The sequence below is a fragment of the Chimaeribacter arupi genome (assembly GCF_002858805.1).
Taxonomy (GTDB): Bacteria; Pseudomonadota; Gammaproteobacteria; order Enterobacterales; family Enterobacteriaceae; genus Chimaeribacter; species Chimaeribacter arupi.
Window position 1 is genome coordinate 1 of sequence record NZ_PJZI01000024.1, and the last position, 57,405, is coordinate 57,405.

The window sequence follows — 57,405 nt, forward strand, 5'->3', positions numbered from 1 at the left end:
TGGACTCGAACCAGTGACATACGGATTAACAGTCCGCCGTTCTACCGACTGAACTACAGAGGAATCGTGTGAACGGGGCGCATCATATCCATACGCCCTGACCCTGTCAACGGCAAAGTGACATCACACTGCTGACTGCTCAGCAACTAAACAATCCGGCGTTTATCCGGGCTGGCGTTGCAGGCGCGCCAGCGGGTCTTGCCGGTAGAAACTGACAAAATAGGGGTAGAGCGCCGGGAAACGGTCGGCCAGCAGCTCAGGCGCACTGAAAAAGTATTCGGACAGCACCGCGAAGCACTCCGCCGGGTCAGTCGCGGCATAGGCGTCCAGGCTGGCGGCGGCATCGCCCACCAGATCGCTCTCTTCCTGAATCGCTTCCATCGCGGCATGCAACGCTTTCTCCCAGCCCGCCACGCTCCGCAAGGGGATCGGCGGCACGCCGTTCACCACGCCGCCGTTACGCAGGTCCAGCTTGTGCGCCACTTCATGCACCACCAGGTTAAACCCGGAAAGATCAAACGAGTCCTGCACATCCTGCCAGTTCAGCACCACCGGCCCCTGATCCCAGCTCTGCCCGGCGTGCACCACCGGCCCGCTGTGCACCAGCCCGGCGTCATCCTCCCAGACATCCTCCACCAGGAACGGGTCAGGGTAGATCAGCACTTCATGGAAGCCGTCCAGCCACGGCAGGCCAAGCGACATTACCGGCAGCACAAACAGCAGCCCCAGCCGCGCTTCCATCAGCGGGGTCAGCACCAGCCCCTGTAACGGCACCAGGCGTTTTTGCCGCAGAAACTGGGCGGCCAGTTGGGTAATCTGTTGTTTTTCCTCGTCGGTAAACGCGGCGAACAACGGAATCGCCAGGGCTTCCGGCCACTGTTCAAACGGGGGAGGAGGGGGAGGGGTTGCTTTCCACGGCCACTTAATCATCATCTTGCTCGCAAAGTGATCACTCGAACGTCCGGGCACCGGTTAGTGCTGTAAAAATGCCGTAAAACAGGGCATGATGGCAACCGCAATTACGGAGAGATGCCGGAGCGGCTGAACGGACCGGTCTCGAAAACCGGAGTAGGGGTAACTCTACCGGGGGTTCAAATCCCCCTCTCTCCGCCACTATTCAAGCACTTACGCTGCTTCCTGTCTGTGATAAACCTCCCGCAGTGATCATTCCTCCTGCTTTTCCTGTCAATGTGTTCCCCTGAATGTTTTTCTTTACGCTTTCTGCCTGACTGATCCCGGTTTTCTGTTACTTACGTTTCCCTGTGGCGGCGATATTCAGCGGCTGCAAGCCCAGCGCAAATTGTGCGGTGATGGCCGCGGCGTGGTTCAGCGCATTGGCCTGCGCCAGATAGCCTTTCTGGCGGGCACGCAACGCCTGTTGCCGCAGGTGCGCTGCCACCTTTTCTGCCGCCTGGGCTTCGATATCCGCAATCACGGCATTGGTGACCGGCAGATCCTGCAAGGCACCCCCCAATGCCTGAATAGCAAACACCACCCGGCCGCACCCGGCCAGTTTGCGGGCGGCAAGCAGCCGGGTTTTCAGGGCCGCGTTTTCTGCCGCCAGCGCCAGGCAGGCCGCTGAGGTTTTCGGACGCGTTTTTTTATCTGCAGTCTGGGCGCACATTGTGGCCTCCCGCTGAAAGGGCGGCTGCCGGAAATGCCCGGCAGCCGATGATGCACAGTGAGTGATGAAGCGTATCAATGAGGGAATATCGTGATAAAAAGTTAAGCCTATGGTGTATAATTTGTCAACTTTAGGCTTATAAGCGGGCGGATGAGACAAGGCCTTACAGGCCGGTTCAGGTGTCGCGTTTCCGGCGCAGCAGGTAGCTTTCGGTCAGGGCATCCAGTTCTTTCAGCCGTTGCTCGAAGACCGCCAGCATATTTTCCTGCTCCAGATCCGGCAGCTGATCGAACAAATCCAGCATCCGTTGCTGACGTGAGGTCAACCCCGACTCGGGCTCCACCTCTTCGCCCAGCAGCCAGGGCAAGGGCACACTCAGCGTCGCGCAGAGGCGCAGGGCAGAGGTTTTACTGATCTGCCCGCGGCGGTACCAGCCATTCACCGACTGCGGGCTGACACCGGCGATACGGGCCATCTCTGCCTTTGAGATACCCTTCATCCTGAGCAATTCATCCAGCCTGACGGCCAGGGCGTGGTCACTACGGTTTAATGATTTCATCGATCGAGTATACCCATAAGGTTTACGCTTATAAATAAGCTTAAAGTTGATTCATTGTAAGCCTTAGGCTTAGGTGCTATGCTGGTATTACACCCGTTATTATCAGGTGCCGTATCCCTCACTGAGAAAAAATGAGCCGCCGGACCCGTGCTGTATTCACGCGATACGGCCTGCTCAGCCTGGCCTGTTATTGCACCTCCATCTTTATAGGTTAGCGCGGCTAATTTGATGGATAGTTCATTCAGGTCTTAGATATAAATTCGCGCGAAAGGATTAAATGGACAGGCCCCCGCAGGGGATGAACAATTAATCGGAACGATGGCTATGACATTCGACAATTTACGTGAATTTATTGCGCCTGGGGGACGGTATGAACTTTATACCGACGGAGAGGAGGTGATCTGGGTGTTACCCCTTGCAGACGACCAAATTATTATTACTCCGGAGTCGTATGAGGCGTTGCTGAACCAATACGGCTATAAAATCGTCCCGATGTAACCGGGCCGGAGGGTGCGCTGCCCGCTTGTGGCCCGGCGCACCCGTGCCGCCGGTACATATTTCTGGTCTGGAGGCGTTATGCCACTGTCTGAACCGGATTGGTTTTCCCACCTGTTACAAGTCGGCATCTGGCTGACCAACCACCCGCTGGGTTTCTTCACCGGCTTATCTGCCTTTATTGTCTCTTGCTGGTCTGGGCTGGCCGAGGGGCGCCGCGGCCTGTCGCTGCTGATTGGTGGCCTGGTCTGTGTGCTGACCACGCTGGCGGTGGTGGCCGCGATGCGGACCAGCGGGCTGCACGCGTCCTGGATGCCGATCATAGGCATTTTTGTTGGCTTCATCGGGGCTGACCGCATCCGTGAGGCCATTTTATCGGCCTGGGAGAGCCGCAAAATCCCGCCGTTTATTGATTCCGAAAAAAAGTAGAGGGCGGCCGGCTGAAAAAGAATTCCAGTAACCTATTGAATTATTAAGAAACTGCCCCCATATCAGTGTTCCTTCTTCCCCAATAATAAGGAAAACACATGGGAATCAGTGAAAAAGAGCGCCTGCGCCGGCAGGTGCACGAAAAACACCGCATCAGCCACAGCGCGATGTGGCTGGCGGTGATCGCCGGCCTCTATTTTATCCTCATGGCGGCCACCGGCCACCCGGCAGGGCCGATGCTGCTTTCCGGCGGCATCTGCCTGACGGCCGGCTGGCAGGCGCTCAACAAACGGCGTAAGGCCAGAGGCTATAAACAGAAACTGCGCCATATCGAAGGCAAAGAAAAGGTGCCTGCGGGCTGACCGCAGACACCTGACAGAGGCGGATTACAGGAACGAGTCGTCGTCGCTGTTAAAGCTGTCATCCCCGAAACTGTCATCACTGCCGAACGTGTCATTCTGATTATCGAGGAAGCCATTGCTGGCGTAACGATCGTCCGTGCCGTTAAAGGTATCCAGATTGTTGGACTGATCAAATTCCTGGAACATGTTCTGATCTTCTGCGGTATTCACCGGCATCGGCTCATCATTGATGATGTTCACAATCTCTTCCGGCTGGGAATGGTGGAACATGCCGGTCAGCATATCCGCCAGCATCACCCCGCCCGCCACACCGGCTGCCGTCTGCAAGGCACCGCCGATAAAACTCCCGGCTCGTGAAGGTGCAGCCTGAACCGGGGCGGCAGGCTGTGAATAGGGTTGTTGCGGGGCATTGTTCCAGGCGGCCTGGTTCTGCTGGGCAGCCTGATAATTTTGCGCCTGCTGCGGGGCAGGGCGATGGCCGCCGCCGAATAAGTTGGACAGGAAACCGCCGCTGCTTTGCTGGGACTGGGCCGCCTGCTGTTGCAGCGTATTCACCTGCGCTTCCAGCGCCTTCACGCGTTGATCCATACGTTTCAACGCCGCTTCCTGGATGATGATGGATTGCGCCATATAGTAAGGCGCAGCCGGTTGTTCGCGGATGCGCGCCTGGATACGCTGCTCGGCGGCCTGGTCGCGCGCGCCGGTTTGTGATTCAGCCTGTTTGAGACGATCAAACAAACCATCAATAAGTTGCTGTTCTTCAGATTGCATAGAAACCTCCAGTGGTGGTGCAGCGCCGTATTACGTTGATACGGCAGGCGTATGGCCGCCGGTTAACTGCGTATGTCCGTTAATAATAGATGACGTTAGCCTGTTAATTGGGGCAAATACAGAATTCAAAAGTAAAGCCGGGCAGAAATGTGTTACCACATCGTTCATATGGCGCTTTTTTGGGCTTTTTCAGGTTTCGTCCGACGCCTATAGACAGCGCAAAATAACTCTGAATGTGATTTCACTTCGCATAAGCGGCGATCACGCGGCCGGCAGGGGGTTGACAGCCGCGGCAAAAAACGATGCATAGGCTTCTGCCTGGAATATTGCTGGGATTTATTAGCCTGACAGATGGTTTGTGCGCTTAACCTTGGCATTTTTAGTGGTTTGAACAGCCGGATTAACCAAAAAAAATGGCAAAGCCCCAGAAAACACGCATTTTTGCGCTTCCGGCACCTCGGCTCAGGAAAATCATCGTTAAAAATGGGCTTTTTGCTATCTGCTTGATCAAAATCAAGAAAAAGAGGTGAAATAATTTTATTTCACTTACGTGCCCCGCTGTACGATGCGCAAAAAGTGAAAAGTCATAAAATAACCGGAGGTTTTATATTTCACCGATTGCACCCAGGGAGCGGGTGTGTGATGTTTTGAGTGTCTAAGATATTTCGCACATAAGAAATAATTAGGAATACTGATTTAAATAGTCTCTTGTTACGGAGGTTTTCATGCTTATTGTCTGGTTCGCCCTGGCCGTTATATTACTCTCGTTCTCTGTCTACGCGTTCAAAATGTATCGCGGCGAAAAAGAGAAGAAAAAACTTATCGTGCGTCCGCGGATGATGTCACTGCGCCGCCGCCACAGCCATGGTCACGGCTGAGCGTAATACGCGCCTGACCCTGCTGCGGCCATTCAGTCATTGAGCACTGATTTAAAAAATAAATTGGCCTGACTTACGCCACGCACTTTTATTTTTTGACTTAGGATGCGTCTTTTTTATGACGCGCAAACGTACCCGGCACCCGCGGCCGGGTACGTGTTCCTGTTTCTGCTTTTCACCTCCCTCTCCTGCGGTGGTAGCCGCTATACTCCTTATCTGCGTACGATTTTTTGTCCAGTGAGGGCCACCCTGCGATGTACCACCGAATTGACGGCAGCCGCTACCGGCAAATTTTTGTTGTAGGCGACGTGCATGGCTGTTACCAGGCGCTGCAACAGCAGCTCCAGGCGCGTGACTTTGATCCGCAGCAGGATCTGGTGATCGCCGTCGGGGATGTCATCGACCGCGGGCCGCAAAGCCTGAGCTGCTTAGGGCTGCTGGACGCGCCCTGGTTTAGCATGGTGATGGGTAACCATGAACAGATGGCGCTGATGGCATTACTGAGCGGGGTGGATTTCCACTGGCAGCGCAACGGCGGTGACTGGTTCTACCGCCTGAAAGGGGAGGCGCGGCAGCGGGCGGAAACGCTGATCCACCGCTGTGACGCCCTGCCGCTGGTGATTGAAGTCACCCATCTCCCGCAGCATATCGTGGTGGCTCACGCCGATTATCCGGCCGAACGCTATGAATATGACCAGCCGGTCAACGCGGAAGATGTCGTCTGGAGCCGCAAACGCATTACCGGGGCGCTGGAAGGGCGCGGCAACCGGATTGCCGGGGCCGATCTGTTTATCTTCGGCCATACCCCCCTGAAACGTCCGCTTAAATTTCTTAACCAACTCTATCTGGATACCGGTGCCGTATTTGGCGGACGCCTGAGTCTGTTACGGATTAAATCCGCCTGACCCGCTTTTTTTCTGCCTTTATTCCGTTTTTTCCGGCGGAAATAACCGGTTTACTATCGATCAATACTCTTAATGTATTTTTGACGGTGAAATAAAAACAGTTAAGTATCATGAACGCTGTTAATGTCGCCGTAAAACAGGCGTAATGGATAATTAATGCACGATAACAGAATATTAACGCCCATCAGCGCTATTATCCGGCCGCTGATGGGGTAATAAAAGATTACGCAGGCTGGCTGTTTTTCACTTTTTTGGAGGAATTTCACCAGGTGAAATCGGCAACAGCGCTTATTAAACGCCGTAAACCGGCCGGGCAGGGCAGCGCCCGGCCCTGGTACGGGCAACAGGGAAAATGGGCGCTGCGAGACATTTGCCTGAAATGGTATGATGCGCCGGGCGCGTTCCGTGCGCGGTGTAGGGCATAAGGACTTTTGCAATGCAGATCATGTCGTTGAATCAAATTCGTTGGTTAAGCCTGGTGGTGATGCTGGGCGGCTTACTGTTGTTGCTGCCGTTGCATCTGCTGGGCTGTTTTATTGCCGGCTTTGTGGTGTACGAGCTGGTGAATGCCCTGACGCCGCATTTCCAGAAGATCATCAGCGGTGACCGTGCGCGCTGGCTGGTGGTGGCGTTAATCAGTACGGCGGTGGTCAGCGGCCTGATTGCGGCCGTGACCGGCATCATCAGTTTCCTGATGCAGGATGTACAAAACTCGGCGGTATTCAACGCCAGGGTGGCGTCATTGCTGGAAGATGCGCAGTCCCGGCTGTCGCCGGTGATGTCCCATTACCTGCCGACCAACATCGAAGAGTTACAGCGCCAGTTCCTGAAATGGCTGCGTGACCACATCGTGATGCTGCAAAATATCGGCAAAAATGCGGCCCACACCTTTATCACGATGCTGATCGGCATGGTGTTGGGGGCGATTGTCTCCCTGCAACGTGATGACAGCGCGCAACCCTATCCGCCCCTGAAAGCGGAACTGTTGCAGCGTATGCAGTTGCTGGCCTCGGCGTTCCGCAATATCGTGTTTGCCCAGTTCAAAATTTCGCTGATTAACACGGTGCTGTCGGCGGCGTTTCTGTTCGGCGTGCTGCCGCTGTTCGGCATCCACCTGCCGCTGGCAAAAACGCTGGTGGTGGTCACCTTTGTCTGCGGCCTGATCCCGGTCATCGGTAATTTGCTGTCGAATACGCTGATCTTTATCGTCGGGTTGTCATTGTCGCTGTGGGTGGCGCTGCTGGTGCTGAGTTACCTCATCATCATCCATAAAGTGGAGTATTTCCTGAATGCCCGGATTGTCGGCACCCGCATCAATGCGCGCTCCTGGGAGATCCTGCTGGCGATGCTGATTTTTGAGTCCGCCTTTGGCCTGCCGGGGGTGATTGCGGCCCCGATTTACTATGCATACCTGAAAAATGAATTGCGCCACGCTGCGCTGATCTGACCCCGGCCCCAGGCGGCCGGGAAAATAAATGTGCGTGCCGCAACCGGCAGTGGCTTCTCCCGCTGTGGCGCGGATGATATTCTTCCCGGTTTTCGGGGGGCGAAGGAAAAAAAGTGGCAAAAGAGTTAGATCAGTTACTCAAAGATATCGATCTTATTATTGAACATGTAGAAAACCTGAAAGCGCTTGCGCCCCGCCCGGCATCCCGCCCTCCCACGGTAAATGGTCAGACTTACGATTCGTTCTGTGAAACGTTCGCCATTAAAGCGGTGTTGCGGGCGTTGATTGCCTCAGTGGACAAAATTGTTCAGGTCCAGATCGCACATAAAGTGGAGCAGGACATCGCCCAGCTCGATGAAAAAGTGCGGCAGATTGGCGGCGACCATGCCAAGCCGGACGATTTGGCGCAGATAACCGCCTATGTCCGGCATACGGTATCCGAAATTTTACCCTGAAAACCGGCAGGGGAGAGCAGGGGCGCAACACCCGCCGGGGCCGCGCCCCTGCTGCCTTTACGGGGGGCAGGCCCCCGTTTTGGGGCGCTGAAAATCACGGCAATCATCATCGGGCGTCATAAAAAGAGTTGCTATTACTTCTGCGCTATGAGTAAATGCATCTCGGCCTGTGGTACAGACCTATTTATGCACGACATCCTGAGTAAAGAAGTTTCAATCCAAGCGTTATCGTTGATAGCCCTTCTGTGACGAATTTCCTTTTGAGTGCCTCATAAGTAATGGCTGAAAGCCGGCTATATATCGCCTTCGGCGTCACATTTTTAATATTAAGGAATTTATCATGACTATGATGAAAGGTCAGGTTAAGTGGTTCAACGAGTCTAAAGGCTTTGGCTTCATTACTCCGGCTGACGGCAGCAAAGACGTGTTCGTACACTTCTCTGCCATCCAGGACACCGGCTTCAAGACCCTGGCTGAAGGCCAGAACGTACAGTTCTCCATCGAGAACGGTGCTAAAGGTCCGTCAGCGGCTAACGTTACCGCTATCTAATCTCCCTTGCTGCGCAGCACGCTTATCATGAGCTGACGCGCCGTTAACGAGATTTAAAAAAACCCGCCTCGGCGGGTTTTTTGTTTTGTTGGTCTATAAAAATAGCTACCCGCTCCGGCGGGTTTTTTGTTTTTACAGGCAGCCTGTCTGGCCTGACTGTCACCCGCTCCGGCGGGTTTTTTTATGGGCGTTGATCCGCGCGTGCGCCGGAAAACAGGCAAAAAAAAGCCCGCGGTGAGCGGGCAAAGTTCCTTGTTACATCGTTTTTTGAAGCGACTACTTTGGGGGGTAGTACAGGCGTAGTCTAGGTGAAAGCCCTGACAGATTTCTCGCGGTGAAGTGTTAAGATTTTGAAAATATGCGGCGAAAGACACCCCCGGCCACTCTGTGGTAGCCTGTAGGCCTGCATTTCATTTTGTGCGTCAATACGCGAGGCAACGCCATGCAAGTCAATGATCTGGTGACGGTAAAAACAGACGGTGGGCCACGCCGGGAAGGCGTCATCCTGGCGGTGGAACAATTTAACGAAGGGGTCATGTATCTGGTGCAGCTGGAGGACTATCCCACCGGCATCTGGTTCTTCAATGAAGTCGACAGCCTGGACGGCACCTTTGTTGAGCCACGCACGCCGCCATCCTCTTCCTGAGAAGAAAAGGGCAGCCGCGGCTGCCCTTGTTGACGTCAGAACGTTTCCCAGTCGCTGTCATTGACCCGGCCGGTGCGCGCACCGGCGGTATCAGGCACGATGGCAGGCAAAGGCGTACGCGCGCTTTTCACGGTGCTTGCCGGGCGAGCCGGGGCGGTGCTCTGGCGGCCGTTCAGCCGGAACACGGCTACGGACTGCGTCAGGCGGGCGGCCTGCGCCTCCAGTGACGCTGCCGCCGCAGAAGCCTCTTGCACCAATGAGGCATTCTGCTGCGTCACGCTGTCCATTTCCGACACCGCCTGGCTCACCTGAGAAATGCCGCGGCTCTGCTCATCCGATGCGGAAGCGATCTCGCCCATGATGTCTGTCACGTTAGTGACTGCCGACACAATCTCACGCATGGTATCACCGGCGTTGGCCACCAGCCCGGCACCTTCCCCTACCAGCGTCACCGACTCCTCAATCAGCGTTTCAATCTCTTTCGCCGCATCGGCGCTGCGCTGTGCCAGATTACGCACTTCACTGGCCACCACCGCAAACCCACGCCCCTGCTCACCGGCACGGGCCGCTTCTACCGCCGCATTCAGCGCCAGGATATTGGTCTGGAAGGCGATGCTGTTGATCACCGTGGTGATCTCGGCAATCTTGCCGGAGCTTTTGGAGATGCTCTCCATGGTGCTGACCACGTCATTCACCAGCGTGCCGCCCTGGCGCGCTTTATTGGAGGCGTTGGCCGCCAGTTGGCTGGCATGGTGGGCGTTGTCAGAGTTCTGTTTCACGGTGGCCGTGAGCTGCTCCATGCTGGCAGCGGTCTGCTCCAGTGACGCGGCCTGCTGCTCCGTCCTGGCAGAGAGATCGGTGTTGCCGGAGGCGATCTCGGTCGATCCCTGGTGGATCGACTCGGCGCCTTCACGCACGGCGGACACGGTTTCCGCCAGGGCCTGCTGCATCAGGTCAAGGTTGGTCGCCAGCACGCCAATCTCATTGCGGCCGGGGCGCATGGCCGGCAGGGTCAGGTCACCGGCGGCAATCTGGCGGATGCGGTTAACCAGCATCAGCAGCGGGGCGACAACGGCCCGGCGCAGCACCACGTAAGTCAGCAGAGACAGCCCCAGCGCCGCGGCGAAAGCCAGCGCCATCATCAGGTAACCCCGGCCGGCATTGGCGCGGGCGTGCTCATTGATCTCATTCGCCTGCGCCGTACGGAACGCCGAAGAGGCTGATACCGGCTTACGGTAGTCCTGCTCCAGCTTGCTGAGCGTCGCGGACTCCAGCGCCAGCACATCCTCAAACTGGCCCGCTTCGGTGGCGGCCAGCATCGGCGTGATGCCCATATCACGGTACAGGTTATACGCCTGGGTCAGTTCGGCATTGAACTGGGTGCCGGACTCACTGCGTTTGCTGTTGGCAATAAAGTGGTCAAACGAGGCCTGGGATTGGGCAATCATCACTTTCGCGGCCTTAATATCCTCCTGGAACAGCGTGGTGTCGTTTACGCGGGAGGCAAAGGCAGCCTGAATCATGATCAGGCGGGCAGTACTCAGTTGGTTGGCGCTGTCCGTCAGCGCTTTCCGGGTGGCGATCTCCTGGTTATTGTTGACCAGCGCATCGTTACTCTCCTTCAGGAAATAGCTGGACGCCCCAATAGAAACCGCAAACAGCAGCAGGATGCTGCTCAGCACCACGATAAACAACGTGACCAGACGGGTGTTTCCGATCACCCCGGTCGGTAAGGAACCTTCAGCGTGTGAAGAGGCATTCATAATAGTGACTCGTTGCAAGGTGTAAAAATAACCCTGTGCAGGCAAATCGCACAGAAGAGTATGCCGGGCTGTTATCGGCCGTAAAAATCAAAGCTTTAATCGCGGTCAGGGAAGGGCGCACGCGCGTGTATGTGGGGCGCAAAGGAGGGAAAAGCCAGGCGTGTATAGCTGCATGAATCCATAATGATCGTCGGCATAAGAGAACCCCTCAATTAAATCCGTTTTTAACCGTTAAATTACAGTAAGAAAAATCCTGAAGACGAGAAAATAGATCAGATACATCACGTTGGTGTATGTTCTACCAACAAACCTATCATCAGTTCAATGATAATTTCAGACTAAACCGCTGATCTCACACTAACTATAAATTTGCCTTAAGTCAGTGGCGCCTGGTAAACCGGGTTCTGACAGGAAAAAAAGAGCCGGATACCTCCTTTCGGGTAGGAGTATTACCGGGATTGACGGTGCTGGCGGGCTTGTACCCTGGAGGAGAGAAGGTTAGTCAAAGAATCCAGTCTTGCATGATAGTTAAAAATAATTCATCTATTACACCCTACTGATTGACTAAATATCAGAATTTGTCTTAAGTCTATTTTTTGTACAAGTCTCTGTTGGGCTTTACTTTTTATAAACAATGACTTATGGAAATGCGCCTTTGCTGGAAATGATAAGCACTTAAAAAAAGATCAGTAAATGCACAAGAAAGTAACACTATTGAAACTTAAATCACGTATAGAAGTCCTTTTTGTAACGCATTTTACAGAGATGCCGTACGGTTTTTGTCCTGAATTGTGAAGTAAAAGCATTTTAGACTGATGAATTATCTGTTTTGCTGAACAATTCATGAAATCATCCTGGACTATTTCATTTTATCAGGCCTGTGCTATCGTTAACCGGTTGCTCAAATTTTGTTATGTAACCTCAGAATTTACATAACAAAAATCAAACATCCTCTTTTTCACCTATACCGCCCGCGCTGCCGTTTCTTTCATAAGCGGGAGTGGGCCAATGACCATAACAAGGATGATACCTATGCCTGTGATTAATCATTTCGGCCAGCCGGTGGGGGAAGACCTGCCGTCATGGTCGGCCCGGCCGCGCCCGGCGCGTATTACTCTGCCCGGTGACTATTGCCGCCTGGAGCCGCTGATGGCAGAGCGCCATACCCAGTCGCTGTTTGATGCCTATTACAGTATCCCGCATAACGAAGGGTGGACCTATTTGCCGGTTGAACGCCCGGCGGATTTAGCCGCGTTCCGCCAGTTGCTGGCATCGCTGGCCGGGGCGGAAGACCTGCACATGGCCGTCATTGATAAAACCAGCGGCGAGGCGCTCGGCACCGCGGCGTTTTTGCGCGTTGACCCTGCGCATGGCGTGGCAGAAATAGGCTGGATTAACTGGTCACCCCGGATGCAACGGCAGCGCGCCGGCACCGAGGCGATTTTCCTGATGCTGCGCTACCTGTTTGATGAACTGGGCTACCGGCGCTGTGAATGGAAGTGCGACAGTCTGAATGCCCCTTCACGCGCAGCGGCGCTGCGCTACGGTTTCCGGTACGAGGGGCGTTTCCACCAGGCGATGGTGAGCAAAGGGCGTAACCGCGACACCGACTGGTTCGCGCTGCTGGACAGCGACTGGCCGGCCATCCGGCAGGCGTTCTCCCAGTGGCTGGCGGCGGACAACTTTGATGGGGCGGGCCATCAGCACCGCCGCTTGCAGGCATTTATGCCGCAGCACCCGGCATAAGATGCAGCCGGGGGAATGCCCCGGCTGCGGTTACCAGTAAGGTTGCCACACCTGGGTCAGCCGGGTCAGCGCCTCCATATAGAAGTAATCCCCCCAGCTGCAACACTCATCCACCCCTTTATTATCCGCCAGGTGGTAGACCGAATGTTTCAGCAGCCCGGTCCCCGGCTCCTGCGGCGCAGCCAGATAGGTCTGCGTCAACGAATCCATTATATGCAGTGCGGCTGCCTCGTAGCGCCCGCGGTCGGCCCCGGCGGCGGGCAGGGCGGCAGAAAGCTCCAGCAGGCCGCACACCGCAATGGCCGCCGCTGAGCTGTCCCGCAGGGCGTCGGTGCCGAGCAGCGCCAGGTCCCAATGGCAGACGCCATCCTCCGGCAGGCGTTGCAGGAAGTAGTCCGCCAGCCGTTGCGCCAGCCGCACCATCTCCGCGTCACCGGTATAGCGCCAGCTCAGCATAAAGCCGAGAATGCCCCACGCCTGCCCACGCGCCCAGCAGGAGTCATCGGCATAGCCCTGGTGGGTATTGCCGAAGCGCGGCTCGCCGGTCACGGTGTCCATATAAAAGGTGTGATACGTCGAGCTGTCCGGCCGCACCAGATAACGCGCCGCCTGGCCGGCATGGGTGCGGGCGGCATCGGCGAAGCGAGGGTCGCCGGACTGCGCGCTTGCCCAGTAGAGCAGCGGCAGGTTCAGGTTACAGTCGATGATCATCCGCCCGCGCTGCGCCGGATCGTTAAGATCCCCCCACGCCTGAATGATCCCGGCCTGGGGGTTAAACCGCTCCAGCAGGGCCTCGGCCGCCAGCAGGGCGATGCCGCGCGCGGCCCGGTCGCCGGTCAGTTGCCAGGCACACACGCAGGAGAGGCTATAAAGGAAGCCGAGATCGTGGGTCGCGGTGTCGATCCGCTGCACAATCCGCCGGCCAAAACTGACCACATGCCTTTCGGCCAGCGCCCGGTAAGCGGGGTTGCCGCTGTGTTCCCACGCCAGCCAGAGCTGGCCGCTCCAGAAAGCGGGCGTCCACTCCACGTTATCACGGGCTTGATAGTGGCCGTGGAGGCAGGTTTCCGACGGGAAACGGTCGCCGAAGGCGGCCATCCCGGCGTCAATACGGGTCAGCACCGTGGCCCAGGCCTGTTCCAGCCGGGCGCTGAGGGCGGCGCGGTCCGGCTGTGGCCGGGCAATAAAGGGGGGGTGGCTCATGGCATACTCCTTGTCAGTGAAAATCAGTCAGGGTTTCAAACGGGTGAGATCCGCAGCGGGCGCAGGCGGCGTTGCGGTGCGGGCCGCCCGGCAGGGAGAAAGCGTAAAGGCGGAGATCAGGGTAAACAGCAGTGCGGCCGCGCCCATCAGCAGGTAGGTGCGGTCAAAACCGATGCGGTCATAGAGGTAACCGGCCGGGGGCGCGACCACCACTGACCCGACATAAATCATCGCCTGATAGCCGAGCAGGTACATGGTGGCGTTAACCCGTTTCGGGAAATGCTCGGCGATATATTTAAACACCGAGATCAGCAGCAGCGAGATCTCCAGCCCGTAAAACGGCTTGATCAGCGAAATCATCAGCGGGTCATGCACCAGCCCGGAGGCGATCAGCCGCAGCCCGACCACCAGGCCGGTGAGCAGCATCCCTTTTTTGGCGCCGAAATGGTTCACCAGCCACGGCAGTGCCATCATCATCAGGAACTCCAGCCCCGATTGCAGGGTGCTTAAATAGCCATACATCGCGTTCCCCTGCTGCTGCGTCTCAAAGAAAGAGACGAAATAGCGCGGGAATTGCTGCTCCGCGATAAACATCATCCAGGCCACGCCGGCCACATAGAGGCTGAACATCCAGAATTTGCGGTTTTTCAGCAGCAGCACAACATCAGCAAACACAATCTTCTCGTCGGAGATCACCTGGTTGTTCTTCAGCTCCTGCTCGCCGATTTTCAAACTGAGCAGCACCGCCAGCATCACCAGCGAAGTGGCGCTGCTCAGGCAGAAATTCAGCAGCGGGGAGATATTGAACAGCACGCCGGAAAAGGCCGCGGCCAGCGCCCAGCCCAGCGACCCCCACATGCGGATCTGGCCGAACTCCAGCCCGTAGAGGCGGCTGAAGCGGTCAGCGTAAGACTCAGAGGCCGCCACCCCGGCGTACCAGCCGAGGCTGAGGTAGACAGCCCCCAGAATGATGCCTGCCAGCGGGTATGACATCAGCAGCGGCTGGTAGACCCCGGCGAAGAACGGTGCCATCAGGGCGGAGAGCAGGATCACCACGTACAGCAGGCGCTTGCTCATGCCGATTTTATCCATGATGTAGCCGTAGACCGGCTTCATCACCACCGCGAACACGCCGTTAACGGCAAACACCGTGCCGATGGTGACGCTGTCCAGCCCCACTTTCTGGCTGAGCCACAGCGCATAGAGGCCGAAACTGGCGGACCAGGTAAAGAAGTAGAGGAAAATGAAACTGCTCATCTTGTAGTAAGCCGTTTTTGCCACGGCCGGGGCAGAGCCGGTTGACGGTGCATCCATGAGGGTTCTCCTGCGTAGGGTCAGGGAGCCGGGCGGCAACAGGGCTGCCGCCCGGCGGAAACGGTGAGCAACACGATCAGAGGCGGACCAGGCGGCGATGGCCGCCGGACACCAGCGTCAGGCCGTCGGCTGACAGCGCCAGTTGCGGCACCTCAGCGTCTGCGATCGCGGCCTGCGGCGAGGCAGCCACCCAACAGCCGAGCCAGTGTTCGCCGGGCGGCAGCAGTGCTTTCAGCACCGGGATTGCCGCCGTGTCGGCAAACATCAGATTGCTGTTGGGCGGCGTGCGCACCCAGTCAGCCTGCCGGGGCACAGTGGCGTGCAGGCACTGAATCACACTGGTGCCGTTGCGCGCGGCGGCGTCACAGCGGCGGCCCTGCGCGCCGGTGCGGATAAGCGTATGCCGGTCAGACACCACCGCAAAACCGCCCTCGGCACTGCTCAGCGTGCGGGCAGTGACGAGGCGGTGCAGCCGCACATGGCCTTCACCGGCCGGGATCAGCCAGGTCGATACCTCAACGTCATGCCACGGCAGCCAGCGGCTGAAGATCAGGTCATCGCGCGTTTCCACCTCCCGGCAGTCGCGCCGCCCGCGCCAGTACTCATCCTGTTCCGCCAGCAGCAGCATTGAATCCCCGGCGGCATGCGGCAGGCCGTAGCGGCCGCGCTCCACGCAAAAGCCAAAACGGTTGGAGTAGGCGAATTTGGTGTATTTCGGGCCGGTGTTGACGAAGTTATTCAGCTCCAGTTGCCCGGCGGTCAGCAGGAACAGGTGGTCATCCTGCGCGTCACGCACAATCAGTTGCCCGGCGTGCGGCAGCGTGCGTTGCCGGCCGAGGCGCGGCAGCGGCAATTCCTCCGCCTGCCAGAATGCGCTCTCTTCCGGCAGCGCCAGCACCAGAAACAGCTTCAGCGCCCAGTAGGGGGAGCCGGGCGCGTTGTAATCCTCGGCCATGATCAGGTTCGGGTAGTGGTAACCCACGCTCAGCACGCCGTCGCGCTCAAAAATCGGCTGTTGCAGCCAGTGGCGCAGGTGGCGCAGCACCAGCCCTTTCACCACGCCGGGCGAAAACACCGGCAGGCCGGAAAACGCCACCGCGCTCCAGAACGCGGCCTCGGCAAAGCGGTAGGTCAGGCTGCGGCCAAACGGGATGGCGGAGCCGTCGGCGGCAAACTGGTAAATAAAATCCTGGGCAAACGCCGTGGCACGCTCACGCAACAAGCGGGCGCGCGCCGGGTCTTCCTCTTCCATCAGGGTGGCGTAGAGCAGGCCATAAAAGTGGAAGCCCATCGAGATGTAGTAATCGCGCGGGCGGCCCGGCCCGTCGGAATACCAGCCATCGCCGAGGTAGTAATGCTCCATGCAGGCGAAATGGCGCTCAACCGCTGCCCGGTTGAACGGCAGCCCGGCGCGGTGGAACCCCACCTGCACCAGAATCGGGAAGTAGTGCCAGTTGTTGTCCGGGATATCGGCGGCGGCGCTCTGGTTCAGCCAGGCATAGATCGCCTGTTGCTGCGCCTCGCTGAACCACTGCCGCCAGCGTTGCGGCAGCAGCGCCAGCCCGACGCCGAATACCGCCATCTCCACACAGCGCTGGTCATACGCCTGCACCTCACCCCAATAGCCGGGGTCCGCCGGGTCGGTGCCGTGGGCGATGGCCTCGATAAAAAAGGGCAACTGTTCATTGTGCCCATCGCCTGCCAGCAGCGGGAACAGCCCCCACAGCATCCGCGCCAGCGCCTCCATCCCGGCGATGTCCGGGCCGTAATGGGCGGTGAAATGGCCGAGCGGAATGCGGCTCGCGCCCGCCCGGCAATAAGGGGCAACCGCCCCAAGCAGGGTATTCAGCGCCGCCTGCATCTGCGGCCGGGTAGTCAGCTCGCCGGCAAAGGGCGAAGCAGGGAAAGGGGCATCTTCAGGGTGCATCTGGGCCTCCTGATCCGGCGGATCGGGTTAACAGGAATAATTGGAATAGTCGGGAATGAAAGGTCAGAAAATAGGCTAACCTTGTAATCACTTTATTGTTTTTTGCCGCTGAACAGCTGGGCGGATAATACAGGCAGGGAAAAGCTGCTAATTGTTAGACAGCTCACAAAATGCGCGCTTTTTTTAAATGTCAGTTGATTATCTGGCCGTAACCCGGCTTAAATTATAAAAAAATGCTAAAAAACTTAATTTTGTTGTCTTCGCCATAAAGGGAAAAAATGTTCTCAACAATAATAAAACCCGAGTCAGGAGCCTGTTTATGGCGGATAACGATTTTCTGGAACGTATTGCACTGAATGAGCGATTTATCTCTTTTACCCGGATGAGCACCACCAGCGCCAATTATTACCATTGGCACCAGTGTCTGGAAATCCTGTTTGTGATGCGTGGGTACGGCATTGTGATTGTCGATAACCAACAATACACCCTGCGCCCCGGCCGGATGTTTATCTTCCCGCCGTTCAAGTTACACAAAGTCTATGTGGAGCAGGGGCCGGCCAACCCCTATGAGCGCACCACGCTGCATATTGAAAACGTGGTTATCGACACCGCCCTGCAACCCTTCCCAAAACGCCGGGCAATCTTCCGCCAGCTGTGCGACACCCAGAGCCTGGCGCGCATCTACGATTTAAGCGAACACAGCGATCACCTGGATTACCTGCTGGAGAATTTTCACACCCTGTGCCGCCATGGCACGCACCAGCTGGAAGACATCGTGGTGCTGGTGCTGCAACTGATGGCCTTTATGCCGGAGCAGGGGGTGCACCACCACGCTTTCCCGCACACCACCGCCACCAAAGTCATGAACTGGATCGAAGAGAATTACGACTGCAAATTCTCGCTGGAGCGGCTGGCGCAGGCGGTGGGGCTGTCACGCAGCTACACCTCGCGGGTTTTCAGCCAGGAGACCGGCGGGTCAATTCAGGAATACCTGGTGACGCGGCGGGTGAAGTGCGCCTGTGAACTGCTGCGCGGCACCGATCTCACCATTGAGCAGATTGGGCAGAAAAGCGGCTTTGCGGATACCCCTTACTTTATTACCAGCTTCAAAAAACTGATCGGCCAGACGCCGCTGCAATACCGCAAAACCAGTTGCCACCCCGACCCACGGCTGACGTAGCCATTCAGCGCGCAGACCATACCGGCAGGTCGCGCCCAAGCGGCCGGGCGGGCGTGTGCCAGAGCATCGCGGTGCCGTCGAGTGTCACTGGCGCATACAGCCGGGACGCCACGCCCCAGGCCGTCAGCTCCAGCGTGTCGCGGCAATCGCGGCGCGTGGCGGGCGGCACCGGCTCGCCGGCCAGGAACGCCGGGTAACGGTGGGCGGCCAGCTCGCGTGCGGTACGCGCCAGTGACATCCGCACGCTGCACCCGCGCCCGTGCCGCAGCCGTTCCGCCAGCCCGTGCAGCACCGCCGCCGCCATCAGGCAGCCGGTGGCATGGTCCAGCGCCTGCACCGGCAATGGCCGCGGCGCGGGTGCCTGAAGGCTCTCCATACCACCGGCGGCGATGCCGCAACTCATCTGCACCAGGCTGTCAAAGCCGCGCCGTTCGCGCCACGGGCCGTGCCAGCCGTAAGCATTCAGGCTGACATCCACCAGCCCTGGGCTGAGCGCCTGCCGCTGCGCCTCGCCGTAGCCCAGCTTTTCAAGCGCCCCGGCGCGGTAGCCATGCACCAGCACATCCGCCCCGGCCAGCAACTGCTCAAAGGTGGCGCGATCCTGCGGGTGATGCAGGTCGAGGCGTGCACAGCGTTTCCCGGCAGTGACATCCGGTTCCATGGACGGCTCCTCCCAGCCGGGCGGATCGATGCGCAGCACCTCTGCGCCAAACCCGGCCAGCGCGCGGGTGGCGGCCGGGCCGGCGATGATCCGCGTTAAATCCAGCACCCGGATGCCCATCAGCGGCCGGGCCCGCGGCAACGCCCAGTGCGGCCGGTCGGCCCCGGCGGCGTGGGGCTGCCACAAAAACAGCGGATCCTGCGCCACCGCCTGCCCCTGCGGGTGCTGCTGCCACTGCGCTTCCGTCATCATCCGGGCGGCACAGCCCCCGGCGGCAACAATCTCCGCTTCCAGCTCAGCGTTACGGCAGGCAGCCACCCTGGGGGCGAGGGTGGCGCGGTCAGCCGCTGCGCCGAGCAGCGCCTCCACCACCCGGCGGTGGTGCGGGGCATTGGTGTGCAGCCGGATCCAGCCGTCCGCGGTGGGGTAGTCACCGGCCAGTGCGTCCCAGGCGGCGGGCAGCGCCCAGCCGTGCGGCAGCAGCGTGGTGCCGAACCAGAGCGAGGCGAGCCGCCGGTCAACCTGTACCGGGGCCAGGGTGCCGTGGCGCTCCGCCAGCAACGCCGACAGCGCCCGGCCCAGCACGCCGAAGGATGCCTGCGCCAGCTCACTCACCGGAAACAGCGAGGGGTAGCGCCCGTCACCGGTGAAATGCAACGGGGCGGCGGCCCCCTGTGGGGCGAGTTGTTGCCACAATGTCTCCAGCAAGGCAGAGGTCAGGGTCTCAGGCATCGGGCGTACTCCCTCAGGCTATTTCCTCACACTATTCCCTCAAGTATATACACCCTGCGCCATTACAGGGGCTTAGCCTGCACCGTCTCGCCGCTCAGCACAAACTGGCCGCCGCCGAGGTGGTGAATCGAGTGCAGCGCCCGGTTTTCCGGGGTGAAGTGCCAGCGCCCGCTATGGAACACCCGCGCATCGGCCGCCGCCGCCAGCACCTCGCCAAAGCAGGTGTCATACTTCTCCTGCGACCCGGCCTCAGGCAGCAGGCGGCACTCCAGCCAGGCGGCACAGCCGGTTTCAATCAGCGGTACGCCGGTCTGTTCCCCGGCCTGCGCCGCAACCTGATAACGTGAAAACTTCTCTTCCTCACGGCCCGACACGCTGCCGAGTGCGTAGGCGGTGTCGATAAACGCGGCAGTCGGGACGCAGATGCCGAATACGCCGCTCTCTTCGATCAGCGTGCGGCTCAGGGTACTTTTATCCACCACGATCGCGATGCGCGCCGGGGTGAACTCCACCGGCGTTGACCAGGCGGCGGTCATCACGTTGCGTTGCTGGCCGTCGCGGCTGCGGCTGGTAATAAGGATGGTCGGGCCGTGGTTCAGCAGGCGGCTGGCGTGTTCCGGCAGTACCGGTTGGAAAAAGGACATAGTGATTCCCGGTCAGTAAAAAGAAGCCAGAGTGTAAAACATCTGTCACCGGCTGCGGCAAGGTAAGTGTGCGCACCGTTCACCCCTACATGTAGTTACAACATACTTATTGCCGCAACGGCACCCTCAGGCAGCAGCGGTGCAGGGGGCACAATAAAAGGCTAAAAAGCGGGTAAAGCAGGAATGAGGGCGGCACACCAGCACGTGACCACACGCGCAGAAATTCCGCTGCATTTTCAACCACACGCTCAGAGCAATGGATACAGAATGTTCTTAAACCTCGTCCTGCGCAGAACTTTTCCGCAACTGCCGGGCAACATATTGCGGCGCGCCCGCAGCCCGCATACACTGCGGCGTGGCGTGTGCTGCCTGTTGCTGAAAGCAGGGCGTAACGGGCTGTGATTGTTGGGTATTGCCGTATTCACGCCATGAATTTTCCGTCACCCTTGATGTCGTAAATTTTCGAGCCCCGGCGTGGCCCTTTTTGCCGCATCCCTTATTGCGGCCAGGACGCCCGGACTGACACTTTGCCCAGCACAGGAACTTCCTCAGGCATGGAAAGAAGAGCATTCCTTAAAGCATCACTGGCGTTTGCCGCCTACTGCGGTACGCCGTTGATGTCGTCACTATTCAGCCGTTCTGCGGCGGCCGCCGACGTGGCAGACGGCGATGTTACCCCGTTCGACTTCTCCACCCTGCAAAACATGGCCCGCGATCTGGCCGCCACCCCGTTCGGTGGCCCCCCGGCCGCCTTGCCGCCGACGCTGGCCGGGCTGACCCCGCAGGCGTATAACAAAATCCAGTATGACCATGACCACTCGTTGTGGAACGGCAACGGCGCAGGCCGCCAGCTGGATGTGGAGCTGTTCCATGTCGGCATGGGCTTTAAACGCCGGATACGCGTCTATTCCGTGGATGCGGCCAAACAGCAGGCGCGCGAAATCCACTTCCGCCCTGAGCTGTTTAACTACCACGATGCAGGCGTTGACACCAAACAGCTGGAAGGGCGGGACAACCTCGGCTTTGCCGGCTTCAAAGTCAACAAAGCCCCGGAGCTGACGCGCCGGGACGTGGTCTCTTTCCTCGGGGCGAGCTATTTCCGTGCGGTGGATGATACCTACCAGTACGGCCTCTCCGCCCGCGGCCTGGCCATTGATACCTTTACCGACCAGCCGGAAGAGTTCCCGGACTTCACCGCCTTCTGGTTTGAGACGCCGAAGCCGGAAGACACCACGTTCACCGTGTATGCGCTGCTCGACAGCCCCAGCGCCACCGGGGCATACCGCTTTACTATCCTCTGTGAGAAAGAGCGGGTGGTGATGGAGATTGAGAAACACCTCCACGCGCGCAAAGACATCAAACAGCTCGGCATCGCGCCGATGACCACCATGTTCAGCTGCGGCACCAATGAACGCCGGATGTGTGACACCATCCACCCGCAAATCCACGATTCCGACCGGCTGGCGATGTGGCGCGGCAACGGCGAGTGGGTCTGCCGCCCGCTCAACAACCCGCAGCGCCTGCAATTCAACGCCTATGCGGATGACAACCCGCAGGGCTTCGGGTTACTGCAAACCAACCACGACTTTGATGATTACCAGGATGTGATCGGCTGGTACAACAAGCGGCCGAGCCTGTGGGTCGAGCCGATCGGCAAGTGGGGCAAGGGTGCCGTCAACCTGATGGAGATCCCGACCACCGGCGAAACGCTGGATAACATCGTCTGCTTCTGGCAGCCGGAGCAGCCGCTGCGCGCCGGGCAGTCGCACAGCTACGCCTACCGTCTCTACTGGGCCTCTGAGGCGCCGGTGAAAAGCCCGCTGGCGAACATCAAAGCGACCCGCACCGGCATGGGCGCGTTCCCGGAAGGCTGGGCGCCGGGCGAAAACTACCCCACGGTCTGGGCGCGCCGTTTCGCAGTGGACTTCATCAACGGTGAGCTGAAAGCCTACGCCGACAAGGGCATTGAGCCGGTGATTAACGTCTCATCCGGCCGGGTCAACAATATTGAGATCCTGTATGTTGAGCCGATCAACGGCTACCGCATCCTGTTCGACTGGTTCCCGGACAGCGACAAAGCCGACCCGGTCGAGATGCGCATGTTCCTGCGCTCCCACGACACCACGCTGAGCGAAACCTGGCTCTACCAATATTTCCCGCCGCCGGCCGATAAGCGCAAATATATCGACGACCGCCAGATGCGCTAATTTTTTGCCCTGCGTCTGTCAGCTAACAGCCCGCGATTGCGGGCTTTTTATCGCCTGCGCATTAACCCGGCCTGGGCCGCGGCAGTTTATTTTCCCGCCGCGCGAACAGGCGTAACCCCTTATTTTCGTTATCATGCCGTTGCAGTGATGTTTGCGATTTCCTTTGCAAATCATGCGGTTTCTGCTACCACCCGGCGGCAGGGCGGCGCATGATGCTCTACGCTTTATCAGGTGCCGGAAATAAACGCACCGCTGTCGCCGGAGGTGTGTGAATTTAAAGTTAATTAGTAACATTAAATTCACATAAAATGCACTGCGCGCCGGCAGACTATTTTCGGCAGTGAGGATAATCTCTTCCGGCCTGAACATCAGGGCCGGTTCATGTCTCCACCAAGAGGTAAAAGCCATGAGTAAATTTGTTTTTTCATCACCACGGAAATATGTACAGGGAAGCGGCGTCATTGAAGACCTGGGGCGTTACCTGCCTGCGCTTGGCGATAATGCCCTGCTGATTGCCGATGAGATTGTCTGGGGCATTATCGGTAAGCGGGTGGAAGCGGCCCTGGGTGAAGCGGGCCTGCGTTACCAGTTTGAGCGCTTTAACGGTGAGGCCTCCAGCAATGAGATCTCCCGGCTGGCGGCCGCGGCAAAACAGGGCGGCACCACGCTGGTGGTCGGGCTGGGCGGGGGCAAAACCCTGGACACCGCCAAAGCGGTGGCGGACGAGTTGCACCAGCCGGTAGCGATTGTGCCGACCGTCGCCTCCACCGATGCGCCGTGCAGCGCCCTGTCGGTTATCTACACCGACGAAGGGGTTTTTGACAGCTACCGCTTCTATGACAAAAACCCGGATCTGGTGCTGGTGGACACCGCCGTCTGTGCGCAGGCCCCGGCACGCCTGTTTGCCTCCGGCATTGCTGACGGGCTGGCAACGTACGTCGAGGCGCAGGCCGTGAAACGTTCCCACAGCAAATCGATGGTCGACGGCGACCCGACCATCGCCGGGATGGCGATTGCCGAAGCCTGTGAGAAAACGCTGCTGACCTACGGCTACAGTGCTTACAAAGCGGTAGAGCAGAAACTGGTGACCCCGGCAGTAGAAGCGGTGGTGGAAGCCAACACGCTGCTCTCCGGCCTGGGCTTTGAGAATGCCGGGCTGGCCGGGGCGCACGCCATCCACAACGGTTTTACGGCGATCCAGGGGGATATTCACCACCTGACACACGGTGAGAAAGTCGCTTACGGCACCCTGACCCAGATGGTGCTGGAGCAGCGCCCGGATGAGGAGATCGCGCGTTATGTGCGTTTCTACCGCGCCATCAGGATGCCGACCACGCTGGCGGAAATGCACCTGGAGAATGAGACCTTTGAGAATCTGGTCAAGGTTGGTGCACTGGCAGGCAGTGAGGGTGACACACTGAACAACCTCAACCCGAACCTCTCCGCAGAAGATGTGGCCCACGCGATTCTGGCGGTGGACGCCTTCAGCAAAACAGTGAGCTAAGCGGTTCCCGGCCGGGCGGCACGCTGTCGCCCGGCACACTGTTTTACCGCGACAGGGTAGTACCGGCACAGGGTATTACCGTCTCACACCTTTCCGCTCACCTCTGTCAGGAGCCGGCATGTTTTCGCATGTTTACCTCGGCGTGAATGATTTCACGCGCGCCTTTCAGTTTTACAGCACGCTGTTACCGGTACTCGGCCTGCAACTGAAATTTTGTGATGAGCAGGCGCAGTGTGCAGCCTGGTGGCAGGCGGGCGTCGCGCGGCCGTTGCTGGTGGTCAGCCGCCCGCACAACGGTGAGCCGGCCACGCCCGGTAACGGGCAGATGACCGCGCTGCTGGCACGCAGCCGGGCGCAGGTGGATGAGGCGTATGCCGTGGCGTTAGCCCACGGCGCGCAGGATGCAGGCGCACCGGGCCTGCGGCCGCATTACCATCCTGACTATTACGGCGCGTATTTCCGCTGCCCGGAGGGCAACAAACTCTGTGTCTGTTGCCATGCGCCGGAATAGGGGGGAATGTCAGGGCAGCAGGCGCGGCAGCACCAGCGGCAGCAGTGAGAAGAGATAGAGCAGCAAACCGATACACGCCCCGACGAGGGTGCCGTTGATGCGGATGAATTGCAGGTCTTTCCCGATGTTCAGTTCAATCTGGTGTGACATTTCCGCCTCATCCCAGCTTTTCACCGTATCGCTGATGTGTTTGGTCAGGAAGGCGGCGAAGTCCGGGGCCATACGCCCGGCGGCCTGTTCAAGCTGGCGGTTCAGGGTGCTGCGCAGGGTGGCGTCCTGTGCCAGTGTTTCGCCCAGCCAGCGCCCGGCATCGCGCATTTTCTGCTGGAGCAGGGAGTCCGGTTTATCCAGGTCATTACGCATCCACTCGCGCAGGTCGCCCCACAGCGCTTTGACGTAAGTATTCAGCGTTTCGTCATGTTTCAGGTAGCTTTTGATCTCTTCTGCTTTCAGCGCCATTGCCGGGTCATGTTTCAGGCGGCTGATAAAGCTTTCCACTGCCATATCAAAGCGCACGCGCAAGGCGTGGCCGCGGTCGGCGCTGATTTCATCCAGGATGGTGCCCACCGCGTCAGCAATCATGTCGGCGCCATGTTCGCCCAGCCAGCTGGTCGGCAGGATTTTCTCTTTAATCGGGTGTTCGCGTTTCACCCAGCGCACGATCTGGCGTGACAGGGTGGCGCGGGTCGAGGGTTGTTCCAGCGTGCGGATCAGTTGGGTCACGGCGCTGTCGAGCAATTCCTGATGCCGTCCCTCTTTGGTCATGCTTTCCAGCAGGGTCGCGACGGATGCCGTAAGGTCGATTTTGTCGATCAGGGTAAACAGGGCTTTTTTGAGGAACCGTTGGATGCGCACATCGTCGGTCATTTCAAACAGGCCGCGCAGCACCCGCACCAGGTAGCGCGCCATCCGTTCGGTGTTGGCGGGGGTATTCAGCCAGTCGGCCAGCATGGTTGCCGGGTCATAGCGGCGGATCAGCCCGACCAGGGAGTTAGCATCCAGGAATTTTTCCTGCACAAACAGCGCGAGGTTATCCGCAATTTTATTTTTATTGCGGGGAATGATGGCGGTATGGGCACCAATCAGCGGCAACGGCACGCGGCGGAACAGCGCCACCACGGCGAACCAGTCCGCCAGCGCGCCGACCATAGCGGCTTCCGACACGGCCTTAATGCCGTCAACCCAGAGGTTGCGCGGCAGAAACAGGGTAATAACAAACACGGCCGCCGCCGCGAGTAACAGCAGCAGGGCATTGCGCTTACTGCGTTTGAGTTCTTTTTCTTTATCCATAAGAACAGTTTAGGATCATTTTTTACCGGAGCGCAAAATTTTCCCGGCCCGCAGAAGATTACCGCGCCATAAGAATCCTCACCGAACAGCGCCGGGCGAGCACATCACACATGCAAAACCCGCCCCTATTTTTTCCTGATATACCTAAAAATTTGCAGAAGTGGTAGGGGCATAAAAATCATTGCCGAGCGGAGCCGCATGGCCGGATGAGCGGACAGGACACAGCAAGAATCTGTCTACTATTTCCTTACATACTTAAGAATTTGCAGTCAGGTGGGGGCATAAAAATCATTGCCGAGTGAAGCCGCAGGGCCGGGCGAGCGGGCAGGACACAGCAAGAATCTGTCTACTTTTTCCTGACATACCCAAGGATTTGCAGTCTGGTGGGGGCATAAAAATCATTGCCGAATGGGGCTGCAGGCCGGGCGAGCACACCGCACATGCAAAATCCACCCCTACTATTTCCTTACATACCTATAGATTTGCAGTCAGGTGGGGGCGTAAAAATCATTGCCGAATGGAGCCGCAGGGCCGGGCGAGCGGACAGGACGTCCGCGAGAGGTACAGCCACGCTGGGAGCGTGTCTGTACCGGCCCGAGCAGCCCGGAGGCGAAGTGGGGGTTACCCGCGGTAGCGGGCAATGATTCAGCCAAACCACCGAAAGTGCGCGGGTGCAGGGCGAGCGCACTGGCGCGCCCTGCTCGGTTGAGGCAATGAAGGACAGGTAGACAACTGCACATGAGCAACCGAAACATGCCACTTGACCCGTAGAAGCCGTGACGCGTACACAATGCCTGCGGGTGCAGGGCCGGCGCGCCGGCAGGCCCTGCTCGGTTGAGGCTCAGCAACCAGGGTGGACAACCGCACATAAACAACCGAAACATTCCACCGCACATGAGCAACCGAAACATGCCACCCTAATCACCCAATCAGAACGTAAACCCTACCTGTGCCACCGCCCCCCAGGTATTGTCATCCCCGACCATCCCCGTCAGATCCAGGTGCACTTTCTTGTACGGGGACAACCCGATACCGCCGGTGAACACATTGGTGTCATTGGACTTCATGTCCGCCCGGTAACCGGCGCGCAGTTGCAGCCAGTCAAAGGCGCGGAACTCGGCCCCGACCCCGGCGTACTGGCTGTCTTCTTCCGATTTGAAGCGCTTGGTCGGCGTCATATCCACGTCCGCCGTGGCGGTGATGCGCTCGTTATGCCAGGCCGCACCGCCGGTCACCAGCGGGCGGATCTGGTAGGTATCGCGGTAGCCGTTCACCTCTTTGGTGTCGATGTCACGCGGCACCAGGTTCTGCGCGCTGAGGCCCAGCGTCCAGGCGTCAGAAAGATCGGCCGATAGCCCGGCATCCACGTTGAAACCGGTATTGGATTTCTCATACTCACCGTTGGTGATGTCTGACTTATCGTAGTCATACACCGAGGTGTAGTAGTTATAGAGCGTGGTGTGCTGGATTTTCGGCGTCACACCCACTGACACCGGCAACCCGCCGACGTTGAATTCATGGGCCATGGCCACGCCATAATCGGTGATAATTGCCGCCCGCCCGTGTGCGCTGGAGGTGAGGCGGTCTTCATCGCCCGGCAGCGGGATGCGCACGCCGTCGGCGATCTGTTGCAGGTAATCAATATCCCCCTGCGATACATCGGTGCTGACGTGCGCATTGCCGTAGGCTTTCACCACAAAGGCGAGCGGCAGTTGATCGTTCGGCAACGTCACCGCCAGCGAGGCCCCGGCATTGGCCCAGGCCTGGCTGCCCTGAATGCCGCGCAGGTCACCCGCTAAATCGCCTGCCGCCCGGCGCAGGGCGCTGTAGCTGGTGACGTTGTCGCTGTAGCTGTCCACGCTGTCGGAAAGGTCATCAATTTTGTCGAGGATCTTATCTTTATCCGTGACTTGCACCCCTACGGCCGGGAAAATGACGCTGATATCATCGGTGCCGGTCGCTTTGGTCATCAATGCCGGGTTAGCCAGCACCGCAGAGCCATACGTGGAAGACGCCACACCGGTGCCGCCCATCGCATCGTTACGGGCCTCAAAATAGTTGCCGGCGGCCAGCGCACTGAGGGGGGAAAGCAGAAAAAGCGGAACAAACACGTTGCGTGAAGAGACGCGGAAGAGACCCAATTTACTCGCCATTTTATTTACCGAGGCCATCGTATTTCCCGAATAAGAACCCGGCGTATCTGCCGGGATAACCATGAATTACCCCCATCATGAAACAGAATGGGGCGGATCATTGCTGTGAATAGGCACGGTTATTGGCGGCTCTTTCGGCCTTGCCTTTTTATAATTCGGTGTAAAGCAGCACCTGACCCCGGCAGAAACCCGCCCGGCAGGTGAAAAAAGAGACTGCCCCAGAAGCATAAGCGATTTTTATTACAATCACAGGAATTTTCACATTACCCCCGGCAAGTGAAATCACCCACGCTGGCTTGCGTATTATCTTTTTTTATTTATGTAGATGATTTTTAAGAGTAAAAATTGATTTCACCCTCGGCAAAAAAAGATGAAATACGTGCACAAACTGCGCAATGCATTTTATTAATAACCCTGTGAAAACTGTGATTAATAAGCCCGGCTCATCGGTATGGTTGAAAAGCGCTATTCTGCCGGCGGTAGGAATAAAAAGGCCGGCAGGGGCGGGGGCATCAGTGGGGAAACAACGCGGCATACTGAGGAAATAAAAAAGGCGCCCAACGGGCGCCTGGTGTTTCAGGGGGTGGCGGGCACGGTTTGTGCCGGGCCAAATACCGAATAGCTGGGCAGGGCAATATTCTGGTAAGGCTGCCAGCCGCCTCCCAGCGCTTTATACAACGCCACCAGATCGGTGCTGGTTTGCACCCGCGCCTCGGTGGCCTGTTGCCGCGCCTGCGCCAACTGGCGCTGTGCATCCAGCACATTAATAAAGGTGGTGATGCCCTGGCGGTAACTTTCACTCGCCAGATCGTAAGCGTTCTGAAGCGAGGCGGCAGTGCGCTCCAGCCCGTCAACCCGGTCCTGATCGGTGCGGTAACTCACCAGCGCATTTTCCACATCCTGCAACGCGGTCAGCACCGTCTGGCGGTAGTCCAGCACAGCGCTGGCCTGTTGCGCGCGTGACAGCCGCACATTGGAGACCAACCGCCCGCCCTGGAAAATCGGCAGCGAAATCTGCGGCCCATAAGAGTAGAAATGGCTGCTCCAGTCGGTGAGATAGTCCGCATCGGTGTTGCGCATCCCGACCTGGCCGGTCAGGGAGAGGCTGGGGAACATCTGCGCCACCGAGACGCCGATCTCCGCGGTGGCCGCGTGCAGGTTTGCCTCGGCCCGGCGCACATCCGGCCGGCGGCGCGCCAGTTCTGCCGGAACGCCCACCGGCACCGCCGCCGGGATCGGCGGCAGCGGTTTCACAGCCCGCAACTCAGTATCCAGCGCGCCCGGTGGCTGGCCGAGCAGCACCGCCAGCGCGTTCATCGCCTGCCGTACCTGCGCCTGATAACCCGGCAGCTGCGCCTCCAGTGACCCAAGCTGCGCCTGCGCATTCTCCACATCCAGTTGCGGCGCCAGGCCGTTTTTCGCCTGGCTCTGCGTGAGGTCGGTGGTCTGGCGGGCGATATCGATCTGCGTTTGCAGCGTGTTCAGCACGCTCTGCGCCCCGCGCAGTTGCAGGTAAGTGCGCGCCACTTCCGCTTCCAGCGACACCAGCGCATCGTTGCGCTGCTCCACGGTGGCTTGTGTCTGGGCATCGGCCGCTTCCACTGCCCGGCGCGTTTTGCCGAACAAATCCAATTCCCAGGAGGCGTCAAACCCGCCCTGGAACAGCGTAACCGGCTTCGTCACGCTGCCCAGCGCATCCGCCGCTTCCGGGCTTTCCGCCTCAAGTTGCCCCGGAATATCGTGCGCTTCCAGTATCCCTTTCAGCCCGAGTTGCTGGCGGTTGACGCTGGCCGTGGCATTCACGGAAGGCAGATACGCCCCGCGCGCCTGCGTCACCTGTTCCCGCGCCCCGGCAATGCGCAGCACCGTCTGCTGCAACGACAGGTTGCCGTTAATCGCCCGGCCAATCAGGCTGTCGAGCTGCGGGTCGTTAAAACTGCGCCACCAGGCCGGGTCCGGCTCGCTGGCCAGCGCCACGGAGCCGGGTTTCGCCTGGGTATGAGACGCCAGATCGTTAAATGCCTTGGGCGTCTGTGCCTGCGGCGGCTGGTAATCGGGGCCAACGGAACACCCGGCAAGCGCCAGCACCGCCAGGGCCACCGCCAGCCGTAAAGGGGAAGGGGGCAGCAGGCGCAACGGCGCCCGTGCAGAACTGAACAAGGTAGAGACAGCCATGTCAATGACCTCCGGCACTGCCTTCGCTCTTGATCGGCGAAAGCAAGAAACAAAATGGAATCATGATCAGCGACATTATCCCGCACAGCATAAATACGTCGTTATACGCCAGCACGCGGGACTGGCTGATCATCTCTTGGTATAGCTGCGCTGTGGCCAGCGTCACCGGGTCGCCCACCGCATGGCTGAAATCCCGGATTGCCGCCGCGCCGCGTTGCACCGCCTGGTTGAACTGCTCATCCAGCGGCGTCATGTTTGGTGCGAGGTACGCGCTGTGGGTCTGGGAGCGCTCGGTGATCGCCGCCGTAGAGAGCGAAATGCCGATTGAGCCGGCCACGTTGCGGAACATTGAGAACAGCGCTGCGCCGTCTGCATTCAGCTTGGGTGACAACGTCACAAACGCGATGGTGGTCAGCGGCACAAACAGGAAGCCCAGCCCAATCGACTGCGCGCTGCGCATCAGCACCATGGTTTCGAAATCCACATTCGGCACCAGGCGGCTGGAGTAGATAAAGGAGAGCAGCAGCAACAGGAAGCCAAACGCGATAATCAGCCGCGTCTGCACTTTCGGCATCAGCGCCAGCACCAGCGGGATCGACAGCACAATCAGCACCGCGCCGGGCGACATCACCAGCCCGGAGAGGGTGGCAGTATAGCCGAGTTGCTGCTGGGCCAGTTGCGGCATCAGCACCGAACTGCCGTAGAGGATCATCGCCATCCCTGCCATCAGCAAACTGGCGACAGCAAAGTTGCGATCCTTCAGGCAATGCAGATCCACCACCGGTTTGCGGGCGTAGAACAGCCAGTAGATCGCGCCCACCAGCCCCACCAGCGCCAGCACTGCAAACAGCACAATAAAGCTGGACTGGAACCAGTCATCATCCTCGCCGCGGTCGAGCATCACCTGCAGGCAGCCCAGCCCCAGGGCGATAAGCCCAATGCCGATGTAGTCGATGCTGAGTTTGCCCGGCTCAAGCCGTTTCTCCCACGGCGGATCTTCCAGCAGTTGGAACACCGCCAGCACCGTCAGCACGCCGACCGGGATATTGATCAAAAATACCCAGCGCCAGCTGTAGTGGTCGGTGATCCAGCCGCCCAGCATCGGGCCGAGCACCGGCGCCACGATAATCGCGATGGACGACAGGCCAAACGCCTTGCCGCGATCTTCCGCTTTGAAGTAGTCGAGCAACACCGACTGTTGCACCGGTTGCAGGCCGCCGCCAAAGAAGCCCTGCAAAATGCGGAACAGGATCATCTGCCAGAGCTCGGTGGCGATGCCGCACAAAAACGAGCAAATCGTGAACATGCCGATGCAGATCAGGAAGTAGTTTTTGCGGCCCAGCGCCCGGCTGAAGAACGCCGACAGCGGCAGCACGATGCCGTTTGCCACCAGATAGGAGGTGAGCACCCAGGTGGACTCGTCATAACTGGAAGAGAGCGACCCGGCGACGTGCGGCAGCGCCACGTTAACGATGGTGGTGTCCAGGATCTCCATAAACACCGCCAGCGTCACGACCAGCGCGACGGCCCAGGGGTTACTGGCGGGTTTCCATTGACGGTCGCCACTCATTCCACAGTCACCTTCGGCACCACGGAGAGGCCGAGCGGCAGCGGGAACTCAGGGTCCAGCCCGCTGTCGAGGACAATCTTCACCGGCACACGCTGCACGATTTTCACATAGTTGCCGGTGGCATTTTCAGACGGGAAAGCGGAGAAGCGAGAGCCGGAACCCTGCTGGATGCTGTCCACATGGCCGTGCAGCTCCATGTCCGGGTAGGCGTCTACCGTGACCACCACTTTGTCGCCGGGGTTCATGTGCTCAAGCTGGGACTCTTTGAAGTTGGCGGTGACCCAGACGTCACGCGATACCAGCGAGAACAGGGAGGAGCCGGCCTGCACCAGCGTGCCGAGCTGGACGTTACGCTTGGTGACGTAGCCGTCAAACGGCGCGCGCACTTCGGTATAAGAGAGGTTGAGGTTGGCGGTTTCCAGTTGGGCATTGGCCTGCGCCACCTGTTGCCGGGCAGCCTCGACATTGGCCGCGGCCTGGCGGATTTGCAATTGCACCTGGGCTGCGACCTGCACCTGCGCTTTGGCGTTTTCCAGTTCCGCATTGGCGGAGCGGAGCTGCGCATTGGCGGCATCGATATTGCGCTGGGTCGTGGCACGCGGGTCAACGCCGCGCTGGCGTTTGTAGTCCGCCTGCGCATTCACCAGATTCGCCTCTGCCTGCGCCTGTTGCGCTTTGGCCTGCGCCAGTTGTGCCGGGTACTGGACTTTTGCCAGGGCGAGCTGCACTTCGGCCTGATGCAGCTGGGACTGTGCCATACCCAGTTGCGCCTGGGCGCGGTCACGTTCCGCCACGGCGTCACGCGGGTCAATTTTCACCAGCAGCTGGCCTTTTTTCACCGGCTGGTTATCTTTTACCGCCAGATCGGTGATATAGCCGGAGACTTTCGGCGCAATGGTCACGGCGTCGCCTTCGGTAAAGGCGTCATCGGTGGTGACCTGATTGCGGGTCATAAACCACCAGACCAGCGCGACCACCACCATCACGGCCACCACCACGCCGAGGATGATCAACGGTTTCTTGCCGGGGCGTTTGCGGGTGTTTTCCCCGTCGTCCTGCTCGTCGTTGTTCTCCTGGTTATCCGATTTTTTATCAGCCCGGTCAGAGGGTTTTTTATCCTTTCCCGTGCCGTTATCGTTCTGTTGTTGGGTTCCCGGTTTACGCGCCTGATCGTCCTGCGCGGCAGCGTCCTGTGACGCGTTATTTTTATCGCTGTTCATAGGTCTCATCTGTTATGGCAGCAAACCGCTGCACCAATTCATAAAGAAAGTGACTCTTTCACCCTAGAGCGTACTGCGCACTTTGCAAGTTGACCTCTGGGAAAAGCCTGAATTCGCGAGGGGATAGCACTATTTGTCAATCTGTGTAAAGGGAGAGGGGCGGCCACCCGAGCCGCAGGCGGGGAAAATGTTTCGGTTGTTCATATATGAGCTTTTACAAGGCGGTGGATTGTTTCGGTTGTTTATGTGCGGTTGACTACCCGGCTTTCCGAGCCTCAACCGAGCAGGGCCTGCCGGCGCGCCGGCCCTGCACCCGCGGGGATGGTGTACGCGGTACGGCTTTTTAATAGAGCAGTGGAAGGTTTCGGTTGCTCATGTGTCGTTGTCTACCCGGCTTTCCAAGCCTCAACCGAGCAGGGCCTGCCGGCGCGCCGGCCCTGCACCCGCGCGCTTTCGGTGTCCCGGCAGAATTATTGCCCGCGCTGCGGGTTCCCTCCTTCGGTCTCCGGGCTAATCGGGCCGGGCCAGACACGCTCCCGGCGTGGCTGTCCCTCTCGCGGGCGTCCTGCCCGCTCACCCGGCCCTGCGTCCTCGTCGGCAATAATTTTAATGCCCCCACCACTTCTGCAAATTTGTGGGTATGTAAGGAAAGAGTAGGGGGAGGTTTTTGGGTGGTCGGTGTGCTCGCCCGGCCCTGCGTCCTCGTCGGCAATAATTTTAATGCCCCCCACCACTTCTGCAAATTTGTGGGTATGTAAGGAAAGAGTAGGGGAAGGATTTAAATCACCCAATTTTTTGTTTATTTAGCCTTATTAAAATCATGTTTAAACGCCTTGATATAGTCATCTGTTTATTAACAGGCGTATTGTTAGGGTTATTTTTTAATGAAAGGGATGAAAAATGGCACTGCCAATTTATTTGTGGCTGGAAAATTATTTATCGGGAGTGGGTAAGGAAAGAGTTAATATAAAGAGAAAGAGCGTGGTGCCTGACAGGGTAATTAACTTGTGTGGAAGGTGCTCCTTATTTAAGCGTGAAATAATCCTCTTCTGCACACTGCTATTTTCGGGTGTTGTAAGCGCCACAGGTCCTGATTGCTCGGATATCAATAGTTGGCCAACACAAATAACGGCAAATTTGCTGGCAAAGTTTGGTATTAAAAGTGAAAGCATCATCTTCGAAAAGACCAAAACGGATTTACTAGTTTCTGGGAAAATAACGAAGAAAGAAGCTGAGGGTTTAATTAAAAGAGAAGTTGAGCGTGCTGGCCGGATAGGCTTATCAAACGCTCCTCATCTTTTTGATGATATCTATCTTTCCCAGCCTATTTATAAACAGATTTACAGAATCCAGTTTACTGGTAAAAATAATCAATTGTTCCGTTTTATGACTACAACGCTTGCCTCTGATGAAGAGTGCTCCATCAGCGTTGAAGCGATTGCCCATATTGATGATGAATTGTTATGGCCGCTTTAATTCTGAAATAAAACATCATTGCCGAGTGGAGGCGCGGGGCGGGGCGAACGGGCATGGACGCCAAAGCATCCCCCCGCCTACCATTTCCTTACATACCCATAAATTTGCAGAAGTGGTGGGGGGTATAAACATCATTACCGAATGGAACTGTAAGACGGGATGGGCGAGCAGAACGCCAAAAAAACGCCCCGCCTACCATTTCCTTACATACAAAAATATATGCAGTCTGGTGGGGGCGTAAAAATCATTGCCGAGTGGAGACGCAGGGCCGGGCGAGCACACAAGGATGTGTGCGAGAGTCGCAGCCACGCCGGGAGCGTGTCTGCGGCGGCCCGATTAGCCCGGAGGCGAAATGAGGGGACACGCGAGAGCGGGCAATGATTCAGCCGGGGTACCGAACGTGCGCGGGTGCAGGGCGAGCGCACTGGCGCGCCCTGCTCGGTTGAGGCGCGAAAAGTCGGGTAGACAAATACACATGAGCAACCGAAACCTTCCACAAAAACCCTTAAAAGCCGTACCGCGTACATCATGCCCGCGGGTGCAGGGCCGGCAGAACACAGCCGGATCACTCCCCGCTCTGCGCCGCAGGCGCACCATACCCGCCCCCTAACGCCACAATCAGCTTCACACTTGTCACCCGCTGGTCTGCCAGCAGGGACAGCAGGCTCTGCTGCTGCGACAGGCTGGTCGCCTCGGTCGTCGCGACGTCGAGGTAGTCGATCATCCCGGCCTGATACTGGTTATTGGTCACACGGGCGGACTCGCCGGCCGCGGCGGCGGCGGCGCGCTGGGCGGCGATCTCACTCTCCAGCGTGTGCAGTTCCACCAGGTAGTTTTCCACCTCCTCGAAGGCGCTCAGCACACTCTGGCGGTAAGCCGCGACGCTGGCGTCATAACTGGCCTGCGCCTGCTCCACGCTGGCGCGCGTGGCACCAAAGTCCAGCAGGGTGCCGCTCAGCTCAGGGCCGAGCGACCAGACGCGGTTCGGTGCGGAAATCAGCTTATGCAGCGTCGAACTGCTGTAACCGCCGCTGGCGCTCAGCGTCAGATCCGGGTAATACCCGGCGATCGCCACGCCCACCGCCGCATTGGCCGCGGCCATATTGCGCTCGGCGTAGGCGATGTCCGGGCGGCGCTCCAGCAACTGGGAGGGCAGGGCCGCCGGGATCGGCGGCAGGGTGGCGTCTGCTTTCGCGACGGCCAGGGTGAAATCAGCCGGTGGGCGGCCCATCAGCACCGCGATGGCGTGCTCAAGCTGGGCGCGCTGCCACTGGAGATCCAGCGACGAGGCGCGGGCGCTTTCCAGCTGGGTCTGCGCCTGCGCCAGCGTGGCGCGTGACTCGCTGCCGGCGCGGTATTTGTTCTCAATCACCCGCAGGTAACGCTGGTACGCCTCCACGCTCTGCTGATAGAGCGCGATCTGCTGGTCCATGATGCGGAGCTGGAAATAGTCCTGCGCCAGGGAGGACTGGGCGCTGAGGGTAATGTTCGCCAGCTCGGCGGCGCTGGCCTGTGCGCTGGCGCGGTCACTCTCCAGCTGGCGGCGCAGTTTGCCCCACAAGTCCAGCTCCCAGCTGGCGCTGACCTGCGCCTGGTGGCTGTTGCTGATACTGTTGCCGTTGGCCGATGAGGCGGCCCCGCTGGCGCTGCGGCTGCTGCTCACCGTGCCGCTTACCGTAGGGAAAAAACCGGCCCGCGCGCTGGCGACCAGCGCCTGGGCCTGCCGGTATTGCGCCTCATACTGCGCCACGTTCTGGTTGGAGATCTGCACCTGCGCCAGCAGGCTGGAGAGCACCGGATCCTGGTATACCGCCCACCAGTCGCCTTTGGCGGCCGTGTCCTGCGGCGTGGCCTGCGTCCAGCCTTTGGCTTCCTTGAACTGGGCGGTCATCGGCGCAGAAGGGCGCTGGTAGTCAGGGCCGACGGTGCAGCCGGCCAGCAGCAGCGTCAGCAGCGCCGGGATAAACGGGGAAATTTTCATGCTCATTCAGGGTGTCCAGTTGTTGCCGGGCGGTGGCGCAGGCGCTGCCACAGCCGTTTGGTACGGGCGCTCAGGCGGTCCATATAGAGGTAAACCACCGGCGTGGTAAACAGGGTCAAAAGCTGGCTCAGCGCCAGGCCGCCGGCGATCGCCAGCCCCAGCGGGCTGCGCAGGTCAGCGTCACCGCCGCTGCCAAGCGCCAGCGGCAGCGCGCCGAAGAAGGCGGCCAGCGTGGTCATCATGATCGGGCGAAAGCGCATCAGGCAGGCCTGCACAATCGCCTGTTCCGGCGTCAGGCCGCGGTCACGTTCCGCCGCCAGCGCGAAGTCGATCATCATGATGGCGTTTTTCTTCACAATGCCGATCAGCAACAGAATGCCGATCAGCGCAATTACCGTAAGCTGGGTGCCGGTCACCAGCATCAGCAGCAGCGCGCCGACCCCGGCCGAGGGCAGGGTGGAGAGGATGGTCAGCGGGTGGATGTAACTCTCATACAGCATCCCGAGCACGATATACACCGCCGCCAGCGCGGCCAGGATCAGCCACGGCATACTGGCCGTCAGGTCGCTGAAGGCTTTTGCCGTGCCCTGGAACCCGGCCTGGATGGTGTCCGGCAGGCCGATTTTCGCCATCGCCTCGTCAATCACCTGCTGTGCCTGCTCCAGCGACACGCCGTCCGCCAGGTTAAACGCCACTGTGCTGGTGGCGGACTGCCCCTGGTGCGCCACTGACAGCGGCGCATTGGCGCCGCTCAGGCGGGTGAAGGCGGCCAGCGGCACCTGCGCGCCCTCGTCATTCACCACATACAGCGAATGCAGGATCGCCGGGTCACCGGTAAAGTCCGCGTTGAGGTTCATCACCACATGGTACTGGTTCAGCGTTTTGTAGATCGTCGCCACCTGCCGCTGGCTGAAGGCGTTGTTCAGCATCGTATCCAGCGTGTTGACGTCCACCCCCAGCCGGGTCGCGGCGTCACGGTCGATGGTCAGCATCACCTCCTGGCCGCCGGTCTGCGAATCGCTGTCCACGCTGGTGAGCTGCGGCAGCGCCTCCAGCGCCTTTTTCACTTTCGGCGTCCAGACCCGCAGTGTGTCGAGTGAATCGGCCTGCAAGCTGAACTGGTAAGAGGCGTTGGCGCTGCGGCCGCCGATGTGCAGATCCTGCGCGGGCATCAGGAACAGCTGCAACCCCGGCTGGCTCATGCCCTTCATGGTCAGCCGGTTGGCGACCTCGGTGGCGGTGGCGTCACGCTTGTCGAAATCTTTCAGGTGCACAAAGAAATTGGCGCTGTTGCGCGAGCCGAACGCGCCGCTGCCCATTGAGGACATCACACCGTCCACCGCCGGGTCAGCCTGGATCATCTTCGAGAACTCCTCCATTTTCGGCTTCATCGCCTGGAAGGAGGTGCTCTGGTCGGCACGCAGCATCCCCATCAGCAGCCCGGTGTCCTGGTTCGGGAAGAAGCCCTTCTGCACCACGCTGTAGAGGAACACATTCAGCACAATGGTCAGCAGCAGGCTGAACAGCGTCAGCCGCTGGTGGCGCATCACCCAGGTCAGCGCCCGGCTGTAGATCGCCAGCAGGCCGCTGAGGCCGCGTTCAATCGCCTGGTAGAGCGGGTGCGGGCGCTTCTCCACGGGGGGCTTGCGCCGCAGCAGGCGGGAGCAGAGCATCGGCGTCAGGCTCAGCGACACCAGCATCGAGATAACCAACGACACGGTGAGCGTCACGGCAAACTCGCGGAACAGCCGCCCGACGATGCTGCCCATCAGCAGGATCGGCAGGAACACCGCCACCAGCGACAGCGTCATCGACAGCACGGTAAAGCTCACCTCCTGCGCGCCTTTCAGCGCCGCACGCACCGGCCCCAGCCCCTCTTCGATGTAGCGGGTGATGTTCTCCAGCACCACGATGGCGTCATCCACCACAAAGCCGGTGGCGATGATCAGCGCCATCAGCGACAGGTTGTCCAGGCTGTAGTCCAGCAGGTACATCACCGCGCAGGTGCCGATCAGCGAGACCGGCAGCGCCAGCGCCGGGATCACCACCGCTTTGACGTTACGCAGGAACACAAACACCACCGCGATCACCAGCAGCACCGCGATCAGCAGCGTCTCTTCGGTGTCGCGCAGGGAGGCACGGATGTTGGGCGAACGATCCACCACGATCTGCAACCCGACGTCACCCGGCAGCGCCTCACGCAGTTCCGGGATCAGCGCCTTGATGGCATCGATCGTTTCCAGCATGTTGGCCCCGGCGGAGCGGGTCACGCCCAGCATCACCGAACGCGACTGGTTGTAGTAACCGACGTTGTAGTTATCCTCCACCGCGTCATACACCGTGGCGACATCGCCGAGGCGCACCGCTTTGCCGTCCTGATAGCGGATAATCAGCGAACGGTAGGCTTTCGCCTTGTCGAGCTGGCCGTTGCTGTCCACCACCCAGGATTGCGCGCTGCCCTGCAAAATCCCTTTCGGCTGGTTGCTGGTGGCGTTGGCGACTGCGCTGCGCACCGTGTCCAGCGACAGGCCGTAGTGCGTCAGCCGCTGCGGTTCGAGGTCGATGCGCACCGCCGGCAACGCACTGCCGAGCAATGACACCTCACCGACCCCCTGCACCTGCGCCACTTTCTGTTTGATCTGGCTGGAGGCGAGATCGTACAGCTCGCCGCTGGTGCGGGTCGCGGAGGTGAGCGCCAGCATCACCACCGGCGCATCAGAGGGGTTGGCTTTGCGGTAGGTCGGCAGCGACGGCATGCTGCTCGGCAACAGGCTGCGGGCGGCGTTGATCGCCCCCTGCACATCGCGCGCTGCACCGTTGATGTCACGGTCCAGCTCAAATTGCAGGATAACATTGGTGGAGCCCTGCGAACTGCTGGAGGTCATCTCGGTGATGCCGGCAATCTGCCCCAGCGCCCGTTCCAGCGGCGTGGCGACGGTGGCGGCCATCGTCTCCGGGCTGGCACCCGGCAGGCTGGCGCTCACCATAATGGTGGGGAAATCGACCTGCGGCAGCGGGGCCACCGGCAGCAGCCGGTAGCCGAGCGCGCCCAGCAGCAGGATCGCCAGCGTCAGCAGCAGCGTCGCCACCGGGCGGAAGATAAACAGCCGCGAGATGTTCAGCGGCCGCGCCCGGCGCGGTTCACGCGGTTCGCTCATCGTGCCCCCTGCGGGCCTTTACGCCGCCAGAGTGCCCGGCCGCGGATCGCCAACCGGTCAAAGTAGAGGTAGATAACCGGCGTGGAGAACAGCGTCAGCACCTGGCTGAAGATAAGCCCGCCGACAATCACCAGCCCGAGCGGCTGGCGCAGTTCCGCGCCGGAGCCGTGCGCCAGCATCAGCGGCAGGGCGCCGAGCAGCGCGGCCATGGTGGTCATCAGGATCGGCCTAAAGCGCAGCAGGCAGGCCTGGTGGATCGCCTCACGCGGTGACAGGTGCTGTTTCTGCTCCGCCTCCAGCGCGAAGTCGATCATCATGATGGCGTTCTTTTTCACAATCCCGATCAGCAGAATCACGCCAATCAACGCAATCAGGCTGAACTCCGTGCCCGCCAGCAGCAGCGTCAGCAGCGCGCCGACCGCCGCCGAGGGCAGGGTGGAGAGGATGGTTACCGGGTGGATAAAGCTCTCATACAAAATGCCCAGCACCACATACATGGTCAGCAGCGCCGCCAGGATCAGCCACAGCGTGTTGCCGGTGGCGCTCTGGAAAGCCGCGCTTTCGCCCTGGTAGCGCAGGGTGATGCTGGACGGCACCTTAAGCTGCCGGCTGATGTCCGTAATCGCCTGCTGCGCCTCCTCCAGTGAATAGCCCTCGTTCAGGTTGAAGGAGAGCGTCACCGCCGCGAACTGGTTCAGCCGGGCGTGCACCAGCGCGCCGGTGCGCTGGTGGATGGTGGCAATCGAGGTGAGTTTCACCATGCCGTTGGTAGCGCTGGTGCTGGTGCTGGTGGAACTGCCGCTGGTGCTGCTGTCCGTGGTGGTTGTGCTGTCAGTGCTGCTGTCGCTGTTATTGGTCGCCAGGTAGATATCATCAAACGATGCCGGCGACTGCTGGAAGCGCGGCGCAACTTCCAGCACCACGCGGTACTGGTTCGACTGGGTAAAGATGGTGGAAACCAGCCGCTGGCCGAAGGCGTTATACAGCGCGGTATCGACGTCCGCGGCGGTGATGCCGTAGCGCGCCGCCGCGTCGCGGTTCAGCTCCACATAGGCCACCTGGCCCTGATCCTGCAGGTTGCTGACCACGTCGCGGAACGCCGGGTTGGCCGACATCGCCGCCGCCAGCTTCGGTGTCCACTCCACCAGGTTTTCACTGTCGGCATCGTCCAGCGTGAACTGGTACTGGCTCGGTGTGACCTGATCATTCACCGTGAGATCCTGCGACGATTGCAGATAGAGCTGGATGCCCGGCACCTGCGCCACCGCCTGTTTCAGCTCGTCAATCACCACGTCAGCGCGTTCGTCCCGCTCATCAAAGGGTTTCAGGTTGATCTGTATCCGCCCGCTGTTGAGGCTGGTGTTGGTGCCGTCAATGCCGAGCGTGGAAGAGAGGCTCTCCACCGCCGGGTTTTTCAGGATGATGTCCGCCAGCGCCTGCTGGCGGCGGCTCATCTCCTTGAACGACACATCCTGCGAGGCCACGGTAATGCCCTGGATAAGCCCGGTGTCCTGTGCCGGGAAAAAGCCTTTCGGCACCACCAGGTAGAGCAGGGCAGTGAGCGCCACCGTCGCCAGCGCCACCAGCAGCGTCAGCCGCTGGTGGTTGAGCACCACCGTCAGCAGGCGGTCGTAACCGGCGATCAGCCGGTCAAACACCTCGCCGCCCTTGCGGGAGAAGCGGCTCTGCTGTGCTTCCGGGATATGGCGCAGCAGGTAGGCGCAGAGCATCGGCGTCAGCGTCAGGGAAATCACCATCGACACCAGAATCGACACCGCCAGCGTAATGGCGAACTCGCGGAACAGCCGCCCGACCACGTCACCCATAAACAGCAGCGGGATCAGCACCGCGATCAGTGAGAAAGTCAGCGAGATAATGGTAAAGCCGATCTGCTTCGAACCGTTGAGCGCCGCCTGCATCGGCGTTTCGCCCTGTTCCAGCCGCCGCGAGATGTTCTCCACCACCACGATGGCGTCATCGATCACAAAGCCGGTGGCCACGGTCAGCGCCATCAGCGACAGGTTATTGACGCTGAACCCGGCGAGGTACATCACGCCGAAGGTACCGACCAGCGACAGCGGCACCGCGATGCTGGGGATCAGCGTCGCGGCGATGTTGCGCAGGAACAGGAAGGTCACCATCACCACCAGCGCAATCGACAGCACCAGTTCGAACTGCACGTCACTGATGGAGGCGCGGATGGTCTGGGTGCGGTCAGAGAGCACCGACACGGTGACGCCGTCCGGCAATGCGGCCTGCAACGCCGGCAACTGTTTCTTAATCGCGTCCACCACGGCAATCACGTTGGCGCCCGGCTGGCGCTGCACACTGATCACAATCGCCGGCTGGCGGTTGGCCCAGGCGGACTGGTAACTGTTCTCCTCCGCCTCGGTGATGGTGGCGAGATCCCGCAGCCGCAATGCCGCGCCGTCCTGATAGGTCAGGATCAGGTTGCCGTACTCCTCAGCGGTACGCAGCTGGTCATTGGCATCAATGGTGATGGAGTGGTACTGGCCGTCAAAGCCGCCTTTGGAGCCGTTGACGTTGCTGTTGCCGATAAGCGTATTGACGTCTTCCAGCGTCAGGTTATGCGCCGCCAGCGCCTGCGGGTTCATCTGCACGCGGATCGCCGGCTGGTGGCCGCCTGCCAGCGTCACCATGCCGACGCCGGAGATTTGCGACAGCTTCAGCGCAATCCGGGTGTTCACCAGATCCTGCACTTTAATCAGCGGCAAAGAAGGCGAGGTGGCTGCCAGCGTAATGACGGCGCTGTCCGCCGGGTTGACCTTTTTATAGGTCGGCGGGTTGGGCAGGTCGCTGGGCAGCAGGCTGTCGGCAGCGTTAATCGCCGCCTGCACTTCCTGTTCCGCCACATCCAGCGAGAGATCCAGGCTGAATTTCAGCGTAATGATCGACGCGCCGCCGGAGCTGGTGGAGTACATCTGGCTCAGCCCGGCCATCTGCCCGAGCTGGCGCTCCAGCGGGGCCGTGACGGCAGAGGCCATCACATCCGGGCTGGCACCGGGGTACAGGGTGGTCACCTGGATGGTCGGGTAGTCCACCTGCGGCAGTGCCGAGGTGGAGAGCATCCGGTAGGCAAACAGGCCGGAAAGCAGGATCGCCGCCATCAGCAAAAGGGTGGCGACCGGCCGCTGGATAAACAGGCGGGACGGGTTCATCGCGCGGCGTTCCCGTCAGCGGCCGGGGAGGCGGCATCCGTGGGCGGGGCTTTCTTGTCCGTGGCCGTCGCCGGTTGGCCACCGGCTGCCGGGGTGGCACCGGTGGTCGCGGCCTGTGCGGTGACCACGCGCACTTTCGCGCCGTCCTGCAGGCGGTCAATGCCGGTGGTGACCACGCGGTCGCCCGCGGCGACACCGGAGAGGATCGCCTGCCAGGTGTTGCCGAACGCCGGGCCGCTTTTCACCGCCTTGCGGGTCACGGTATTGTCTTTGTTCACCAGATAAACGAAATCGCCGTCGCTGCTGAGCTGCAACGCCTGCGCCGGGATCACCACGGCGTTTTTCAGCGTAGTGGTTTGCAGGCGGATATTGACGAACTGGTTCGGGTAGAGCTGCTCATCCTGGTTGTCGAACAGCGCTTTGAGTTTGATGCTGCCGGTGGCGGTGTCGATCTCATTGCTGATAAAGCTCAGTTTCCCTTGCGCCAGCACGCTGCTGCCGTCCTGGTCGATGGCGGTGGCGGGCAGCGTTTCGCCCCGGTGCAGCGGCTTCAGCACGGTTTGCAGGCTGGCCTGCGGCACGCTGAAGGTCGCGGCGATAGGCTGGGTCTGGGTCAGGGTCACGATGCCGGTGGTGTCACTGCTGTGCACCATGTTGCCTGCATCCACCAGCCGCAGGCCGACGCGGCCGCTGACCGGCGCGGTGATGCGCGTGTACTCCAGGTTGAGCTTTGCCGCCTCAATCTGCGCCTGATCGGCCTTGATGGTGCCGAGGTACTGGCCGACGGTGGCGGTCTGGGTTTCCAGATCCTGCCGTGACAGCGAGTCCTGCGCGTAGAGCGTTTTATAGCGGGCGAGGGTCAGCTGCGCGCTTTTCAGCAGCGCCTGATTTTCCGCCAGCGCCCCCTGGTACTGCGCCAGCGTGGCCTGATAGCTGCGCGGGTCGATCTGCGCCAGCAACTGCCCGGCCTCCACCTGCTGCCCTTCGGTGAAATAGACCTTCATCAGCTGGCCATCCACCCGGCTGGTGACGGTGACGCTGGCATTCGGCACCACGGTGCCGAGCGCAGACAGGTAAACCGGCACATCCGCCTGTTTCGCCACGCCTGCCTGTACCGGCGTCGCCATGCCGCCGCCCATCATACCGGGGCCACCCATCCCGCCGGGGGCCGACGGCTGGCGGGAAAAGTAGAGCCAGCCACCGGCAATCAGCGCGATGACCAGCAGGAGAAGAAGAAAGTTACGCCGGGAAAACGGGGAGTGTGCGTGGGATTTCATGCCGGTGCCGAATTGTCCTGTAAAAAAAGAAAAGCATTATGCCAAGGGCCGGGGGGCCGGTTATAGGCCGCAGACCGTAAGCATTGCGTAAAAATGTGTGGCTAACAGATTAGCATGGTTTGTGTTTTCGCCCTGGAAAAAGCGGGCCGACGCGCCGGGCGCTGCGTGCGCAGGACGGTGTGGCGCGGGGTTTTAGCAGAAAAACCCCTGTCCGCGCCATCAGATAAGCACGCGAATCATCGTTTTTTCATGAAGTATGCTGAAAAAGCAGCCAGACCGGCCGGTCTGGCTGGGGGAGGCGGGTTATTTGGCGGCCAGCACGGCGTCATGCAGGTTCAGGCGCTGCCAGAAGTTCTGCTCACCTGCGCCGCCGGAGAGCGGGTAGCCGTCCGCCAGGGCAGTATGGCGCATCAGGTCACGGCGGGCGGCGGCACTGAGCTGCGGCAGCGGCGCTTCCAGCAGCACCTCTGCCCCGGCCGGCACCTGCAGCGGCGTGGCGGCGGCGGTGGCCTTCGGCAAGTCGTAGGTCATGGTGAAGCGGTAGAAGCTGCGCATCGCCGGGGCGGTGTACGGGTCATCCTGCCCCTGGGGGGCCGCACACTGCGCCAGGCTCATGCCGCACTCTTTTTCCAGCGCGCTGCGCAGTTCGGTTTTCGCCTGCTCAAACAGCGTGCGGTAGGCCGGGTCATTCAGGTAGTGGGCGACATTGCGCTCAGCGATCATGCGCGAGCCCATCACATCCAGCGGGTAGTGCACGCCCAGCACCACGCGGGAGAAGCCGTAACGCGCCCCGCGATCCAGCAACGGCACAAAACGCTCCGGGATCATCTCCGCCATCAGCAGCGCATCAGTGTAGCCGGTGTTGGTATGGCCGCTGGGGAACGCCCCGCCATCGGCGGTGTAGGGGTGGCCGTCGGCGATCACCACGTTATCCGGCACCAGATGGATGCTGTTGCCGGTTTGCAGGAACGGGCGTGCATAGTTGAAATGTTTTTTCGCCGCGCCGGTGCTGACTTCGCTCGCCTTGATCAGTGCGGCAGCCTTGCCCAGCTCACCCTTGTCATAGGCAGTCAGGAACGCCTGGCCGAGCCGTGGCCCCATCGCGTCCGCCAGGAAGTAGAGGTAGCTGATGCCCTCGGCATCGGCCAGCGCCTGATGGCGTTCGCCCTGGGTGGCGTCACGGTTGATGGCGGTGACGGTCTCCAGGCTCTGTGTTTTAACGGCCGCCGGCAGCGCGTTGAACGGCTCCAGCAACGCAATCCCCGCCTGCTGGTTGGCTTTTGTGCCGAAGTCATAGCCGCTGGCCTTGAGCCAGGCGGTGTCTGCCTGTTGGTGCTGCTTCGCCTGCTCCAGCTGCGCGCGGGTCAGGGCCGGGGCGGTGCCCTGGATAGCGTGCTGCAAACCGGCCAGCATGGTGGCCTCCAGCGACACAAACGCCGGGGAGTCCGCCGCCGGGGTGGTGCTGTCGACAATCGGGGTGAGGCGGGTGACATCCGGGGCGGCCTCAGCGGCCTGCACGGCCAGTGCGGCCAGCAGTGCGCCGGCCATCAACGTGCGGGAAAAGCGCATGATTTAAGTCCTTGTTAAGTTTACCTTGCCGCCAGCAGGGTAAACCGCCCGGATGACGTTTTTATGTCAACGCAACACGGCGCTGCGCTAACCCTCTATTATTCTGTGCAGCCTTTGAACGGCCTTATCTTTTCCTGGAATGCGCTGCGCATTTCAGCGACGTATGACTTGTTGCGAGGTGGGGGGAGCCGATAACATTCTTCCTGTTCCGGCACTGCGCGCCGGGGCATTAAGGAGAAACCATGAAAAATTTACGTTGCATGATCTACCCACAAAACGGGGTGATAGTCGCCATTTGTCTGGACCTCTCATTGGCGGCGCAGTCGGATTCAATGCAAAAAGCCAGGGATGCGCTGGAAGAACAGATTGCGGATTATCTTCAGGAAGCCGGTGCCGAGCCTGAGCACACCGAGGCGATGTTGCGCCGCCGTGCACCGTTCAGCCTCTGGGTAAAGTACTACCGCATTGCACTCTTGATGAAACTCAACCTGCCCAAAGGGCCATCTTCGGTCTTTACCGAACCTTGCCCGGCCCTGTAGCACCATGTTTAACGCCAGGGTCGGCACCTTAACCTATGCGGAACTCGCCAGGGCGCTGGCGGATATGGGGTTTGTATTACAGCCTAAAGGGGCCACCGGCCATGAAAAATGGATCCGCTATAACGCCCAGGGGAAAAAGCAGGTGGTGACGGTGTCTAAACATACCGCCCCCTTTGCCGCCGATTTGATCAAAGCGATGGCAAGGCAGGCGGAGGTGAGTCACCGGAAACTTTACGCGTATTGCAAAAAACAGATCACCCTGCAGCAACTGGAACGCACCTGAGCCGGCAGCGCCGGTTTGTTACCGGCTGGTCGTCAGGTTGCCCGGCATCACGCAGGGGGCAGAACACTCACAGCCACCCGGCGCGCCGCAGTTTCAGGTAGAGCCAGAGGCAGCCGACCACCGTGATGCCGAGCGTCAGCGGGTAGCCCCAGCTGGTGTCCAGCTCCGGCATATCTTTGAAGTTCATGCCGTAAAGGCTGAACACCACCGTGGGCAGCGCGAGGATCGCCCCCCAGCCCGCCAGCCGTTGCACCACTTCGTTCTGGTGCACCGACACCAGCGCCAGGTTGACGTGGGTGGCGTTGGTCAGCATTTCGCGCATGTCATCGGTCAGCATGATCACCTGGTGCGCGTGGTCCTGCACGTCACGCATGTAATCGCGCAACTCCTTCGGCAGCAAGCCGTCATGGTGCAGCAGCTGGCCGCAGATGTCCTGCATCGGCACCGCCGCGTTGCGCAGCGAAAGCAGGTGGCGGCGCAGGTGGTAAACCTGCCGCACCGCTTTCTGGTCAAACTCGGTTTTAAACATGCGGGACTCAATCTCCTCGAACTGGCTGGAAAACTCGCCAACGATGCCGAGGTAGTTGTCCACGATGAAATCGAGCACGCAGTAGAGCGCGTAACCGGGGCCGCGCGCCAGCTGCTCCGGGCACTGCTCGGCGTGCTCGCGCACCTTGGCGTAGCTGGAGGAGGCGCCGTGGCGCACGGTGATCAGGAAGTTTTTGCCGTAAAAGAGGTGGGTTTCGCCATACTCAATGCGGTCGCGGATTTTCTGCGCGGTATGCGCCACGATGAAAAAGGTGTCGCCGTACTGCTCGATTTTCGGCCGCTGGTGGGCGGTGAGGGCGTCCTCAATCGCCAGGTCGTGCAGGTTAAATTCCTGCTGAATGTGGCGCAGGTAATCGTTGTCCGGTTGCCATAGCCCGAGCCAGATAAAGGTGTCCGGCGCGGCCAGCATCTCGCTGATGTTCTCGGAAGTGACTTCGCCCACCGCTTTGCCGTTGCGGTAAGCCATGCTTTTTACCCTCTGTTCCGAGGGCTGTTGTTGGTCATTTTTTGTGTGCATAACGTCCTGACACTGTTGGGAAATAGGGGATCCTCCCCACAGCGTAGCCTGAATTGCCGCACTTTGCGTGGCGGCCCGGTAAGCAGACGTGGCAAGTTGTATAAATTTATGACATCAGGCTTCCGGCACGGCGTCCGGCCGCAGCAGGGCGCTCACGGCTTCCGGCAGCATCGGCCGGGCCAGGTGGAAGCCCTGCACCCGGTCACACCCGGCGCGGTGCAGCCAGGCCAGGGTGGCTTCATCCTCCACGCCCTCCGCCACCACCACATATTTCAGCATATGCAGCATACCGATGATCTGCTCGACGATGATCCGGCAGTCGGCATCATACTGCAGCGGGCGGATCAGGGACTGGTCAAGCTTGATGACGTCAACCGGGATCCTTTTCAGGTAGGTCAGGTTGCTGTGGCCGTTGCCGAAATCGTCCAGCGCCAGCACAAAGCCCGCCTCGCGCAGCCGCCGCAAACAGGCGAGCGCCGCCGGGCTGCCTAAAATTTTCTGCGTCTCCAGGCACTCGATCTCTAAATCCGCCGGGGTCAGGTCATGCGCTTTCAGCTGCGCCAGCAGCCGGTCAACAAAGTCAGGCTCGGCAAAGTTACTGACCGCCACGTTGACCGCCACCGGCAACATAATGCCCTGGTTGCGCCACTGGCGGAGCTGGCGCGTGGCCTGGGCGATCACCCATTGGGTGAGCGGGCGGATAAGCGTGGTGTTCTCTGCCAGCGGCACAAACTGCGCGGGGGAAACCGCGCCGAATTCCGGGTGCTGCCAGCGCAGCAGCGCCTCGGCCCCCACCGCGTGGCCGCCTTTGACATCAAATTTCGGCTGGTACATCAGGTAGAGGCCGGTGTCACGGTCCAGGCACTCCACCAGATCGCTCAGCAGGCGGAAGGCCCTTTTTTGCGCCTCGTCACTCTCCTGGCGGTAGGGCATCAACGGCATCTCCTGGTCGATGGCGTCATGCAGGGCGCTCATCGCTTTGCGTAACACCTGCTGCGGGGCCGCAACCGGCACGCGGAAACCGGTATAGCCGATGTGCATCTCGAGGCGGATCGGCACCGGCAGGCTCAGGCCGGCGGGCAGGGATTCTGAGCACTGCATCAGCGTGTGCAGCACGGTTTCACTGCGAGCCTGCGGCACCCACATCGCAAAACGGCCGGTGGCCACGCAGTAGATTTTCTCCTGCCCGCAGAACGCCCGGTGCAGGGCATCGCCGATTTCGCACAGCATCTGCTCCACCATCGGCATCCCCAGCGAGCGGCCCATTTCATAGGCGTAGGTGATGTTGATGCAGTCAATCAATACCAGCACGCAGTCCGGCGGCCCGCTCAGGATTTCATGCAAATCCGCAATCAGCCGCTGGCGGTTGGGCAGGCCGGTCACCGCATCCACCAGCCCCACGGCGCTGCGTGACTGCAACAGCGCCATCACTACCGCGGCCATCTCCTGCAGGGTGCGGCACTGCTCGGCCGTAAAGGTGCGCGGCTGGTAGTCGATCACACACAGGCTGCCGATCGCCACGCCGTCGTCGGTGGTCAGCGGCGCACCGGCATAAAAGCGCAGCGGCTGTTCCGGCTGGCGGGCCAGCGGCAGGCGGTAGAACCGTTCATCCAGCCAGGTATCGGGGCAGACCAGCACCCCGTCATTATGCAGGGTGTACTGGCAGAAGGCGTCGTCGCGGCTGGTTTCATCCAGCGGGAAGTTGGTTTTGGCTTTGATGCACTGCTTCTCATCAGTGATCAGGGTCACCAGACAGGTAGGCATATCCAGCATTTTGCAGGTCAACGCAGTAATTTTATTCAGGATCTCATCCTGGGAGGCGTCAAGGATCTGAAGATCTTTTAACGCCTGCAAGCGGGGTTGATCATCCTGGCGGACAAGGCTGGACATGGTGGTTACCTTAGGTACGTGGCTGGTCATTACAGCCTGTTCCGCAAAAAATACAAGAAGAACGTGGAAATAAGCGCCGAAAGCAGGGAATAAGGCAAATTCCATAGAGGAAATGCGGCGAATTTCTCTCTGTGCGCAGTGCTGAGCCGCGGAGGGAACAGAGAAGCACGCGATCGCGTTGAGACGTTCACCCGCAACGGCAGCCCCTTTGCCGTTATCTCTCGGCTATGCTTTCTTTACACCCGCGCCACCGGGCGCAGCCCCTGGAGAAACCCCATGCCGCAGATTGTGCTGACCCAATACCGAGAGAGTGCCGCAGATGAGATCGCCGGGTTACAGGCCGATCTCGCCACCCGCGGGATCGAACTGCATCTGCGCCGTGCGCCGCCGGGCGCCCCGGTGACCATTGAACTCACCACCCCGGCGCTGGTGGTTGTCGCTTTTGCACAGACATTTCTGGCGGCCCTGGTCGGCGAACTGGCGAAAGATGCCTACGACTGGCTTAAACAGCGGCTCGGCGGTTTTGCCCGTGAGGTGGCCGCCCAACAGCCCGCGCGCGAAGGGATGCTGAAGAACGACGTCGCGCCGCTGGCGCTGGACGCGGACACCCCTGGGGCCCAGTTCCGGCTGCCGTTGCCGGTGAATGACCCGGCGTTTGCCTATGAGGCCGCCGTGGCCGCCTTCCTGGAGTTTGCCGTGGCCTGTCAGGCGGGGCGCGCCACGCTGGATGACCTGGGGCCGGGCGCGGCGGAGCACCCGGACGGGGTGATCCGCCTGCGCTATGATGCCGCCGCCCGCCGTCTGGTGTGGGACGACCCGGTCGCCCCGGTGCTGCGCCGCCCGTAGCGCCGGGCGGCCTGCACCGCCTACACCTGTTTGCTCATATTGTGGCCGGTGATGTGGTAGCCACAGGCCTCATACAGCTGCCGGGCGCGCGGGTTGTCCGCCGCCACCCGCAGCCGCACCTCGCTGATGCCCCCGGCGGCCAGCTGTGTTTCCAGGTCGGCCAGCGCCTGCCGCCCATGCCCTGCACCGCGGAACGGCGGCAAGACCAGGAAATCCATGATGAAGGCATTGGTTTCATTGCGCTGATACCAGAGGTAGCCCACGCATTCGCCCTGATGTTCAATCACCAGCAGCACCTGCCGTTCCGTCTCCACGCCCTGCGGCAACACCGCGTGCAGGGCCTGTTGCGCCTCTGACCGCGCCCGCAGCGCGTCGAAACCATAGTTGGCGCTGAGGTCATCGGCGTATTCCGCCAGAAACAGCTGCGCCCAGGGCGCGAACTCCGGTTCGGTCATTTTTCGTAGCATCGGCCTGACTCCATAGGGAAAAACGTATTGTGACGTGCGGCAGCGGCGGTTGTCGCGGGCTTTTTGCGGCCGCACCCGACAGGCAGAAAAAAGCCGCCCCGGAGGGGCGGCTGGGCGGGGTTACGTCAGGCTCCTGCGCCGGTCAGGCACAGTGCTCCAGCGCAATCGGCACATTTTTATAGGCCGGGATGCCGCTCTCATCGTCATAGCTGTTGAGCGGCACCAGCACGTTGCCTTCCGGGTAGTAAGTCGCCACCGAGCCGGGGGCCATGTCATGCACCACCACCGTCAGGTTATCCATCCGGCGCGCGGTCGGTGTGCCGTCCGGGGCCAGCGCCACCACGTTGACCTTGTCACCCACGCGCAACCGGCGGCTTTCCGCTTCATCCGCGTTGATGAACAGCACATCGCGGCGGCCGGTGACGCCGCGGTAACGGTCATTCATGCCGTACAGCGTGGTGTTGTACTGGTCATGGCTGCGCAGGGTGGTCAGCACCAGGTCATGCCCCTGCGCCGAACGCGGGTCTTCGTTAATCCCGTGCATCACAATGAAATTGGCCTTGCCGCTTGGCGTGTTCCATTTGCGCTCCGAGGCGGCGTTATAGAGCCGGAAACCGCCGTGATTCATGATGCGTTTGTTGAAGTCCTTGAACGCCGGGAACACCGACTCAATCGCATCGCGGATGAAGTGGTAGTCAGACACCAGCTTGTCCCACGGCACCACGGTATTGGGCAGGGAAGCCTTCGCCAGCGCCGCCACCAGCGCGGGTTCTGACTTCAGGTGCGGCGAGGCGGGTTCCAGCGACCCGCGTGAGGCGTGCACCATCGACATCGAATCCTCCACCGTCACCGACTGGTCGCCGGAGAGCTGGGTATCACGCTCGGTGCGGCCAATCACCGGGAACAGGTAGGTGTGCTTCGCCACCGCCAGGTGCGAGCGGTTCAGCTTGGTGGCCATATGCACCGCCAGATCCAGCTTGCGCATCCCCTCGAAACAGGTTTCCGGCTCCGGCATGGCGACCGGCAAATTGCCGCCGAGGCAGAACAGCGCTTTGGCTTTGCCCTCGTGCATCGCACGGATGGTCGCCACGGCACCGTGGCCATGTTTGGTTGGCGGGGTGAAGCCAAACGTGCGCTCAATGCCGTCCAGCAGGGCCTGGTTCGGGATCTCGGTAATGCCCACCGTGCGGTCGCCCTGCACGTTGGAGTGGCCGCGCAGCGGGCAGATACCGGCACCTTTCTTGCCGATGTTGCCGCGCATCAGCATCAGGTTGGCGAGCTGCTGCACATTCTTGGTGCCGTACTGGTGCTGGGTGATGCCCATGCCGTAACAGAGGATGGTGCGCTCCGCTTTGGCGTACAGGCGCGCGATATGCAGGATGTCTTTGTGGCTCAGGCCGGAGACGCGCTCAATGTCCGCCCAGTCAGTCGCTTCCAGGTCAGCCTTGAGTTCCTCGAAGCCCTGGGTGTGCTCGGCAATAAACGCCTCGTCGATCACCCCTTTTTCGCCCTTGCTCAGTGCCTCGTTGTGCAGCGACAGCAGCGATTTCATGATGCCCTTGACCATCGCAGCGTCACCGCCGACCCGCACCTTGTAGTAGGTGGAGGAGAGGCGGGTTGAGCTGAGCGTCAGCATCTCCAGCGGGCTTTGCGGGGAGGTAAAGCGCTCCAGCCCGCGCTCCTGCAATGGGTTGAACGCCACAATGGTGCCGCCGCGTTTCGCCACTTCCCGCAGGGTGCCGAGCATCCGCGGGTGGTTGGTGCCGGGGTTATGGCCGACACACAGCACCAGATCGCAGTGGTCGAAATCTTCCAGTTCCACCGTGCCCTTGCCGACGCCGATGGAGACCGGCAGCCCGACGCTGGTCGGCTCGTGGCACATGTTGGAGCAGTCCGGGAAGTTGTTGGTGCCGTATTCGCGCGCGAACAACTGGTAGAGGAAGGCCGCCTCATTCGAGGCGCGGCCGGAGGTGTAAAACTCCACGCTGTCCGGGTCATCATAGCCCTGCATCAGCGCGCCGATCTCCTGGAAGGCGGTGTCCCATTCGATGACCTGATAAGTGTCAGTGTCGCGATCATATTTCATCGGATGGGTGAGGCGCCCTTCGTTTTCCAGATCAAAATCGTGGCGTTCCCACAGTTCTTTCACCGGGTGCGCAGCGAAGAAATCCGGCGTGGCGCGTTTGCCGGTGGCCTCCCAGGAGACCGCTTTCGCGCCGTTCTCACAAAACTCAAATGACGAGGTGTGCAGCGGGTCGGGCCAGGCGCAGCCGGGGCAGTCAAACCCCTGCGGCTGGTTCATCCTGAACAGCGCAATCACATCCTGTTTCACTGCCATCTGGCCGCGGATCGCATCCGCCACCGCTTTCAGTGCGCCCCAGCCACCCGCTGAGCCGCCATAAGGGGCAATCCCAATCGCTCCATTCTTCTCTTTCATCTTATGCTCTCACTCTTGCTTTCAGAAACGATTAGGAAAATTGTAGTGCATGTTAAGAAAATCACCCGGCAGCATGAAAAACCGGCGTTACCGATAGGCTGCCGCTATCAGTGGCTGGTTCACCCCCGAGGGATTTGTTACGGTAGTCACAAAGGGACGCTTCACGCCCGCCTGACCACGATGATAGGGAACTTATGGAACTGACTGCCTTTTCTGTGCCGCCTGTGCGTTTTTCTGTGCGCCCGCTGGCGTGGGTGGCGCTGCTGGCGCTGGCCGGTTGCACCAGCAAACCGAAAACCGAGGCGCCTGAGATACGCCCGGCCGACGTGCACGCCGAAGTGGTGCGGCTGATGCCCGCTTCCGCTGCTGACCGCAAAGGCTGGGCCACAGACATCACCGCGGCCTTTGCCGCCCAGCAACTGACCCCAAGCCACAGCAACCTCTGCGCGGTGCTGGCGGTGACGGAGCAGGAGTCCAATTTCAAGGCGGATGCGCCGGTGCCGGGGCTGGGCAAGATTGCCTGGAAGGAGATTGAGCGCCGCGCCGGGGAGAAGCACATCCCGGCCTTTGTGGTGCGTACCGCGCTGTTGATCCCGTCCTCCAACGGAAAGTCCTACAGCGCGCGGCTCGACAAGGTGCGCAATGAGAAAGAGCTGAGCGAGATTTTTGATGATTTCATCGGCATGGTGCCGATGGGCCAGCGGCTGTTCGGCAACCTTAACCCGGTGCATACCGGCGGGCCGATGCAGGTCAGCATCGCGTTTGCGGAAGCCCACGCCAAAGGCTACCCCTACCCGGTGGACGGCTCCATCCGCCGGGAAGTCTTCAGCCGCCGGGGCGGGATCTATTTCGGCACGATGCACCTGCTCGGCTACCCAACGGACTACCCGACACCGCTCTACCGCTTCGCCGATTTCAACGCCGGGTGGTACGCCAGCCGCAACGCCGCTTTCCAGCAGGCGGTAAGCCGCATCAGCGGCATCCCGCTGGCGCTGGACGGTGACCTGATCCGCTATGACAGCGACACCCCCGGCACCACGGAGCTGGCGGTGCGCACGCTGGGCAAGACGCTGGATCTCAGCGAACGCGAAATCCGCCGCGCGCTGGAGCAGGGCGAGGAGGAGGGCTTCAGTGACACCACGCTCTACCAACGCGTCTATGCCCGCGCCGACAAGCTGGCCGGGAAGCCGGTGCCGCGTGCGGTGCTGCCGGGGATCACCCTGGAAAGCCCGAAAATCACCCGTAAGCTGACCACCGCCTGGTTTGCCAACCGGGTCAACGACCGTTACCAGCGCTGTATGGCAAAGGCCACATCCAGCTAATCAGCCGGCCGCAGGATCGCCTACGCTATAAAGAAATGCACACACCATGAGAGAGCTTATGTCACAGATTACCTTGCCGGACACCATGACCTTTATCGCCATCACCGAGCCGGGCGGGCCGGAGGTGTTGCAACCGCAGACCGCCCCGGTGCCGCAACCGGCTGAGGGCGAACTGCTGGTGAAAGTCCATGCGGCGGGCGTCAACCGCCCGGATGTGCTCCAGCGTGCCGGCCACTACCCGATGAAGCCGGGCATGGACCCGGTGCCGGGGCTGGAGATTGCCGGGGAAGTGGTCGCCGTGGGCAACAATGTCAGCCGTTATCAGGTGGGCGACCGCGTCTGCGCGCTGACCAACGGCGGCGGCTATGCGGAATATTGCACGGTGCCTGCCACCCAGGCGCTGCCGGTGCCGGACGGCATGTCGATGGAGAGCGCCGCGGCGATCCCGGAGACTTTCTTCACCGTCTGGGCCAATGTGTTTGCCATGGGCAAGGCTAAAAAAGGCGACAAAGTGCTGGTGCACGGCGGCACCAGCGGCATCGGCACCACCACGCTGATGCTGTGCCGCGAGCGCGGCATTGAGGCGTTCGCCACCGCCGGCAGTGAAGAGAAATGCGCTGCCATCCGGGCGCTGGGGGCTACCGCCATTAACTACCGTGAGCAGGATTTTGCCGAGGCGATCGCGGAGCACACCGATGGCAAAGGCGTCGACGTGATCCTCGACATCATGGGCGGCCCCTATTTTGAGCGCAACATCGCCTCGCTGGCGCAGTTCGGGCGGCTGGTGATCATCGGCTTCCTTGGCTCCGCCGTCGCCAAAGAGATCAACGTGATGCCGATCCTGGCGAAACAGGCGATTGTCACCGGGTCACTGCTGCGCTCACGCACCGCTGCGCAGAAAGCGGAGATCGCCGACGCGCTGCACGAGCAGGTCTGGCCTGCGCTCTCCGCCGGCCGCTGCCTGCCGATGATCGACAAAGTCTACCCGCTGGCCCAGGTCGCTGATGCCCACCGCCGCATGGAAAACGGCGAGCACATCGGCAAGATTGTGCTGAAGGTGGCGGGGTAAGGTTTAGTGCCTTACCCAGAGTTATCCACATTTTCTGTGGATAAATGGGCCGTCAGGGTGTGGGTAAGCGGGAAAAAAGCCACAGGTTATCGCCTGTAGCCCGCGTCCTGCGCGGCCTTCGCCCGGTTCCGGCCGGTGATGTTTCCGGCCGGAACCGGTTACGCCGGGCGGGGTTAAAATTCGTCCAGCCGTGGGCGGTTTTTCCCCAGCCCAAGCGGCAATGCGGTATAGGGTTTAATCTCTTTCAGCACAAACGACGTCTCCATCTCTTTGATGCCCGGCAGCCGCCGGATCACCGCCATCGCAAATTCCGAATACTGCTCCAGATCCTGCGCCACCACCTGCAACAGGAAATCAGCACTGCCCGCCGTGGCGTAACAGGCGATCACCTGCGGCAATTCCTGCACCTGGGCTTCAAAACGCAGCGCTTCCTGCTCACTGTGGCTGTCAATTTTGATGCGGATAAACGCCAGCAGCCCCAGCCCGAGCTTTTGCCGGTCAAGCTGCGCGCGGTAACCGGTAATCAACCCCGCCTCTTCCAGCTGCTTAACGCGCCGCCAGCAGGGGGAGGGGGCCATCCCGGCCGCGTCGGCCAGTGCCTGGTTGGTGATGCGGCTGTCTGTTTGCAGTGCTTTTAACAGAAGGGTGTCCTGCCGGGTCAAGGCCATGAAATGATTTTCCTGAATAAGAGGTAATGCCGGTAATTTTTACCATAAAACAGCCGGGCAGGGGTGAGAAAGAAAATTTTTACCGCAGGCGGCGGGGTACACTTTGTGCAGACCTTAACCGCAGGAGAGCAGGAACATGAGTGATTACCGTGTCGCCATTATCGTCAACCCGGCGTTACCGGTGGGGCTGATGGCCAACACCGCCGCCACCCTGGCCGCCGGGCTGGGCGCCCGCCACCCGCAGGTATTTGGCGGCAAACTCACGGACGTGACCGGGCTGGAGATTGATGTCAGCTCCAGATTGCCGATGCCGGTATTGCAGGCGGACGAAGCGACCTTACAGGCGTTGCTGAAACGCAGCGAAGGGGCGAATGACATTAAAGCGGTGGTGGTCTTCCCGGCCTTTGCCCGCCGGATGCACGATTTCGACGAGTACGGCCAGGCGCTGCCGGAGCGCAACCTCTCCGGCGAAACGCTGGACGGCATCGCGCTGTGCGGGCCGAAAAAATGGGTCAGTTCGCTGACCGGCGCGCTGAAACTGTTGCGTTAGGGGGCCGGGCGGAGCAGCGCATAGATCAGCGTATCATCCGGGCAGCCGTCCGGGTTCATACGCTCCTGTTGCAGCGTGGCCTCATGCCGGAAACCGCTGCGTTCTGCCACCTGCCGGCTTTTCACATTGCGCCCGGACATGCGGATCTCCAGCCGCCGGGCCTTCAGCCGCGCAAAGGCAAAGGCCGTCAGCACCTCTACCGCCTGTGAGGCATAGCCATGGCCGGTCGCTTCCGGCACCAGCCAGTAACCCAGTTCATAAAACGGCAGGGCCGGGTTACGGATTTGCAGCCCGATGCAGCCCAACAATCCGTCGCCGTGGCGTGGCACAATCAGAAAGCGGTACTCCTCACTGTCCTGCTCAAAATGGTCTATCGCCTGTTGCATATCCTCCCGCACCCCTTCGGGGGTAAACGTACCTAATGCCCAGGGCAGGAAGGAAAAGTGCGGCTTCGGTACTGAGGCCAGTGCGGCAAACGCCTCATCCACCCGCGCCAGAGAAGGCGGCAATAGCCGGACAGAGGCAGAGGGCAGGGTAAGGCCTGATGAGAATTCGCTGATTTGCATAGAGTAATCGTCCTTAATGATTCGTGTCCGGGTTTTTCAGCGTAGCACCTCAGCGTAAACCGTGCCTTACTGCCACAAAGGGGCGCCGGCCACGGCCGCCAGATACAGCCCAAGCCCAAACGTCAGGTGGCTTTTCACACT

At 60.3% G+C, this 57,405-nt stretch carries 48 protein-coding genes and 1 tRNA gene (1 of these 49 only partly in view); 22 read left to right on the forward strand and 27 right to left on the reverse strand.

Going from position 1 to position 57,405, the window contains the following annotated elements:
• Positions 1 to 162 precede the first annotated feature (162 nt).
• On the reverse strand, positions 163 to 930 hold the full coding sequence (gene mtfA / locus CYR52_RS14250) for a DgsA anti-repressor MtfA (RefSeq protein WP_072928582.1): 768 nt from the start codon (positions 928 to 930) through the stop codon (positions 163 to 165).
• A 93-nt stretch (positions 931 to 1,023) separates the two neighbouring features.
• Here mtfA and CYR52_RS14255 point away from each other — a divergent pair.
• Positions 1,024 to 1,113, forward strand: a tRNA-Ser gene (locus tag CYR52_RS14255).
• 133 nt (positions 1,114 to 1,246) lie between these two features.
• On the opposite strand, the gene CYR52_RS14260 is transcribed toward CYR52_RS14255, so the two are convergent.
• Entirely contained in the window at positions 1,247 to 1,624 is a 378-nt protein-coding gene (locus CYR52_RS14260) for a hypothetical protein (RefSeq protein ID WP_072928340.1), read from the reverse strand.
• 175 nt (positions 1,625 to 1,799) lie between these two features.
• On the reverse strand, positions 1,800 to 2,183 hold the full coding sequence (locus CYR52_RS14265) for a helix-turn-helix domain-containing protein (RefSeq protein WP_072928341.1): 384 nt from the start codon (positions 2,181 to 2,183) through the stop codon (positions 1,800 to 1,802).
• Between the two features lie 324 nt (positions 2,184 to 2,507).
• Here CYR52_RS14265 and CYR52_RS22680 point away from each other — a divergent pair, with 324 nt between their 5' ends.
• The 3 genes from CYR52_RS22680 to CYR52_RS14280 all read left to right on the forward strand — a co-directional run bounded on the left by CYR52_RS22680 (position 2,508) and on the right by CYR52_RS14280 (position 3,469).
• Entirely contained in the window at positions 2,508 to 2,681 is a 174-nt protein-coding gene (locus tag CYR52_RS22680) for a hypothetical protein (protein WP_165698501.1), read from the forward strand.
• A 78-nt stretch (positions 2,682 to 2,759) separates the two neighbouring features.
• Positions 2,760 to 3,107: a phage holin family protein gene (locus CYR52_RS14275; RefSeq protein WP_072928343.1), complete on the forward strand. Its 348-nt coding sequence runs from the start codon at positions 2,760 to 2,762 to the stop codon at positions 3,105 to 3,107.
• Positions 3,108 to 3,205: 98 nt separating this feature from the next.
• The gene (locus CYR52_RS14280; RefSeq protein ID WP_072928344.1) at positions 3,206 to 3,469 is read left to right on the forward strand and encodes a hypothetical protein; all 264 of its coding nucleotides are present in this window, start codon (positions 3,206 to 3,208) and stop codon (positions 3,467 to 3,469) included.
• A gap of 24 nt (positions 3,470 to 3,493) precedes the next feature.
• Here CYR52_RS14280 and CYR52_RS14285 read toward each other — a convergent pair whose 3' ends face one another.
• Complete coding sequence (locus CYR52_RS14285) at positions 3,494 to 4,240, reverse strand: DUF2076 domain-containing protein (RefSeq protein ID WP_101828803.1); 747 nt, start codon at positions 4,238 to 4,240, stop codon at positions 3,494 to 3,496.
• Positions 4,241 to 4,965: 725 nt separating this feature from the next.
• On the opposite strand from CYR52_RS14285, the gene CYR52_RS22685 reads away from it, so the two are divergent.
• The 6 genes from CYR52_RS22685 to dsrB all read left to right on the forward strand — a co-directional run bounded on the left by CYR52_RS22685 (position 4,966) and on the right by dsrB (position 9,121).
• Positions 4,966 to 5,118: a hypothetical protein gene (locus tag CYR52_RS22685; RefSeq protein ID WP_165698502.1), complete on the forward strand. Its 153-nt coding sequence runs from the start codon at positions 4,966 to 4,968 to the stop codon at positions 5,116 to 5,118.
• A 254-nt stretch (positions 5,119 to 5,372) separates the two neighbouring features.
• A complete protein-coding gene (locus CYR52_RS14290; protein ID WP_072928346.1) occupies positions 5,373 to 6,023 on the forward strand; it encodes a metallophosphoesterase in 651 nt (216 codons plus the stop codon).
• Positions 6,024 to 6,459: 436 nt separating this feature from the next.
• Positions 6,460 to 7,470: an AI-2E family transporter gene (locus CYR52_RS14295; protein ID WP_072928347.1), complete on the forward strand. Its 1,011-nt coding sequence runs from the start codon at positions 6,460 to 6,462 to the stop codon at positions 7,468 to 7,470.
• Positions 7,471 to 7,583: 113 nt separating this feature from the next.
• Positions 7,584 to 7,925, forward strand: coding sequence for a hypothetical protein (locus tag CYR52_RS14300; RefSeq protein WP_072928348.1), 342 nt, complete (start codon positions 7,584 to 7,586; stop codon positions 7,923 to 7,925).
• 340 nt (positions 7,926 to 8,265) lie between these two features.
• The gene (gene cspE, locus CYR52_RS14305) at positions 8,266 to 8,475 is read left to right on the forward strand and encodes a transcription antiterminator/RNA stability regulator CspE (RefSeq protein ID WP_072928349.1); all 210 of its coding nucleotides are present in this window, start codon (positions 8,266 to 8,268) and stop codon (positions 8,473 to 8,475) included.
• A 442-nt stretch (positions 8,476 to 8,917) separates the two neighbouring features.
• On the forward strand, positions 8,918 to 9,121 hold the full coding sequence (dsrB, locus tag CYR52_RS14310) for a protein DsrB (protein ID WP_079205213.1): 204 nt from the start codon (positions 8,918 to 8,920) through the stop codon (positions 9,119 to 9,121).
• Positions 9,122 to 9,156: 35 nt separating this feature from the next.
• On the opposite strand, the gene CYR52_RS14315 is transcribed toward dsrB, so the two are convergent.
• A complete protein-coding gene (locus CYR52_RS14315; protein WP_072928351.1) occupies positions 9,157 to 10,884 on the reverse strand; it encodes a methyl-accepting chemotaxis protein in 1,728 nt (575 codons plus the stop codon).
• Between the two features lie 1,032 nt (positions 10,885 to 11,916).
• On the opposite strand from CYR52_RS14315, the gene CYR52_RS14320 reads away from it, so the two are divergent.
• Entirely contained in the window at positions 11,917 to 12,630 is a 714-nt protein-coding gene (locus tag CYR52_RS14320; protein WP_072928352.1) for a GNAT family N-acetyltransferase, read from the forward strand.
• Positions 12,631 to 12,660: 30 nt separating this feature from the next.
• Here the strand turns inward: CYR52_RS14320 and CYR52_RS14325 are convergent, their stop codons facing one another.
• The 3 genes from CYR52_RS14325 to CYR52_RS14335 form a co-directional block, all read right to left on the reverse strand.
• Positions 12,661 to 13,833 carry a glycoside hydrolase family 88 protein gene (locus CYR52_RS14325; RefSeq protein WP_072928353.1) on the reverse strand — a complete coding sequence of 391 codons (1,173 nt, stop codon included), beginning with the start codon at positions 13,831 to 13,833 and terminating at the stop codon, positions 12,661 to 12,663.
• Between the two features lie 27 nt (positions 13,834 to 13,860).
• Entirely contained in the window at positions 13,861 to 15,147 is a 1,287-nt protein-coding gene (locus CYR52_RS14330; protein ID WP_072928354.1) for an oligosaccharide MFS transporter, read from the reverse strand.
• A 76-nt stretch (positions 15,148 to 15,223) separates the two neighbouring features.
• Positions 15,224 to 17,074 (reverse strand): DUF2264 domain-containing protein, encoded by a 1,851-nt coding sequence (locus CYR52_RS14335; protein WP_241506170.1) that lies wholly within the window; start codon positions 17,072 to 17,074, stop codon positions 15,224 to 15,226.
• Between the two features lie 319 nt (positions 17,075 to 17,393).
• Here CYR52_RS14335 and CYR52_RS14340 point away from each other — a divergent pair, with 319 nt between their 5' ends.
• The gene (locus tag CYR52_RS14340) at positions 17,394 to 18,254 is read left to right on the forward strand and encodes an AraC family transcriptional regulator (RefSeq protein ID WP_072928356.1); all 861 of its coding nucleotides are present in this window, start codon (positions 17,394 to 17,396) and stop codon (positions 18,252 to 18,254) included.
• A gap of 4 nt (positions 18,255 to 18,258) precedes the next feature.
• Here the strand turns inward: CYR52_RS14340 and CYR52_RS14345 are convergent, their stop codons facing one another.
• Together CYR52_RS14345 and CYR52_RS14350 are read right to left on the reverse strand one after the other, a co-directional pair.
• Positions 18,259 to 19,647, reverse strand: a complete 1,389-nt coding sequence (locus CYR52_RS14345) for a CoA transferase (protein WP_101828804.1) — start codon at positions 19,645 to 19,647, stop codon at positions 18,259 to 18,261.
• Between the two features lie 62 nt (positions 19,648 to 19,709).
• Positions 19,710 to 20,291: a flavin reductase family protein gene (locus CYR52_RS14350; protein WP_072928358.1), complete on the reverse strand. Its 582-nt coding sequence runs from the start codon at positions 20,289 to 20,291 to the stop codon at positions 19,710 to 19,712.
• A 554-nt stretch (positions 20,292 to 20,845) separates the two neighbouring features.
• Here CYR52_RS14350 and CYR52_RS14355 point away from each other — a divergent pair.
• The 3 genes from CYR52_RS14355 (at position 20,846) to CYR52_RS14365 (ending at position 24,513) form a co-directional block, all read left to right on the forward strand.
• Complete coding sequence (locus CYR52_RS14355) at positions 20,846 to 22,498, forward strand: glucan biosynthesis protein D (RefSeq protein WP_072928359.1); 1,653 nt, start codon at positions 20,846 to 20,848, stop codon at positions 22,496 to 22,498.
• Between the two features lie 406 nt (positions 22,499 to 22,904).
• Positions 22,905 to 24,002: a glycerol dehydrogenase gene (locus CYR52_RS14360; protein WP_072928360.1), complete on the forward strand. Its 1,098-nt coding sequence runs from the start codon at positions 22,905 to 22,907 to the stop codon at positions 24,000 to 24,002.
• A gap of 118 nt (positions 24,003 to 24,120) precedes the next feature.
• Complete coding sequence (locus CYR52_RS14365) at positions 24,121 to 24,513, forward strand: VOC family protein (protein ID WP_072928361.1); 393 nt, start codon at positions 24,121 to 24,123, stop codon at positions 24,511 to 24,513.
• Positions 24,514 to 24,522: 9 nt separating this feature from the next.
• Here the strand turns inward: CYR52_RS14365 and CYR52_RS14370 are convergent, their stop codons facing one another.
• From CYR52_RS14370 to CYR52_RS14390, 5 genes are all read right to left on the reverse strand, one after another.
• Positions 24,523 to 25,803 carry a DUF445 domain-containing protein gene (locus tag CYR52_RS14370; RefSeq protein WP_101828805.1) on the reverse strand — a complete coding sequence of 427 codons (1,281 nt, stop codon included), beginning with the start codon at positions 25,801 to 25,803 and terminating at the stop codon, positions 24,523 to 24,525.
• A 929-nt stretch (positions 25,804 to 26,732) separates the two neighbouring features.
• Positions 26,733 to 27,956 carry a conjugal transfer protein TraF gene (locus CYR52_RS14375; protein WP_101828833.1) on the reverse strand — a complete coding sequence of 408 codons (1,224 nt, stop codon included), beginning with the start codon at positions 27,954 to 27,956 and terminating at the stop codon, positions 26,733 to 26,735.
• A 576-nt stretch (positions 27,957 to 28,532) separates the two neighbouring features.
• Positions 28,533 to 30,131 carry an efflux transporter outer membrane subunit gene (locus CYR52_RS14380; protein WP_101828806.1) on the reverse strand — a complete coding sequence of 533 codons (1,599 nt, stop codon included), beginning with the start codon at positions 30,129 to 30,131 and terminating at the stop codon, positions 28,533 to 28,535.
• Between the two features lies 1 nt (position 30,132).
• Positions 30,133 to 31,701, reverse strand: coding sequence for a DHA2 family efflux MFS transporter permease subunit (locus CYR52_RS14385; RefSeq protein WP_072928363.1), 1,569 nt, complete (start codon positions 31,699 to 31,701; stop codon positions 30,133 to 30,135).
• Entirely contained in the window at positions 31,698 to 32,930 is a 1,233-nt protein-coding gene (locus CYR52_RS14390; protein WP_394853999.1) for an HlyD family secretion protein, read from the reverse strand. The genes CYR52_RS14385 and CYR52_RS14390 overlap by 4 nt, the downstream gene beginning before the upstream one ends.
• Before the next feature lie 891 nt (positions 32,931 to 33,821).
• Between CYR52_RS14390 and CYR52_RS14395 the strand changes: the two genes are divergently transcribed.
• A complete protein-coding gene (locus CYR52_RS14395) occupies positions 33,822 to 34,397 on the forward strand; it encodes a hypothetical protein (RefSeq protein ID WP_101828808.1) in 576 nt (191 codons plus the stop codon).
• Between the two features lie 565 nt (positions 34,398 to 34,962).
• Here CYR52_RS14395 and CYR52_RS14400 read toward each other — a convergent pair.
• From CYR52_RS14400 to CYR52_RS14420, 5 genes are all read right to left on the reverse strand, one after another.
• Positions 34,963 to 36,378 (reverse strand): efflux transporter outer membrane subunit, encoded by a 1,416-nt coding sequence (locus CYR52_RS14400; RefSeq protein WP_101828809.1) that lies wholly within the window; start codon positions 36,376 to 36,378, stop codon positions 34,963 to 34,965.
• A gap of 2 nt (positions 36,379 to 36,380) precedes the next feature.
• Positions 36,381 to 39,500 (reverse strand): multidrug efflux RND transporter permease subunit, encoded by a 3,120-nt coding sequence (locus CYR52_RS14405; protein WP_101828834.1) that lies wholly within the window; start codon positions 39,498 to 39,500, stop codon positions 36,381 to 36,383.
• Between the two features lie 32 nt (positions 39,501 to 39,532).
• Positions 39,533 to 42,715 carry an efflux RND transporter permease subunit gene (locus CYR52_RS14410; protein ID WP_101828810.1) on the reverse strand — a complete coding sequence of 1,061 codons (3,183 nt, stop codon included), beginning with the start codon at positions 42,713 to 42,715 and terminating at the stop codon, positions 39,533 to 39,535.
• Entirely contained in the window at positions 42,712 to 43,992 is a 1,281-nt protein-coding gene (locus tag CYR52_RS14415; RefSeq protein ID WP_101828811.1) for an MdtA/MuxA family multidrug efflux RND transporter periplasmic adaptor subunit, read from the reverse strand. Before CYR52_RS14415 ends, CYR52_RS14410 begins: the two co-directional genes overlap by 4 nt.
• 303 nt (positions 43,993 to 44,295) lie before the next feature.
• On the reverse strand, positions 44,296 to 45,561 hold the full coding sequence (locus tag CYR52_RS14420; protein ID WP_101828812.1) for an acid phosphatase: 1,266 nt from the start codon (positions 45,559 to 45,561) through the stop codon (positions 44,296 to 44,298).
• A gap of 242 nt (positions 45,562 to 45,803) precedes the next feature.
• On the opposite strand from CYR52_RS14420, the gene CYR52_RS14425 reads away from it, so the two are divergent.
• Positions 45,804 to 46,100, forward strand: coding sequence for a DUF1902 domain-containing protein (locus CYR52_RS14425; protein ID WP_072928369.1), 297 nt, complete (start codon positions 45,804 to 45,806; stop codon positions 46,098 to 46,100).
• A gap of 4 nt (positions 46,101 to 46,104) precedes the next feature.
• Positions 46,105 to 46,383, forward strand: a complete 279-nt coding sequence (locus CYR52_RS14430; protein ID WP_101828813.1) for a type II toxin-antitoxin system HicA family toxin — start codon at positions 46,105 to 46,107, stop codon at positions 46,381 to 46,383.
• 67 nt (positions 46,384 to 46,450) lie between these two features.
• Here CYR52_RS14430 and CYR52_RS14435 read toward each other — a convergent pair whose 3' ends face one another.
• Both CYR52_RS14435 and CYR52_RS14440 read right to left on the reverse strand, forming a co-directional pair.
• A complete protein-coding gene (locus CYR52_RS14435) occupies positions 46,451 to 47,449 on the reverse strand; it encodes a magnesium and cobalt transport protein CorA (RefSeq protein ID WP_072928371.1) in 999 nt (332 codons plus the stop codon).
• A gap of 114 nt (positions 47,450 to 47,563) precedes the next feature.
• Positions 47,564 to 49,339: a sensor domain-containing phosphodiesterase gene (locus CYR52_RS14440; protein ID WP_101828814.1), complete on the reverse strand. Its 1,776-nt coding sequence runs from the start codon at positions 49,337 to 49,339 to the stop codon at positions 47,564 to 47,566.
• A 276-nt stretch (positions 49,340 to 49,615) separates the two neighbouring features.
• Here CYR52_RS14440 and CYR52_RS14445 point away from each other — a divergent pair, with 276 nt between their 5' ends.
• On the forward strand, positions 49,616 to 50,185 hold the full coding sequence (locus CYR52_RS14445; protein WP_101828815.1) for a hypothetical protein: 570 nt from the start codon (positions 49,616 to 49,618) through the stop codon (positions 50,183 to 50,185).
• 20 nt (positions 50,186 to 50,205) lie between these two features.
• Here the strand turns inward: CYR52_RS14445 and CYR52_RS14450 are convergent, their stop codons facing one another.
• Positions 50,206 to 50,652: a GNAT family N-acetyltransferase gene (locus CYR52_RS14450; protein ID WP_072928374.1), complete on the reverse strand. Its 447-nt coding sequence runs from the start codon at positions 50,650 to 50,652 to the stop codon at positions 50,206 to 50,208.
• 142 nt (positions 50,653 to 50,794) lie between these two features.
• Positions 50,795 to 53,089, reverse strand: a complete 2,295-nt coding sequence (locus CYR52_RS14455; RefSeq protein ID WP_101828816.1) for an FdhF/YdeP family oxidoreductase — start codon at positions 53,087 to 53,089, stop codon at positions 50,795 to 50,797.
• A gap of 194 nt (positions 53,090 to 53,283) precedes the next feature.
• On the opposite strand from CYR52_RS14455, the gene CYR52_RS14460 reads away from it, so the two are divergent.
• The gene (locus CYR52_RS14460) at positions 53,284 to 54,411 is read left to right on the forward strand and encodes a DUF1615 domain-containing protein (RefSeq protein WP_101828817.1); all 1,128 of its coding nucleotides are present in this window, start codon (positions 53,284 to 53,286) and stop codon (positions 54,409 to 54,411) included.
• Positions 54,412 to 54,496: 85 nt separating this feature from the next.
• Positions 54,497 to 55,480, forward strand: a complete 984-nt coding sequence (locus tag CYR52_RS14465) for an NAD(P)H-quinone oxidoreductase (protein WP_206602310.1) — start codon at positions 54,497 to 54,499, stop codon at positions 55,478 to 55,480.
• 173 nt (positions 55,481 to 55,653) lie between these two features.
• Here CYR52_RS14465 and CYR52_RS14470 read toward each other — a convergent pair whose 3' ends face one another.
• Positions 55,654 to 56,148, reverse strand: coding sequence for an Lrp/AsnC family transcriptional regulator (locus tag CYR52_RS14470; protein WP_101828818.1), 495 nt, complete (start codon positions 56,146 to 56,148; stop codon positions 55,654 to 55,656).
• A gap of 136 nt (positions 56,149 to 56,284) precedes the next feature.
• On the opposite strand from CYR52_RS14470, the gene CYR52_RS14475 reads away from it, so the two are divergent.
• Entirely contained in the window at positions 56,285 to 56,698 is a 414-nt protein-coding gene (locus CYR52_RS14475; protein WP_072928378.1) for a DUF2000 domain-containing protein, read from the forward strand.
• On the opposite strand, the gene CYR52_RS14480 is transcribed toward CYR52_RS14475, so the two are convergent.
• Positions 56,695 to 57,264: a GNAT family N-acetyltransferase gene (locus tag CYR52_RS14480; RefSeq protein WP_101828819.1), complete on the reverse strand. Its 570-nt coding sequence runs from the start codon at positions 57,262 to 57,264 to the stop codon at positions 56,695 to 56,697. The genes CYR52_RS14475 and CYR52_RS14480 overlap by 4 nt on opposite strands.
• Before the next feature lie 134 nt (positions 57,265 to 57,398).
• A protein-coding gene (locus tag CYR52_RS14485; RefSeq protein ID WP_338152951.1) for a DUF2938 family protein crosses the window boundary here: on the reverse strand, positions 57,399 to 57,405 show its final stretch. The gene runs 428 nt beyond the window's last position; 7 of the gene's 435 nt are visible here — the last part of the coding sequence; its start codon lies off the right edge, out of view; it ends in the stop codon at positions 57,399 to 57,401.

Bases quoted from the DNA above. Each gene is read 5' to 3' on its own strand.
- CYR52_RS14345 (WP_101828804.1), bottom strand. From the start codon at position 19,647: ATGCCTGAGACCCTGACCTCTGCCTTGCTGGAGACATTGTGGCAACAA.
- CYR52_RS14360 (WP_072928360.1), top strand. From the start codon at position 22,905: ATGAGTAAATTTGTTTTTTCATCACCACGGAAATATGTACAGGGAAGC.
- CYR52_RS14470 (WP_101828818.1), bottom strand. From the start codon at position 56,148: ATGGCCTTGACCCGGCAGGACACCCTTCTGTTAAAAGCACTGCAAACA.
- CYR52_RS14455 (WP_101828816.1), bottom strand. From the start codon at position 53,089: ATGAAAGAGAAGAATGGAGCGATTGGGATTGCCCCTTATGGCGGCTCA.
- CYR52_RS14430 (WP_101828813.1), top strand. From the start codon at position 46,105: ATGTTTAACGCCAGGGTCGGCACCTTAACCTATGCGGAACTCGCCAGG.
- CYR52_RS14385 (WP_072928363.1), bottom strand. From the start codon at position 31,701: ATGAGTGGCGACCGTCAATGGAAACCCGCCAGTAACCCCTGGGCCGTC.
- CYR52_RS14370 (WP_101828805.1), bottom strand. From the start codon at position 25,803: ATGGATAAAGAAAAAGAACTCAAACGCAGTAAGCGCAATGCCCTGCTG.
- CYR52_RS14265 (WP_072928341.1), bottom strand. From the start codon at position 2,183: ATGAAATCATTAAACCGTAGTGACCACGCCCTGGCCGTCAGGCTGGAT.
- CYR52_RS14280 (WP_072928344.1), top strand. From the start codon at position 3,206: ATGGGAATCAGTGAAAAAGAGCGCCTGCGCCGGCAGGTGCACGAAAAA.
- CYR52_RS14460 (WP_101828817.1), top strand. From the start codon at position 53,284: ATGGAACTGACTGCCTTTTCTGTGCCGCCTGTGCGTTTTTCTGTGCGC.
- mtfA (WP_072928582.1), bottom strand. From the start codon at position 930: ATGATTAAGTGGCCGTGGAAAGCAACCCCTCCCCCTCCTCCCCCGTTT.
- CYR52_RS14290 (WP_072928346.1), top strand. From the start codon at position 5,373: ATGTACCACCGAATTGACGGCAGCCGCTACCGGCAAATTTTTGTTGTA.
- CYR52_RS14335 (WP_241506170.1), bottom strand. From the start codon at position 17,074: ATGCACCCTGAAGATGCCCCTTTCCCTGCTTCGCCCTTTGCCGGCGAG.
- CYR52_RS14395 (WP_101828808.1), top strand. From the start codon at position 33,822: ATGGCACTGCCAATTTATTTGTGGCTGGAAAATTATTTATCGGGAGTG.
- CYR52_RS22680 (WP_165698501.1), top strand. From the start codon at position 2,508: ATGACATTCGACAATTTACGTGAATTTATTGCGCCTGGGGGACGGTAT.
- CYR52_RS14320 (WP_072928352.1), top strand. From the start codon at position 11,917: ATGCCTGTGATTAATCATTTCGGCCAGCCGGTGGGGGAAGACCTGCCG.
- CYR52_RS14440 (WP_101828814.1), bottom strand. From the start codon at position 49,339: ATGTCCAGCCTTGTCCGCCAGGATGATCAACCCCGCTTGCAGGCGTTA.
- CYR52_RS14355 (WP_072928359.1), top strand. From the start codon at position 20,846: ATGGAAAGAAGAGCATTCCTTAAAGCATCACTGGCGTTTGCCGCCTAC.
- CYR52_RS14410 (WP_101828810.1), bottom strand. From the start codon at position 42,715: ATGAACCCGTCCCGCCTGTTTATCCAGCGGCCGGTCGCCACCCTTTTG.
- CYR52_RS14465 (WP_206602310.1), top strand. From the start codon at position 54,497: ATGACCTTTATCGCCATCACCGAGCCGGGCGGGCCGGAGGTGTTGCAA.
- CYR52_RS14365 (WP_072928361.1), top strand. From the start codon at position 24,121: ATGTTTTCGCATGTTTACCTCGGCGTGAATGATTTCACGCGCGCCTTT.
- CYR52_RS14315 (WP_072928351.1), bottom strand. From the start codon at position 10,884: ATGAATGCCTCTTCACACGCTGAAGGTTCCTTACCGACCGGGGTGATC.
- cspE (WP_072928349.1), top strand. From the start codon at position 8,266: ATGACTATGATGAAAGGTCAGGTTAAGTGGTTCAACGAGTCTAAAGGC.
- CYR52_RS14400 (WP_101828809.1), bottom strand. From the start codon at position 36,378: ATGAAAATTTCCCCGTTTATCCCGGCGCTGCTGACGCTGCTGCTGGCC.
- CYR52_RS14420 (WP_101828812.1), bottom strand. From the start codon at position 45,561: ATGCGCTTTTCCCGCACGTTGATGGCCGGCGCACTGCTGGCCGCACTG.
- CYR52_RS22685 (WP_165698502.1), top strand. From the start codon at position 4,966: ATGCTTATTGTCTGGTTCGCCCTGGCCGTTATATTACTCTCGTTCTCT.
- CYR52_RS14285 (WP_101828803.1), bottom strand. From the start codon at position 4,240: ATGCAATCTGAAGAACAGCAACTTATTGATGGTTTGTTTGATCGTCTC.
- CYR52_RS14295 (WP_072928347.1), top strand. From the start codon at position 6,460: ATGCAGATCATGTCGTTGAATCAAATTCGTTGGTTAAGCCTGGTGGTG.
- CYR52_RS14450 (WP_072928374.1), bottom strand. From the start codon at position 50,652: ATGCTACGAAAAATGACCGAACCGGAGTTCGCGCCCTGGGCGCAGCTG.
- CYR52_RS14260 (WP_072928340.1), bottom strand. From the start codon at position 1,624: ATGTGCGCCCAGACTGCAGATAAAAAAACGCGTCCGAAAACCTCAGCG.
- CYR52_RS14325 (WP_072928353.1), bottom strand. From the start codon at position 13,833: ATGAGCCACCCCCCCTTTATTGCCCGGCCACAGCCGGACCGCGCCGCC.
- CYR52_RS14340 (WP_072928356.1), top strand. From the start codon at position 17,394: ATGGCGGATAACGATTTTCTGGAACGTATTGCACTGAATGAGCGATTT.
- CYR52_RS14475 (WP_072928378.1), top strand. From the start codon at position 56,285: ATGAGTGATTACCGTGTCGCCATTATCGTCAACCCGGCGTTACCGGTG.
- dsrB (WP_079205213.1), top strand. From the start codon at position 8,918: ATGCAAGTCAATGATCTGGTGACGGTAAAAACAGACGGTGGGCCACGC.
- CYR52_RS14445 (WP_101828815.1), top strand. From the start codon at position 49,616: ATGCCGCAGATTGTGCTGACCCAATACCGAGAGAGTGCCGCAGATGAG.
- CYR52_RS14380 (WP_101828806.1), bottom strand. From the start codon at position 30,131: ATGGCTGTCTCTACCTTGTTCAGTTCTGCACGGGCGCCGTTGCGCCTG.
- CYR52_RS14390 (WP_394853999.1), bottom strand. From the start codon at position 32,930: ATGAGACCTATGAACAGCGATAAAAATAACGCGTCACAGGACGCTGCC.
- CYR52_RS14480 (WP_101828819.1), bottom strand. From the start codon at position 57,264: ATGCAAATCAGCGAATTCTCATCAGGCCTTACCCTGCCCTCTGCCTCT.
- CYR52_RS14435 (WP_072928371.1), bottom strand. From the start codon at position 47,449: ATGCACACAAAAAATGACCAACAACAGCCCTCGGAACAGAGGGTAAAA.
- CYR52_RS14275 (WP_072928343.1), top strand. From the start codon at position 2,760: ATGCCACTGTCTGAACCGGATTGGTTTTCCCACCTGTTACAAGTCGGC.
- CYR52_RS14330 (WP_072928354.1), bottom strand. From the start codon at position 15,147: ATGGATGCACCGTCAACCGGCTCTGCCCCGGCCGTGGCAAAAACGGCT.
- CYR52_RS14350 (WP_072928358.1), bottom strand. From the start codon at position 20,291: ATGTCCTTTTTCCAACCGGTACTGCCGGAACACGCCAGCCGCCTGCTG.
- CYR52_RS14375 (WP_101828833.1), bottom strand. From the start codon at position 27,956: ATGGCGAGTAAATTGGGTCTCTTCCGCGTCTCTTCACGCAACGTGTTT.
- CYR52_RS14425 (WP_072928369.1), top strand. From the start codon at position 45,804: ATGAAAAATTTACGTTGCATGATCTACCCACAAAACGGGGTGATAGTC.
- CYR52_RS14415 (WP_101828811.1), bottom strand. From the start codon at position 43,992: ATGAAATCCCACGCACACTCCCCGTTTTCCCGGCGTAACTTTCTTCTT.